Consider the following 42,377-nt stretch of genomic DNA (forward strand, 5'->3'; position numbering starts at 1 on the left):
CGACGAGCTCACCCTTGCCGCGCTCGCCCGGTTCGTACTCGACTCCATGAAGGTCAACCCACTGGCGGAGCTGTCGGTGATGCTCGTCGAACTGTCCGCGATGGAGGAGCTGCACGTCCGCTACATGGGCGAGGAAGGCCCGACGGACGTGCTGGCATTCCCTCAGGACGACGCCTTCGACCCGTCCGCGCCCGATTCGGGTGAGGACGATCCGACCCTGCTGCTCGGCGACGTCGTCTTGTGCCCGGAGGTCGCCCGCAAGCAGGCGGCGAAGGCCGGCCACTCGACCGAACACGAAATGCATCTGCTGTGCACCCACGGGATCCTTCACCTGCTCGGCTACGACCACGCCGAGCCGGAGGAGGAGCGAGAGATGTGGACCGTGCAGTCCCGGCTGCTGGCATCCTGGAGCGCCGCCCGCACCGCCGGTGCTTCCTGAGCACGGCCCGGGGGAGTTGACAGGACGGGCCCATGGGTTCTGGGGATGTTCCACTGCTGCTGCTGGCGGTCGTCGCCGCGCTGTTCGCGGCCGGAATCGGCTGTATCGACGCGGCGCTGACCCGGATCTCCCGGGTCTCGGTCGAGGAGTTCGTCCGCGCCGGCCGCCCGCGCGCCGCGCGCCTGGCCACGATCGTCGCCGATCCCGGTCGTTACCTCGCGCTCCTGCTGCTGCTGCGGATCGTCGGGGAGATGGTGGCGGCGGCCTGCGTGACCGTGGTCGCGGTGCGTACCTACGGCGCCGGGTTCACGGCTGTCGGTCTCGGGGCGCTGGTCGGCACGTTGTTCGCCTACATCCTCGTCGGGGTGATGTTCCGGACGCTGGGCCGCCAGCACGCCCCCGCAGTCGCGCTCGCCACCGCCGGCCTCACCGCCTGGCTCGGCCGGATGTTCGGGCCGCTGCCACGGCTGCTGATCGCGTTCGGTAACGCGGTCACCCCGGGGCCCGGCTACCGCGACGGCCCGTTCGCCACCGAGGCGGAACTGCGCGACCTCGTCGATCTCGCCGAGGAACGTGACGTCATCGAACGCGGCGAACGCGACATGATCGCTTCCGTGTTCGAGCTGGGGGACACCCTGGTCCGGGAGGTCATGGTCCCCCGTCCCGACATGGTCTACATCGAGTCGTCCAAGACCGTCCAGCAGGCCATCTCGCTGGCGCTGCGCAGCGGCTTCTCCCGCATCCCGGTGACCGGGGACACCGTCGATGACGTCGTCGGGATCGCCTTTCTCAAGGACATGGTCGGCCGCGAGCGCGAAGGCTGGGAGTCCCGGCCCGTGGCGGATGTGATGCGTCCGCCCGCGCTGGTTCCGGAGAGCAAGCACGCCGACGCGCTGCTGCGTGAGATGCAGGCGTCCCGTACCCACATGGCGATCGTCATCGACGAGTACGGCGGGACCGCCGGACTCGTGACCATCGAGGACATCCTTGAGGAGATCGTCGGAGAGATCACCGACGAGTACGACACCGAGACCCCGCCGGTGGAGTGGATCGACGATGACACCGCCCGGGTGACCGCCCGGCTCGACGTGGATGACCTCGGAGAGCTGTTCGACACCGACGAGCTGCCCGGATCCGATGACGTGGAGACGGTTGGCGGCCTTCTGGCGAGCGCGCTGGGACGGGTACCGATCCCGGGGGCGACCGCGACGGTCGGTGTGCTGACCCTCACCGCCGAGAGCGCCGCCGGGCGGCGAAACCAGATCGGTACGGTGGTGGTCCGACGGCTGTCCCGTGGCACCGAGGACTCTTCGGCCGCCAGGCCCCGGGGCGAGGACGTCCGGGGGGACAGCAGACGGGACGGCGATGGCCACGGCCGCCGCCGTGACGACAACGGCCGTGACCATCACGGCCGCGATGACAACGGCCGCGATGTGGACACCTCCGGCTCGGGTACCCGCCGCGCCGCGTCGGGTACCCGGACGTGAGCAGACAGGAGACAGGGGTAGCCGTGTCAGATCTGGACTCGGGCCAGTTCGATCCCGGCGCGCTGGAAGCGGAGGATGCCAAGCTCGTAACCCTCGCGCGCTCAGCCAGGCTGAGGGCCTACGTCCCGCGGGGCGGTGACGTCGCAGCCGAGGGCGCGGCCGTCCGCGACGCCGACGGGCGGACCTATGCGGCGGCGACCATGGAGAACGCCGACGGGCGGCTGACCGTGTCGGCGCTTCGGGCGGCGGTGGCCGCGGCGGCGTCCAGTGGAGCGCGCCGCTTCGAGGCGGCGGCGGTCGTATCCGCACGGGTGTCGTTGCCTGATGCCCGGCGCAGCCCCGACACGCCCGACACGCCGGACGCCGATGACCTGCTGACGCTGGGCGAGTTCGGCGCCGGTGTGCCGGTGTACCTCGCCGGCCCGGACGGTGTGGCCCATGGCCGGGTGACCACCTGATGGCTGCCGCCGCGGAGACCGGACCGGGGTTCCGGTCCGGGTTCACCTGTTTTGTCGGACGTCCCAACGCGGGCAAGTCCACGTTGACCAACGCGCTCGTCGGGTCGAAGGTCGCGATCACCAGCGGGCGTCCGCAGACGACCCGGCACGCTGTCCGTGGCATCGTGCACCGTGACGACGCGCAGCTGGTGCTCGTCGACACCCCCGGGCTGCACCGGCCCCGGACCCTGCTCGGCCAGCGTCTCAACGATGTGGTGCGCGCCACCTTGTCCGAGGTGGACGTGGTCGCCTTCTGTGTCCCCGCGAACGAGGCGGTCGGACGCGGCGACCGGTTCATCGCCGAGGAGCTCGCCCGGTTGCCGAAGCGGACGCCGGTGGTCGCGGTGATCACCAAGACCGATCTGGTTCCCGACCGCGATGCCCTGGGCGCGCAGCTGCTCGCGGTCTCGTCCCTCGCGGACTTCGCCGACGTGGTGCCGGTCAGTGCGGTGTCGTCGTTTCAGGTGGGTGTGCTCGCGGATGTGCTGGTCGGGCGGTTGCCGGCCGGCCCGCCCCTGTACCCGGACGGCGAGCTCACCGACGAGCCCGAGCAGGTGATGGTTGCCGAACTCGTCCGCGAGGCCGCCCTGGAAGGCGTCCGGGACGAGCTGCCGCATTCCCTGGCCGTCGTCGTCGAGGAGATGATCCCCCGCGAGGACCGTCCGGCGGACCGCCCGTTGCTGGACGTCCATGTGAACGTCTACGTCGAACGGCCGAGCCAGAAGGCGATCATCATCGGCGCGAAGGGCGCCCGCCTGAAGGACGTCGGGACACGGGCCCGCGGCCAGATCGAGGCGCTGTTGGGGACGCCGGTCTTCCTGGACCTGCACGTCAAGGTGGCCAAGGACTGGCAGCGCGACCCCCGCCAGCTGCGCAAGCTCGGCTTCTGACCGTCCGTTCCGTAGGTGGACCCCCACCGGCTGTAGGTGGAAACCGTCGTCCTGGCGTTGGAAACCACCTACGCGTTCCGTTCTGGGATGTGGGTCGGCGCGCCGAACAGCCAGACCAGGGTGACGGCCGCCAGCGTCTCCGCGGTGAGCAGGGCGACGAGGACGACGAGCTGGAACCGTGCCGCGGCCGTGGGGCTGGCTCCGCCGAGCAGCGCGCCGACGAACGCGCCGGGCAGGGTGACCAGCCCGACCGTGCGGGTCTGGTCGACGGCGGGCAGCAGGGCCTCCCGGATGGCGTCACGGGTGAGGTCCGCGACCGCCTGGCGAGGGGTGGCGCCGAGCGCGAGCCATGCCTCGACCTCGTCGCGGCGGCGCACCATCGCATCGAACAGCCGCCGGCCTGCGAGGGTGCAGGCGGTCATGGTCCCGCCGATCACGATCCCACCGGCGGCGACCAGATAGCGCGCGGACCGGTCGAGCAGCGGTACGGCGAAGACGATCCCGAGGGTGACCACCGCGCCGACCGCGCTGGCGGTGAGAACGACCCGCCTGGCATGAGGGAAGCCGGCGAGGCGGCCTGCCGCGGTCAGGGTTGCGACGGTGAGCATCACGGCGAGGACCAGTGCCGTTGTCGCAGGCGCGGCCAGCACCCCGCGCAGGGCCAGGCCGACCAGGGTGAGCTGGGCCGCGGCCCGAACGGTGGCGATGACCACCGCCCGGCGCAGCCGTACCCGGGCGACGGTGAGGCAGGCGACCGCGACGGCGAGCAGGCCGCCCAGGCCCACGGCCATCCGAACGGCATCGCCCACAGGCATAGTGTGCGGCGTCCGTGGGGAAGGAGGGGCGATGGCTGGCGTGCGGCGGGTGATCCCGCTGACCCTGGGATGGGCCGAGGTGCCGTACTCGATGTCGGTGTACGGCGCCGCGGACGACGTCCGGTTGCGTGAACCCGTCCCGGCGTTGCTGCTGGAGGTCGACGGGGGCTGGCTGCTGATCGACACCGGGTTCAATCCGGCGTTCGTCCGCGACCCCGCGCTGTGCCGCCGGTTCCACCGGGACACGGGCGTCGAGGTCTGGCTGCCGGCGGGAGACGCCGACCCGCTGGAGGCCGAACTCGACCGGGTCGGGCTCGCGCTCGACCGGTTGGACGCGGTGGCCGTCTCCCACCTGCACAACGACCACGCCGGCGGCCTGCGTCACTTCTCCGGACGACAGACCCCCGTGCACATCCAGCGCCGTGAGCTTGACCACGGCCTGGGCACGCACCCGGCGGACCTGGAGGCCGACGGCATCATCCGGGTCGACTTCGACCACCCGCGGATCGCCTGGCAGGTGGCGGATGGCGACACCGAGATCGCGCCGGGGGTGACCGCCGTCCTCACCGCCGGGCACACCCCCGGTCATCAGAGCTTCGTCGTCGAACTGGACCCGTCGGTGGGCGGTGGTGGGTACGTCTTCGCGTTCGACGCCGCGGACCTGCAGGAGAACATCGACGAGGAACGGGCGGTCGGCGGGTCCATCGGCGTATCACCGGAGGCGACCGTGGAGCCGATCCGGCGGCTGAAGGCGATTGCGTCCGCCCGTGGCCTGCGTCTGGTGCCCGGACACGATCCGGTTGCCTGGCCGGCGCTCACGACTCAACTCGGCGCGCCACCGGCCCGTGATCCGTTGCGTGATCCGTTACCTGACCGGTGAGGTCTGGCTGTCCTCCCCGACGGCGTCGAGCAGGGCGGCCCTGTTCGCCAGGATGAACTCCTTGACCGTTTCCGGCTGCAGGGCGAAGCGAGCGAGATCCTCGCCGTGCAGGTCGATGCGTTCGACGTCGTACCGGCCCTTGGCCGGGTTGGTGAACTCGGTCCCGGTTCGGGTGGTGAGATCCATCGAGACGAGCCGGCAGACGAAGAAGTGGTGGACGGTGATGCCGGGTTCGCGACCACTACCGGCACCGCGGCGATCACTGCCGGCACCGCCGTGGCCGGGTGCGCTGGTGAGGAACACCTGCTGGACGCGGTCGACGGTGGCGCCGAGCTCCTCAGCCAGCTCGCGGTGCAGGGCAGCCTCCACGGAGGCATCCTGCTGGTCGACCCCGCCGCCCACGGTGGACCAGTAGGACGGATGGCCGGGCAGTGTTCGGCGGAACACGACCAGCTGTCCTCGCTCGTCGATCAGGATCGCTCTGGCCGCCCGCCGCACCACTCGCACCGGTCCATCCTCGTCCCGAAGCCGGAACACGTCCCTTTGCCTCCCGTGAGGTTCTCGTGCCCGGGGAGGTTCGCGTCTACGGCTCCTGGTCGATCCCGGCTGCGCCGGCCGCCAGCAGATAGACGCCACCGAGTTTCGTCCAGCCGTTGTCGCGGGGCGCGGACGCGGACAGCCTGCGGCTGTAGAGAGCGGCGTCGGTCCCGGCGACGAACACGTCCGCGATCCCGTCCATCACCCGGGCGAACCCGGGTACGCCGAGGATCTTCCCGCCGGCGGAGACGAACCGGGTGAACGGCGCGGCGGCGTAGACGAGCGCTTCGGATGACGACCGGCAACCGAGGAACACCGGTCCACCCGTCCGTCGGGTGCCGCCGCCGTCCCTGCCGCCACCGGCACCCGGTCCTCCGTCACACCGGACGCCCAGTACCGTCCAGCCCGAGGTAGCCGTCCGCCGGTAGAGGTTGGCCGCGGGTGCCGCGTTGATTCCGGTCACGAACCAGGTCACAACCCCGTCGACGACGGCCACCGCCGGGGCTGCGTTGCTCTGCCCCCCGTAACTCGTCCACGAGGTGGCCCGGGCGGATCTCCCGGTCGAGTCGACCGGTACCGTCGTCACATACAGTTTCTGGTCGCTGCCGCGGCATCCGATGTGCAGGACGGACCCGACGGCGATCGCAGCCTGTCCGGAGCACCGGGTGCCGGGCGGGCCGAGCGGGGACCAGGCCGGGTCGGTTCCACCGCGCATCCACAGGTTCCCGTCGGTACCGCCGACGATGTAGGTGACGTGTCCGGAGGCCTGTACGACCGTGGGAACAGAGGTGGCCTGGCCGCCGAGTGAGGTGGCGGCGGCCTGGCCGGAGCGCTGCGCCCACACGGTGCGGTCCACGCCGACACCAACAGTGACCACGTACTTGCCGTTCGCGGGGGAGCGGTCGGTGAGGACGGTGGCGAGCCTGTTCCACAGCGGCGCGCCGCGTCCGGTCGCCAGATCATAACCGACGGTAGCGCGATAGGCGCCGTTCCCGCCGGTGGTGATGTCACGGAACGCGGAGGGAGGCGCGCCGTACACCTGATCGTGGATGTCACCGTACCCGCCGCCGGTCTGCCCGCGGGACGCCCAGACGGCCGCGAGCATCCCGGCGGCGACGGGTGCCGCGAGGCTGGTGCCGCCGAACCGTACCCAGCCGGTCACCGGACCGCCGCCGTGGTGCTGCCAGTAGCGGCGGTGGTAGACCGCGAAACCGGTAGTCGGGTCGGCGTCCATGGCGAGGTCCGGCAGGGCGCGGGAGGCGCACCGGGTGGCCGGCTGCCAGCCGGGCCGGGTGAACAGGGTGGAGCATCCGCCGCCCGAACCGGCCCAGGCGGTTTCCGAGGGGTGTGCGCCCGTGGGGTTGAGCAGGGTCGTACCACCGAGGGTGATGACTGACGGTGAGGATGCGGGGTAGCTGGTGGTCGTGCCCGCATCGTCGCAGTCGTCCGATCCGCTGTCGCCGGACGCGGCGAAGGTGGTGACGCCGGCGACGGCGATCGCCGCGAGCAGCGTTTCCGCGGTGTTGACGAAGGCGGGGCTGTTGTACGCCTCGCACATGCCCCAGGACATGCTGAAGGCCACCAGGTCGGTTGCCGGATCGGCGGCGTCGGCCCGGACCCGGTCGAGGACGTCGAGGTAGCCCTGGTCGGTGTTGGGGGCGATGTAGACGCGTTGGCGTGCGGTGGGCGCGACTGCCAGCAGCGACTCCTGATCGAGCGTGACCTCCGCGTCTCCATCGCCGTCGGCAACAGCGTTGTAGTCGGGTGAGCGGCCGAGACCCACGGCCGTGTAGCGCCCGTCCGCAACCGGATCGGGTATCCCTGCCGCGGCGGCGTAGGCGCTCAGATCGGACGGGTCCCAGCCGGACAGCGCGAGGGTGGCGACGGTCGGGTCCGGCCCGCCGTCGCGGCGGTGGCCGTCCGGGGCGTCGTATGCGGCACGCAGCTGGGGGCCGGTGTAGCCGTCGGCGGCGGGCACGGCCCTGGCCGTCGGCGAGGGCGGGGAGCTCAGGTGCCGGAACGCCGGGCGGGTCTCGTCGCCGCCGAGGGCCACCGAGACGAGACCGTGCAGTGTCTCGGGTAGGACCGGCAGGCTCTGGGCGTACCGCAGGGTCTGGCGGGTGTTGCGGGCGCTGCCGAACAGTTCCCGGACCCGGGCGGCCGTACCTGCCGCGGTGACGCTCCAGGTGGTTGCCGCGGTGACGGTGAGGCCGAGGGCACGCAGCCGGACCGCCACGCTGTCGTGGGCCGCGGGCGAGGGCAGGAACTCCCGCAGGATGTCGGCGCGGGCCCGCGGGGATCCGGTGACCGATCCGGCAACCGATCGGGCGAGGCGGCCGAGGCCGACAGGGTCCGGCGCGGTCAGGTAGACGGTGACGGACTGACTGGCCGCGGGTGCGTTCGACCCCCCGGAGGCGGGGGCGGGGGCCGGAACCTGTGCGGCGACAGCGATCACCACGGCCACGGCAGGTGCGACCACGGCCGGGTAAAGCGGCCGGAACCCGTTGTGACGACGTCCGGGTCGTTTCCCACCTGCCAGCATTCCTTGCTCCTAGCGTTTCCTCGGATGCCGACGGTCACTATTGCAGGGCGTGACGGTCCGTGGCCGCAAGGGCCTGCGTGACGTCGATGTGACGTCGATGTGACATGGACGGGAGGCCCGTGGACGGACGAGCGGTCGGCCGCGGCATGTCACGATCAGCCCGAGGAGACCGTGTCCTGACCACTTACCGGGATGCGTGCAACCATGGGCGGGTGCCGGTCTATCGCGATGAAGGTGTCGTCCTGCGGACGATGCCGCTCGCCGAGGCCGATCGCATCATCACGGTTCTGACCCGGCGGACCGGACGGATACGCGCAGTGGCCAAAGGGGTACGGCGCACGTCGTCCCGCTTTGGGGCCCGGCTGGAACCGGGTACCTACGTCGATCTCCAGCTCCACGAGGGACGGTCTCTCGACACGGTCACCCAGGCCGACATCGTGAGCCCCTATGGGGCGGTGATCGCGTCCGACTATCCCCGGCACACCGCGGCGGCGGTCATGCTTGAGACCGCCGAGCGGCTGACCGGCGAGGAACGTCAGCCCGCCATGCGCCTGTTCCTGCTCCTCGTGGGCGGTCTGCGGACGCTTGCGGAAGGCGAGCGTCCGCCGTCTCTGGTGCTGGACGCGTTCCTGCTCCGCGCGTTGGCCGTCTCCGGGTATGCAATGGCGTTGGACGACTGTGCCCGCTGCGGTGAGCCCGGACCCCACCATGCGCTTTCCGTTCCGGCTGGCGGCGTAGTGTGCCCGCAATGCCGACCGCATGGTGCGGTGTCGATGTCCCTGGCCGCCGTGAAACTGCTGTCCGACCTGCTCACCGGCGACTGGGCTGCCGCCGGGGCGACCGAGGTCCGTACCCGGCGGGAGGCCGGTGGTTGCGTCGCAGCCTACCTGCAGTGGCATCTCGAATACGGGTTACGTGCGTTGCCTCACCTGGAGCGGGCATGACCGGCTCGCATGGAGAGTGCGGCCGGGGCCGGGAACCCGTGCGGGAAGCATTCGAAAAAGAGGCACCGATGATGTTCGTGGCACAAAGGCCAGGCTTGTCTCGGCAGGCAGGCTTGTCCCAGCAGGAGGGGGTAGCCGGTGAACCTGCGTAGCACGGGGGTCAGTCGGTTCCGGGAGCCTTACCCGCATCCGTCCGGCGCATGCCCGCCGGAGATTCCGTCCGGTCTGATCCCGCGACATGTCGCCATCGTGATGGACGGCAACGGTCGGTGGGCGAAGATGCGTGGCCTGCCGCGCACGAAGGGTCATGAGGCCGGTGAGGACGCCCTCTTTGACTGTGTGGAGGGCGCGATCGAACTGGGTGTCCGGTGGCTGTCGGTGTACGCGTTCTCCACCGAGAACTGGAAGCGGTCACCGGACGAGGTCGCGTTCCTCATGCGTTTCACGGACGGGGTGTTCGGCCGGCGCATCGACGACATGGATTCGCTCGGTGTGCGGGTCCGGTGGGCCGGCCGGCGTCCCCGCCTGTGGGGCAACGTCATCCGGCGGCTGGAGGCGGCCGAGGAACGCACCCACGGCAACGACCGTCTCACCCTGGCGATGTGCGTGAACTACGGCGGACGGGCCGAGCTCGCCGATGCCGCCGCAGCCATCGCCCGCGACGTCCGTGACGGTCGGCTGCGGGCCGACCGCATCGACGAGAAGACGGTCGCCCGTTACCTCGACGAGCCGGAGATGCCTGATGTCGATCTGCTGATCCGCACGTCGGGGGAGCAGCGGTTGAGTAACTTTCTGCTCTGGCAGGCCGCCTACGCGGAGTTCCTGTTCGTCGAACGGCTCTGGCCGGACTTCGACCGCCGTGACCTGTGGGCTGCCTGCGAGGACTTTGCCAAGCGTGACCGCCGTTACGGAGGCATCGTCGCCCGCCCGTCGGGGATCTGATGGCTGTGGATCCGGCGGCCGTGGATCCAGCGGCTGTGGATCCGGCGGAGGACTCCGACGACCTGATAGAACCGTGGCGTGCTTGTTGTCACACGGCTGCGGGTGCCGATCGGGGAGGCGGACACCTTCCGTGAGCGCGCGCAAGCCGCTCTGGGTGTTCTCGCCGCCCAGAGCGGTTACCGCTCGGCGCGGCTGGGACGGGCTGTCGACGATCCCGAGCTGTGGGCGATCACGTCCGAGTGGGACGGGGTGGGTACCTGGCGCCGAGCCCTGTCGGCGTTCGACGTCCGGGTCGAACTGATGCCGTTGATGGCCTACGCCGTCGATGAACCGGGCGCGTTCGAGGTGCTGCTGGCCCACAACGGCGCGGGTGGTCCGGCCCGTCGCGGCGGGTCTGACCTGGCCCCCGACGCCGCCACCGCCGTGCCCGGAGCCCCACCATCGGGGTGATGAAGGCGCACCTACCCGCTCCACATCAGAGCCGGGGCCGTACGCTGGGCACTTGTCTCCCTGATCGCCAGTTGGACCAGGAAACACACCGCAGCCGGGTGGGACCTGGTCGCGATCGGACGGGTCGCGGGGAGGGCGAGCAGGACGCGACCGCCCGCTGTCACTGATGACGGCGGGCGTATGGAAGGGAGTGCCCGCGTGGCCAGTGCATCCGACCGCATGGACACCATCGTCAGCCTGTGCAAGCGGCGGGGGTTGGTCTTCCCGTCCAGCGAGATCTACGGTGGCCTGCGGGCCTCGTGGGACTACGGTCCGCTCGGGGTCGAGCTGAAGAACAATGTCAAACGGGCTTGGTGGAAGGCGATGATCCAGGGGCGGGACGACGTGGTCGGCCTCGACTCCTGCGTGATCCTCGCGCGTGAGGTCTGGGAGACCAGCGGGCACGTGCAGGTCTTCGTCGACCCGCTGACCGAGTGCCTGTCCTGCCACAAGAGGTTCCGCGCCGACCATCTTCAGGAGACCTTCGAGGCCAAGCGTGGACGGCCACCGACAGCGCTCACCGAGGTCGTCTGCCCGAACTGCGGGTCCCGCGGCACGTTCACCGAACCGCGGATGTTCAACGGCCTGCTCAAGACCTATCTGGGCCCGGTCGAGGACGAGTCGGGTCTGGCCTACCTGCGTCCGGAAACGGCCCAGGGCATTTTCATCAACTACGCGAACGTTCAGGCGACCGCTCGGCGCAGGCCGCCGTTCGGTATCGGCCAGATCGGCAAGTCTTTCCGTAACGAGATCACACCGGGTAACTTCATTTTCCGGACCCGTGAGTTCGAACAGATGGAGATGGAGTTCTTCGTCCCGCCGGGCGAGGACGAGACCTGGCACGAGTACTGGATCGGCGAACGTACGAAATGGTACCGCGACCTCGGCGTCCGGGAGGAGAACATCCGCCATTTCGAACACCCGAAGGAAAAGCTCTCCCATTACTCCAAACGCACCGTCGACATCGAGTACCGGTTCAACTTCGCCGGCCTGGAATGGGGTGAGCTGGAAGGTATCGCGAACCGTACGGACTACGATCTGTCCGTCCACGCGAAGGCGTCCGGCGCGGACCTGGCCTACTTCGACCAGGTCACCGGTACCCGGTACACCCCTTATGTGATCGAGCCGGCGGCCGGGGTGGACCGTGCCACACTGGTCTTCCTGCTGGACGCCTATGCCGAGGACACCGCGCCCAACACCAAGGGCGGGGTGGACCGCCGGGTGGTGCTTCGCCTGGACCGTCGCCTCGCGCCGGTGAAGGCCGCGGTGCTGCCGCTGTCGCGCCACGGCGACCTGTCTCCCGTCGCCCGTGACCTTGCCGCCCAGCTGCGCCGGCACTGGAACGTCGACTTCGACGATGCCGGGGCGATCGGGCGCCGGTACCGCCGGCAGGACGAGATCGGTACGCCCTTCTGCCTCACGGTCGATTTCGACTCACTGGAAGACCAGACTATGACGGTCCGTGAGCGGGACACGATGGCCCAGGAACGTGTTTCCATGGACCAGGCGGTGTCTTATCTCAACGCCCAGCTCGGTCCGTGCTGATCGGATGATCGACGGCGCTCCGTCCGGTGCTGGGCGGCTGCGCCGGGACCGGCGGCCCTTGTGTCCCGACATCTTCTGGATTGTTGTCGTTCACCGGCCCGAGGTCGACTTGCGTCAAGCGGAAAGTTACCGAAGAGCTACTCATGGTAAATTTCCTGGTTGGTGATCTGTTTCGCTAAACATCTCCTGTGGTGGTCCGGGACGGTAATCTCCTGTGCCACCACGGGGCCAACCGGACGAACTGCCGGGCGACAAGTCGGGAGTGGAGCCCCAGATCCCTCCGTGACCTGACGCGGGTCGGGGCGGCATGCCACGGTCGATTAAGCGGCGGTTCGCGGCGGGCGGGAGATGAGAGGGCGGCCATGACCACCTATGTATACGACTTCCATCAGGGGAACAGGGACCTCAAGGACCTTCTTGGTGGCAAGGGCGCCAATCTTGCCGAGATGACGAATATGGGACTTCCCGTCCCACCCGGTTTCACGATAACCACCGAGGCGTGCCGTGAGTATCTTGCGCACGGGGCGGAGCCTGCCGCGTTGCGCGACGAGGTCGGCGAACACCTGCGCGCACTCGAGCGGGCGATGGGAAAGCGGCTGGGGCAGGCGGACGACCCTCTGCTGGTGTCGGTGCGCTCGGGCGCGAAGTTCTCGATGCCGGGAATGATGGACACCGTCCTCAACATCGGCCTGTCGGACGATTCGGTGTCCGGTCTTGCCAGGCAGTCCGGCTCGCCGCGCTTCGCCTGGGACTCCTACCGCCGCCTGCTGGCGATGTTCGGCAAGACCGTCCTCGGGGTGGACGGAGAGCTGTTCGACGAGGCTCTCGACGCTGCGAAGAAGAGCAGGGGAACCGGCAACGACCTCGACCTCGACGATGCCGATCTGCGTAAGCTGGTGAAGACGTTCAAGGAGATTGTCCGGGACCGGACCGGGCGGGATTTCCCGCAGGACCCGCGAGAGCAGCTGGACCTCGCCGTTCGGGCTGTTTTCGACTCCTGGAACGGTGAGCGGGCCCGCCTGTACCGCCGCCAGGAACGCATTCCCGCGGATCTCGGCACCGCGGTCAACGTGGTCGCCATGGTCTTCGGTAATCTCGGTATGGACTCGGGCACCGGGGTGGCCTTCACCCGCGATCCCGGTAGCGGTGAACAGGGAATCTACGGCGACTACCTCCAGAACGCACAGGGCGAGGACGTCGTCGCGGGAATCCGGAACACTCTGCCGCTCACCGCGCTGGAATCCATAGACCCGCCCGCCCACACCCAGCTGCTGTCTATCATGGGAACGCTGGAGGAACACTACCGCGACCTGTGCGACATCGAGTTCACCATCGAGCGGAACAAGCTGTGGATGTTGCAGACCAGGGTGGGTAAGCGCACCGCCGGTGCGGCCTTCCGGATCGCCGTCCAGCTGGTGGACCAGGGTCTGATCAGCATGGACGAGGCGGTGACCCGGGTCAGCGGAGCCCAGCTCGCCCAGCTGATGTTCCCGCGGTTCGGCCCGGCGGGGCAGGCCGAGAAGATCGCCCAGGGTATGAACGCCTCACCCGGTGCGGCCGTGGGCCAGGTCGTCTTCGACTCTGACCGGGCCGTGGAACTCGCAGCCGGTGGTATCCCGGTCATCCTGGTGCGCCGTGAGACCAACCCCGACGACCTGAACGGGATGATCGTCGCGCAGGGCGTCCTGACCTCGCGTGGCGGCAAGACCTCCCATGCCGCCGTGGTGGCCCGCGGAATGGGCAGGACCTGCGTGTGCGGGGCCGAGGAGATCGACGTCGACACCCGGGCGCGCCGCGCGATCGTACCGGGCGGCATCGTCCTGCAGGAGGGGGACGTGATCTCGATCGACGGGTCCTCCGGTGCGGTCTACCTCGGTGAGGTACCGGTGGTGTCCTCCCCGGTGGTCCGGTACTTCGAGGGGGACCTGGCCGCGGACGGGTCCGATCCGCTGGTCGACGCCGTGCACCGGATCATCGTCCACGCGGATCAGGTTCGCCGGCTCGGGGTGCGCGCGAACGCCGACACCGCCGAGGACGCCGGGCGGGCCCGCCGGTTTGGGGCCGCCGGGATCGGGCTGTGCCGCACCGAGCACATGTTCCTGGGGGAGCGCAGGCAACTGGTCGAGCGGCTCATCCTCGCCGACGGTGATGAGGCTCGGGACGCCGCGCTGGCCGCGTTGCTGCCGCTCCAGCGCGACGACTTCGTTTCGATCTTCACGGCGATGGACGGGCTGCCCGTGACGGTGCGGCTTATCGACCCGCCGTTGCACGAGTTCCTGGCGGACCTCACGGAGCTGTCGGTGAAGGTGGGTGTTGCCATGGCAACGGGTCAGCCCGTTGCCGAAGAGGATGTCGTGGTGCTGGAGGCGGTCCGCCGGCTGCATGAGCAGAATCCGATGCTCGGGTTGCGCGGGGTGCGTCTGGGGTTGCTGATCCCGGGCCTGTTCGCCCTGCAGGTGCGTGCGATCGCCGAGGCTGCCGTCATCTGCAGGCAGGCCGGCGGCGATCCGCATCCGGAGATCATGGTGCCGCTGGTGGGCGCGGTCCAGGAACTGGAGGTGGTCCGCGAGCAGGCCGAGGGGGTGTTGCGGGAGGTCGCGGCCGAAACCGGGGTCGACGTGCCCGCACTGATCGGCACGATGATCGAGGTGCCGAGGGCGGCGCTGACGGCGGGTCAGATCGCGGAGGCGGCACAGTTCTTCTCGTTCGGGACGAACGACCTCACCCAGATGGGTTGGGGCTTCTCCCGCGACGATGTCGAGTCGTCGTTTTTCTCCCGCTACCTCGATCTGGGAATCTTCGGGGTGTCCCCGTTCGAGTCGCTGGACATCGACGGGGTCGGCCGGCTGGTCAGGCTCGCGGTCGAGGAAGGGCGCGCGACCCGACCCGACATCAAACTCGGGGTCTGTGGGGAGCACGGCGGCGACCCGGACTCGGTGCACTTCTTCCACCAGGTCGGGCTCGACTACGTGTCGTGCTCGCCGTTCCGGGTGCCGGTGGCCCGGCTGGAAGCCGGTCGGGCGGCCATCCTCGGACGCGTCGGGTAAGAGCGCCTGTCGGTTCCTGCCGATTAGGGCATAGCGTGACTGCCTGTGGCTATTACCCGGCAGCAGCGCACGGCGCGATGGTTTCACACGCGTTGGTGGGTCTGGCTGTTGCGGGCCGCCGCGGTCGGGGTCCTGGCCGGGATGATGATCACAACGGTCACCGTGATCCAGGTATGGCTGGCCGGGCACTGGGACGACCGGCGCCGGTCCGACGTCCTGATCGTGCTGGGTGCCTCGCAGTACAACGGCCGCCCCTCGGCCGTGTTCGCGGCGCGCCTGGACCACGTGTTGGACCTGTACCGGCAGAACGTCGCTCCGCGGATCGTGACGGTCGGGGGAGCTCAGATCGGTGACGCCTACACCGAGGGGCAGGCCGGGGCGAACTATCTGCTGTCCCGGGGTGTCCCGGCCACGGATCTGGTGGTGGTGGGCGAGGGACGGGACACCCTCGGTTCACTACAGTCGGTAGCGAAGGTCATGGTTGCCCACCAGTGGCGAACCGCGGTGATCGTAACCGATCCGTGGCATTCACTGCGCTCGCGGACCATGGCCCGTGACCTCGACATCGACGCGGTCGTATCGTCCGTCACGGTCGGACCTGCGACCCGAGGTTTCCTCACCCAGCTTCGCTACATCGTCCGGGAGTGCGCCGCGTACCGTTTCTACGAGCTTTTCCACCGGGCGACTCCGGTGGGCAGGGCGCCGTCGGCGGTCTGAGAACGCCGCTGGGGAAGGTGCTTTCGGCCCCGCGAACGTCCTGTAAGCCTGGCCCGTTCGTCACCGACACGCACCGCTGCCGCTGGTACCGTTCGGGACGGTAGGACTCGGGCCAGGGCCCCGGGTAGGGCCCCGACCGCCAGAGAACAGGCGGACAATCAGGGCGGTGGGCGTATGCCTACGGCAGACAGTTACCGATCGTAGACAGTTACCGACTATAAATAGTTACCGACTACAGACAGCCATGCACAGATACGCAGGCGTATAGGAGGCTGGCGTGGCAACTCCCGTATCCGAGATCGTGGTCGACGTGACCGATCTTGCTCAGATCCGGGAACTGGCTCAGCAACTGCGGGTTGACTCGATCCGGACGTCGACGTCCGCGGGGTCCGGCCACCCGACGTCGTCGATGTCGGCCGCGGACGTGATGGCGGTTCTGCTCGGACGGCACCTGCGGTACGACTGGGACAACCCCGAAGACCCGGCCAACGACCATCTGATCTTCTCCAAGGGGCATGCGTCCCCGTTGCTGTACGCGATGTTCAAGGCCGTCGGTGTGGTTTCCGACCATGAACTGATGACCGGGTACCGGCGCTTCGGCGAGCGGCTCCAGGGCCACCCCACGCCGATCCTGCCCTGGGTCGACGTGGCGACCGGATCTCTCGGGCAGGGGCTGCCGGACGCCGTGGGGGTGGCGCTCGCCGGCCGGTTCCTCGACCGGCTTCCCTACCGGGTGTGGGTGCTGTGCGGTGACAGCGAGATGGCCGAGGGTTCGATCTGGGAGGCGCTGGACAAGGCTGCCTACTACCAGTTGTCGAACCTGACGGCGATCGTGGACGTCAACCGGCTCGGCCAGCGTGGTCCGACCGAGCTCGGCTGGGACCTCGACGCCTACGTCCGCCGGGTGGAGGCCTTCGGGTGCCGCGCGCTCACGGTCGACGGCCATGACATCGCCGCGATCGACAAGGTCCTGACCGAGGCGGCCGAATCCGACCGCCCGGTCGTCGTGCTCGCCCGCACCCGCAAGGGTGAGGGCTTCTCCGAGATCGCCGACGTCGACGGATGGCACGGCAAGGCGCTGCCAGCCGACATGGCCGAGCGGGCGATCATCGAACTCGGCGGCGAGCGTCACCTGCGCGTCCGGGGGGCGGTGCCACCGGCGTCCATCGAACGGCCGGCGCCGGCTCCCGCGGTCACCGTCGAGCTGCCGATCTACGAACGCGGTGCGAAGGTCGCGCCCCGCAAGGCATACGGCGAGGCGCTCGCCGCGCTCGGAGCCCGGGCGGACGTGGTGGCGCTGGACGCGGAGGTCAGCAACTCCACCCATGCCGAGGACTTCGCCAAGGTCCACCCGGATCGCTTCTTCGAGGTCTTCATCGCGGAACAGCAGCTTGTCGCGACCGCGGTGGGACTGTCGGTACGTGGTTACATCCCGTTCGCCTCCACGTTCGCCGCGTTCTTCTCGCGTGCCTACGACTTCATCCGGATGGCGGCGATCTCCGATGCGAACATCCGACTGGCCGGATCACACGCCGGTGTCGAGATCGGCGCGGACGGCCCGTCCCAGATGGCGTTGGAAGATCTCGCGATGATGCGGGCGGTGCACGGTTCGAGCGTCCTGTATCCGAGCGACGCGACCAGTACGGCCAAGCTCGTGGAGATCATGGCCGACCTGGACGGGGTGAGTTACCTGCGGACGACCCGTGGCGCCTACCCGGTGCTCTACGGGCCGGAGGAGTCCTTCACCGTCGGTGGTTCCAAGGTACTGCGACGCTCGGACGCGGACACGATCACCCTGATCGGTGCCGGCGTCACCCTGCACCACTGTCTGGCCGCGGCGGACACGCTCGCGGCCGAGGGCATCTCGGCACGGGTGATCGACCTGTACTCGGTGAAGCCGGTGGACGGCGTCACCGTGGCGGACGCGGTACGGGCGACCGGCGGCCGGCTCGTCGTCGCCGAGGACCACTACCCGGAGGGCGGCATCGGTAGCGCGGTCCTCGAGTCGCTTGCCGGAGCCGGGGTGTCGGTGCGACTTCGCCACCTGGCCGTCCGGCAGCTACCCGGTTCCGGGACACCGACCGAACTGTTGGACGCCGTTGGTATCTCGGCCGGCCACATCGCGGATGCGGCCCGCGCGCTGCTGCGCTGACCGTCCGCTTACGCAGGTCCACGTACGCAGGTCCGCTTACACAGCGTCCACGTACAGAGAACTCCCCCGCAGGCCGCCTGAAGGTGGCCTGCGGGGGAGCTTGTGGTTGCGGGGGGAACCGGGTGGGCCGCCGCTCCAGTGGTTCCGTTCAGTCGTCGGAGCCGCTGGGCGCCGGGGCACCGCCGAACATCATGTCGCACATCGTCCGGTAGAGGTTGTCCGGCCGAGGCAGGAACGGGATGTTCGACAGGGCCTGATCCTGCCCGGCCGACTCGACCAGGAACTCGCCATACCCGAGGAGCCGACCCATCGGGTCACGGGTATAGGTGAGGTCCGTCACTTTTGCCAGTTGCACGCTCTTCACCTTGCGGAGAAGAATTCCCGACACCTTGAGGAGGCGCTTATCGGTGATCATGAGATGGTCGAAGTGCCATTCGGTCACCTTCCACAGCATCCTGAGGATCATGAAAAGCGCGAACCACCACGGGAGTGCGGAAACGAACCCGCCGCTGTCCAGCCCCTTCAGCAGGAACGCGACCAGGACCGCGAGGACGATCGAGCCAAGCGTCTGTAGGAAGACGGGCAGCAGAATCGCCCAGTGCATGCGGACCATCATGACCAGCCGCTCGCGAGTGGCAAGGTACTTGTCGTCTCGAGCGGCTGGGTCAGGGATCCGGAGTCTCAGCACGACGGCAGTCTTCCGGATTGCGTCGACGGCCGGCGCTTTTTCACAGAACTGTGTCGGTCACAAAGCCGGACAGGCCGTGACCAACAGACTGCAGACCGTCAATAGCCCGGTTGATGATGCTGGCAGCGCTGCTGGGTGAGGTCACAACGAAGAAGATGACGAACGCGATGAGACCGTACCTGATGATCTTGTCCACGGCGGGCCTCCGGGCCGATGTTGGGAGGGCTGACCACAAAGTATCGCCGCTTCGCACCCCGGACGTGAGGAAATCGCGCCTATACGCTCGGCTGCGTGGTCGAGGAGTGGTACGAGGAGTCCGATGTCGTCCGTTGGGGCGAGGAGCGAGTGAAGACTACACCGGACGACCGGACCTGGTTCGAACGGGACCGGGCGCGTGTCCTGCACTCCAGCGCGTTGCGGCGGCTGGCAGGCAAGACACAGGTCGTGGGCCCGCTCGACGACGACTTCCCACGGACCCGGCTCACTCATTCCCTGGAGACCGCACAGGTCGGCCGGGGTTTGGCCCGTTCTCTCGGCGCGGACCCGGATCTGGTCGATGCCGCCTGCCTTGCCCACGACATCGGCCATCCCCCGTTCGGCCACAATGGTGAGACCGCCCTTGACGAGGCGGCGCGAAGCTGTGGGGGCTTCGAGGGCAACGCGCAGAGCCTGCGCGAACTGACCCGCCTCGAGGTGAAGATCGTCGATGTCCGCGGCCGTGAGGCCGGTCTGAACCTCACCCGAGCCACCCTCGACGCGTCACTGAAGTACCCGTGGTCGCGGCGGCCGGACACGCCCAAGTTCGGCGTCTACGCCGACGACCTGCCGATCTTCCACTGGGTTCGGGACGGCGCGCCGCAGGGCCGGCGGTGCGTGGAGGCCCAGATCATGGACTGGGCGGACGACGTGGCGTACAGCGCACACGACCTGGAGGACGGCGTGGTCGCCGGCCTGATCGACCTGGGTCGTCTGGAGGACCCGGGAGAACGCGTTGACCTGCTTGCCTCGATCGCGCCGCGGTACCCGGCGGCGTCCCCCGAGGAACTCGGGGAGGCACTGGACCGGCTGCGCCGGGCGCCGTGGTGGCTCTCCGGACCGGTCAGCACGCCGGCTGCGCTGTGTGCGTTGCGGACGATGACCAGCGAACTGATCGCGCGCCTGTGCGTCGCGGCGGTGCGGGCCACCCGGGCGGCCCACGGTGACCTGCCGCTGCGCCGGTACCGCGCCGACCTCGTGGTGCCCCGGGCCACAGTTGCCGAGTGCTGCCTGCTCAAGGGGGTGACCGCCCGTTTCGTCATGGACCGCCGTGACGCCCATGCCCGCCAGCGCCGCCAGCGTGAGGTTGTTGCGGAGCTTCTCGCGCTGCTGGTCGTGCGCGCGCCCGAGGCCCTCGACCCCCTGCTGCGCCCGGCTTGGCTCGCCGCGCCCGACGACGCCGGCCGACTACGGGTTGTCGTCGACCAGGTCGCCCGCCTCACCGACGCCAGTGCCGGACGGCGCCACGCCCAGCTGACCGGCCGGCCATGGACGGCGGTTCTGTGACGGCGCTCCGGTGCCGGTGGGTTTCTGGTTGTGATCCGGTGCCGGAGGTCGGGTACGACGATCCTGAACGGTTGGGGCATACGCTGTGTGGTAGGGAAGATCGGCCCTACGGCGCGGATGACAAGTACCATCACGGGTAGAGGGCGGGTCCGCGGCCGGCCGGTGGGGCGGAATACCCCGCATGACACCAGCGCGTTGGCGCTCCGCCTGTGACGCAGGGAGGGACGTGTGGCCGGACGCATCCGCGACACGGACGTCGCTGCCGTGCGTGAACGCTCGCCCATCGAGGACGTTGTCGGCGACTACGTGCAGTTGCGTCCTGTCGGCAGCGGTCAGCTGCGGGGCCTGTGCCCGTTCCACGACGAGAAGACACCGTCGTTCAACGTCCGGCCGCAGGTCGGTGCCTATCACTGCTTCGGGTGCGGCGTCGGCGGTGACGTGATCGCCTTCGTGCGGGCCATCGACGGACTGTCCTTCCCGGAGGCGGTGGAACGCCTCGCCCGTCGCGCCGGTGTCACGCTCACCTACGAGGGCGGTGGGGTGACCAGTCGGGCGGTCACCAGTCAACGCCAGCGACTGCTCGACGCGCACCGGGCGGCCGCCGACTTCTACGCCGAGCGGCTGGGTTCCCCCGACGCCCGCGACGGACGGGACTTCCTCTCCGCTCGGGGTTTCGACCGGGACGCGGCCACCCGCTTCGGTGTCGGCTACGCGCCGGCCGGCTGGGACGGTCTCACCCGACATCTCATGGGCCGGCACTTCACCTCCGCGGAGCTCGTCCTCGGCGGCCTGGCCAAACAGAGCAGTCGCGGCAGCCTCATCGACCGGTTCCACCGGCGGTTGGTGTGGCCGATCCGCGACCTCGCCGGGGATGTGGTCGGCTTCGGCGCCCGCCGTCTCGCCGCCGACGACCCCGGCCCGAAGTACCTCAACACGCCCGAGACCCCGCTGTTCAAGAAGGCCAACCTCCTCTACGGGGCGGATCTTGCCCGGCGTGAGATCGCGCGGCGGTATCAGGTCGTCGTCGTCGAGGGTTATACGGACGTGATGGCCTGTCATCTCGCCGGTGTCGCGACCGCGGTCGCCTCCTGTGGCACCGCGTTCGGCAGTGAGCACGTCACGGTCCTGCGACGGCTTCTGATGGACCAGAGCGAGCACCGTGGCGAGGTGGTGTTCACCTTCGATGGTGACGAGGCGGGCCGCAAGGCCGCCATCCGAGCCTTCGAGTTCGAGGAACGGTTCGTCACGCAGACCTTCGTGGCGATCGAGCCGTCCGGGCTGGACCCGTGCGACCTGCGGATGGCGAGGGGGGACGCGGCAGTACGCGATCTGGTGGCCCGCCGCGTCGCCCTGGTGGAGTTCGCCATCCGAGGGAAGCTGGCCGAGTTCAACCTGAACACCACCGAGGGACGTCTGGCCGCTCTCGATGCGGTCGCACCGATGATTAACCGGCTGAAGGACCGGGGCCTGCGGCACCGTTACGCGGTTAACCTGGATAACTGGCTCGGTTTTCTGGACGAGGAGTTCGTGGTGCGGCGGGTCGCTGAGCACCAGCAACGCGGTAGCGGTGGCAGTGGTGCGGTTGGTGGTGGCGCGTCCGGTGATTCCCGCCGGGGCCGTCCGGCGCAGTTGCGCCGGCGGGAGGACGTTGCCGACGACATGGCCGCGGCGGTGGAACGGGAGGTGCTCAAGGTCGCACTGCAGTATCCGGGGCTGGCCGGCCCGATGTTCGACATGTTGTCACCCGAGTTGTTCACGGTGCCTGCGCATCGCGCTGTCCGCGAGGCCGTTGTCGCGGCGGGCGGGGTGTGCGCCGGTCTGTCCGCGGTGGGCGATGTCGCGTCCTGGGTTTCCGCGGTGGCCGAGGCTGCCGGGGACGACGAGCTTCGGCGGTTCGTCACCGGGCTTGCCGTCGAAGCCGTGTTCTGCGACCACGATGTGGACGACCGGTATGTCGATGAACAGATGTCACGCGTACAGGAGTTGCATGTGACCCGTCGCATTACGGATCTGAAGTCGCGTGTGCAGCGACTCAACCCCGTGACCGACGCCGAGACGTTCAAGCATGCATATGGTGAGCTGATCGCCTTGGAGCAGCACAAGCGCCAACTCCGGGAACGGGGCCTGGGTGCCGCGTAACCTGGGTCGATCCCGAGAAGGAAGTGACGAGATTCCGCCCATGAGTCCAGCCGTCCTACCGCGCGAAGCCCAGGTGGACGAGGTCAAGGACCTCATCACCAGGGGCAAGGAGATCGGTTTCCTCACGACCGAGGACGTCACGGTCGCCCTGCAGGCGGCCGAACTGCCACCGGAGCAGACCGACGCGATCCTGCAGGTCCTCAACGACGAGGGCATCGAGGTTCTTGAGGCGGGTGGGGAGGACGCCGACGAGGCCGACCTGCTTGCCCGGCGCCGCCGCGAGGAGGAGGAGCTGGCGCTCAAGGCGCCGACCTCCGACCCGGTGCGCATGTACCTCAAGGAGATCGGCAAGGTTCCGCTGCTGACCGCCGAGGAGGAGGTCGACCTCGCCAAACGGATCGAGGCGGGCCTGTTCGCCTCGGAGAAGCTCGCGGCGGTGACCCGCAAGACCTCCCCACAGATGCGCCGCGACCTTGAGGCGATCGAACGTGACGGACAGATTGCCAAGCGTAAGCTCGTCGAGGCGAACCTGCGACTGGTGGTGTCGATCGCCAAGCGTTACGTCGGTCGCGGCATGCTCTTCCTGGACCTCATCCAGGAGGGCAACCTCGGCCTGATCCGTGCCGTGGAGAAGTTCGACTACACCAAGGGCTACAAGTTCTCCACGTACGCCACCTGGTGGATCCGCCAGGCGATCACCCGTGCCATCGCCGACCAGGCACGCACCATCCGCATTCCGGTGCACATGGTCGAGACGATCAACAAGCTCATCCGCATCCAGCGGCAGCTGTTGCAGGACCTCGGTCGTGAACCCAGCCCCGAGGAGATCGCCAAGGAGATGGACCTCACGCCCGACAAGGTGCGCGAGATCCTGAAGGTCTCCCAGGAGCCGGTGTCACTGGAGACACCGATCGGTGAGGAGGAGGACTCCCACCTCGGTGACTTCATCGAGGACTGCGACGCGGTCGTACCGGTGGACGCGGCCAGCTTCATCCTGTTGCAGGAGCAGCTCGACTCGGTGCTGCACACGCTGTCCGACCGGGAGAAGAAGGTCATCCAGCTGCGGTTCGGGCTGACCGACGGCCATCCGCGCACGCTGGAGGAGGTCGGCCGGGAGTTCGGCGTCACCCGTGAGCGCATCAGGCAGATCGAGTCGAAGACGCTGTCGAAGTTGCGGCATCCGTCCCGGTCGCAGAAGCTGCGCGACTACCTGGAGTAGGACCTGTCTCTGGAGTAGAACCTGGGCGCGCCCGGGGGTTGCCGAGAGGCCCCCGGCTGCCCAGGTGTTCGACCGCCCGTCGACAACCCGGCTGCGACAGGACTGATTACCGTCGGTGGGCCAGGCGGTCGAGCGTCCAGGCGAACGCGAGGATCACCGTGACCGCGACCGCCGCCCCCCCGACCACGTCGGTAGCGTAGTGATAGCGCAGTACGACAACCCCGAGGCCGACGCCGGCGCTGAAGACGGCGGCGGCGTACCAGAGCAGTACCCGTACCGGTGCGGCGAGGTTTCTCAGGGCTCCGCCGGGTAGCAGGAGCAGGACGAGGACGACCGCGACCGCGCAGGCCCCGGTCGTGTGTCCGCTGGGGAAGGCGAGACCGCCGAGGTGACGGCGGTCGACCAGCGGTTTGAGTACCCATTCGGTGAGCGCTCCGGCCAGGGGCGGCCCGACCAGGCTGAGCAGCGCGGCCCGGCGGGCACCCATCAGCAGGCACAGCCCGGCCAGCGCGGCGGAGGCCAGGGCGACGTTCGTCGGATTCCCGAGCGCGATGACCGTCTCGAAAAGCCGTCGCTGCCGACCGAAGCGATAGGCGAGCCGCGGATCGATCGCGGCGTCGATGGCGGTGGACGTCTGCCGATCGGCGAGCTTCCAGCACAGCACTCCGAGAGCCAGCAGACAGGGGACGATCAACGTCCACAGTCGTCGGCGCAGCATGGGTGGTACCAGCTGCCCGGCCGGTGATGCGCCGGATCGCGGTGGTTGTCGGGCTGACTGCTCCCGACCGGAAGGCATGCCTGATGCCGTCGAGTAGCCGGGGGTTGTAAGCCGATCGTGCCGGGAGAAACGCCGGCCCGCATCGTATTCTTTACGTGCCATGATAGTAACTTAGAGTGTTCTTGTGGGTGCTGTGCTGCCGGTGTCGAAGTGGGACACCGGACCGCTGATAACGAAACCGTTGCCAGAGGCGTGGGAGTCCGTTCCCGCGACGGCGTATCTGGCTCCACCGGGTATGAGACCGGTTGGCGGCGCCTTGTAGCAGGAGCAGGACGAGGACGACTGCGTAGGCCCCGGTCGTGTGCCCGCTGGGGAAGACAAGACCACCGAGATGACGGCGGTCGACCAGCGGTTTGAGCACCCATTCGGTGAGCGCGCCGGCCAGGGGCGGCCCGACCAGGCTGAGTAGCGCGGCCCGGGGGGTACGCACCAGCAGGCACAATCCTGCCAGTGCGGCGGAGGCCAGAACGACATTCGTCGGATCCTCGAGCTGGATAACCGCCTCGGACAACTGCTGCTGTTGGCGGAAGGGATAGGCGAGCCGGGGGTCGACCATAGAGTCGACGGCGGTTGCCATCGGCAGATCGGCGATCTTCCAGCTCAGTACGACGAGAGCGAGCAGGCAGGGAAAGATCAGCATCCACGGTCGCTGACGGAGCAGGAGCGGCACGAACTTTACGGGCAACGATGTGTCGGATTGCGGTCTACTCCGTTGTTCAGTCACTGATATCCTCGTTCCTGGCATATCGGAACTTTTCTCCAGAAGATTGCCTCCGTGCTATTCCTCGGTGTCCTGTTCCGAGCACCGTGACATATCACCCGGAACAGACTTGGGGTTCTTACATCAGCTTTGTGATCGTGTAACCGTGAGGCGAAACGCCACCTCGAACCGGATGTAGATGTGGTACGGATTCGATCGGATCACACTGCCTGATATCGACCGCCGATCGTACCCGCGGCCGTCGCCCGCCGTCGGGTGTCGACCCAACCTTCAGTACACCCTATGATAATCGAAAGGCGATTTATCCAGAAAGATCGCATCTCGTACAGATTGCGCCATCTGTTGTGTTTTCTACTCGGGCGTCCGGCGTGTTGCCTACCGGGTACCCGCGTCGACGCGCCAGACCGTTGACAATAGCCGGGTGCCGCACCGTCGTACGCGGTCAGCTGTCGAAGAAGCGAAGGGAGTCGTCGTCCCGGTGAAGACGGCCTCGGACCATCGTCCTGCGGTGCAACGCTTTGCCGCTTACTCCGGTCCCATAACCGCAGTAGATTCGTCTGGCGTCCGTGGTCGAAAATCTCTTGTTGTCCGAATCTGGCCTGTCGTCGTTGCTGTTGCCGCATTCGGACCGTACGTCGCAGACGGCGTCAGGACCGAACAGGTGGCGGTCTACGGTTCGCTGCTACTGGCTCTTCCGTTTCTCCTGTCGAGACTAAAATTTGACATTCTGCATGCACACGTCACCTTGACATGGGCGTTCCTTCTCCTTCTTCTTGTGGTTAACGCAAACCGCGTACCAGTGCTCGGAACTTTTTTTCCTGGCAGCCTGAAATCCGGTATCGACAACTTCCTCTACCCGCTGGCGGTGCTCCTGCTGGTGGCATGCTGGACGGCGGTTGGATTCACTCGCCTGAGCCTCCTGGAAATATTTTGTCAGATTTTTGTCATCATGGTTTCACTAAACGGGGTCATCGCGATTACCGGTCTTTTTGATGATCCGACCAACCATCTGCAGAGGTTCTGGGGGTATGCTCCGGCCACCCCTGAAACGACGGTTGCCGTGCGTGCTCTCAGCAATGGTCGGCTGACCGGAATCTTTTCTCAACCAGCCGAGGCCGGGATCGCCTACTCGCTCGCGCTCCTTGCAGCCATCTACCTTTTCGGCCGGCATGGCAAAGACCGTCCGGTCCTCCTCGGACTTGCCGTGGCGCCTGTGTTCGTCGGGGGCGTCCTGAGTATTTCGAAGATCTTCCTGCTGGTCGGCCTACCCCTTGCGGTATGGCAGGCGGTGCGCCAGGGACGGCGAATTCAACGGCTACTGGTCCTTGTCTGCATGGCTGGATCAATCAGGATTCTCGCCTCCCAGATCCATATTCCGCAGTGGCGAGGCGCCTGGATGCTGACGTTGCTGTTCGGTTCCACCAGTGACACGAGTGCGACAACCAAGTACACGGCGGGACGGCTGGGTAAGGACGGTCCATTCAAAGTGGCATTCCGATATGTATCGGACACCCATCCGTGGTTTGGATACGGCGCTGGTGGACTTGCTGTGCCGTACGATAGTTCCTGGATTGAGATGATGATCGTTGGCGGATTCGTAGGTGTGATAATTTTCGCGCTCGTGCTGGTGGTGCTGGTTTACGGCTGGCTTAAGGGAAGGCCGACACGGTCGGTGCCGGAGCGCTCCTTCGCCACCGCTGTCTTGGTCCTGAGCGTGGCGGCGACAATGGGCCTACCCGCCTTCACGGCGAACAGGGTAGCGCTTTTTATATGGATTTTTCTGACGCTTCTTATACTGGTTGACGAGCGGCAGGAAAACACGGTATCGGCCTCTGCGGAAGGTGATCGGAAGGGTTCTGAAATTCCGCTGAAGGTCAGGAATCTATCCATAGGTCCGCCCGCTATCCGGTGATTAGTGGTCTTTCCATCCGCTGCCAGGGTGGTGCTCATCCTGCCCTAAAGGCTCACCATCGGTTGCACTGATGTCAACAATCAGGCTCTTGTCCGCGTTGGACTGAGTAGCCGGAATGAAATAACCTGTTCATTTTGAGCCTTCTGCAGGCCAGTGACCTGCGAAGACGCTCCCGAGGATGCATTTGTTACTTCATTACAGATCCTGAGGGGAGAGGAAAATACAGTGAAAGTTTTGATCAAATCTGTGATCCGAGATGCACCGCTGATCGGCAGATTCAGCGCGTTGGCGGTATCATCATACCGGGCCGCAAATTTCCCCGGTTCCTCCTCGTACTGGGAGCAGCGATACGCTGCGGGGGGCGATTCCGGTGTTGGTTCGTCCGGTCGACTGGCCCGCTACAAGGCAGCCGTCGTCAACGACCTCTGTCGGAAATGGGAGGTGGACTCGGTAATCGAGTGGGGATGCGGTGACGGTAAGCAACTCGATTTTCTGAAACTACCCAAATATGTCGGATTGGACGTCAGCGGGAATGCGATCGACAGGTGCCTGCAACGCCATGAGGCAGACCATGGTAAGAGTTTCTTCTATTATGATCCGCATCGTTTTGTTGATCATGCCGGGTTGTTTCGCGCCGATGTCGCTCTTTCGCTTGATGTGATCTATCATCTTGTTGAGGATGTGGTGTTCGACGGATATATGGACCGTCTTTTTGTGAGCGCCCGAAAATATGTGATCATTTATTCGTCGAATAGTGATGACCTGCGACGGGGTGCGCCACATGTGCGCGATCGACAGTTCACTCACTGGGTCGAACAGAATCGGCCTGACTGGGAGCTGTTCGAGGTCAGGGAAAATCGCCATCCATACAACGGGGATGAGAGCGTCAGTTCGCACGCCAACTTCTACTGTTATAGGCCGGGCGTGGTCGGCTCATGACAGGAACAGGTGGGAAAGCTGGACTGAGTGAGGTAGGCCGCTGGCTGGTCCGGGTTTCGAGGCAGAGACGGGGTCGACGGGGCTTCCGTCGGACACTTTCGCCGTCCGCCAGCGCGTGTGCGCTGTGCTGCCACGGGGTCCGGTTTCGCCAGCGGCCCCCTTTCGAGTCGGGTAGGTCGCCGGCGAGGTGCCCTGGGTAGGGTCCTTTTCCGGCTCTCCGCATTGGATTAGTAGGTATGTCTGATCGCCTACCCGCCGCGATCTCCGGGTGGTGACGGAGCGTGGCCGGTTTGGGTGTGGGAGGAGAGGCGCACCCGCCCACTGAAATGATCGCTTTTACCACAGAAAAGATCATCGGGCGGACGGGTACGTGTGTTTCAGGGTATGGGCTGTGTGCTGGGCGGGCTGCTGGGGCTGCCGGCCGGTGTCGAGGTCGAGCTGGTCGAGCGGGAGGCGGACGGGTCGTTCACCGTGCATGTGCGCACGGCGGCGGGGGTCGCGGCGTGCTGCCCCCGGTGCGGGGCGCCGTCGGGCCGGGTCCGGGGCGTCGCGGGGCAGACGGTGGCCCATCTGGCGGTGACGCCGGTGGCGGTGATCTGGCACAAGCACCGGTGGCAGTGTGGCAGCGAGGGCTGTGACCAGCGTGTTTTCCCGAGGGCGGGCCGCTTGGCGGTCCGGGGCGGGACGGTGTCGCTGCCGGGCATGGAGACGGTGGGCCACCTGGTCGGGGACTGGCTCGTGCCCGTGAGCGTGGCCGCGGCGGCAGCCGGGGTCAGTTGGCACACCGCGCACGACGGCTTCGTCAGGATCGCCGAGGCCGCGGGGATCACGGTCACCGACCCGGCCACCCAGGCCACGGCCGGCGAGGCGGCAGCGGACGGACCCTGCACCGCCGGCACGGCCGAGCCGGGTGCCGACGACGCCGCCAACGGCGGGGACAGTGGTGATGCCGGCGGTCAGAACGCCGATGGGCAGCGCGTGGGCCGTGTGTCGCGGTCGGTATCCGGGCCGCTGCCAGACGTGGAGGTGCTCGGGATCGACGACCACCGCCGCGGCCGGCCTCGCTACCACAAGGACCCGGTCAGTGGCCGCTGGGTCGAGGACGCCGACCGGTGGCAGACCGGGTTCTTCGACTCGAGCGGCGGCCACAGCCTGCTCGGCGCCGTCGAGGGCCGGACCGCCCGAGCCACCGCCGACTGGATCAGGTCCCAGCCCGCCGCCTGGCGCGCCAGGATCCGGGCCGTCACGATCGACGTGTCGACCGTCTACAAGTCCGCGATCCGCGACGCGCTCCCGCACGCGCTCCCGCACGCGCTGATCGCCGCCGATCCGTTCCACGTCGCCCACCTGGACATCAAGGTGATCGGGAACGTGCGCCGGCGGGTCACCCACGCCCTGCGCGGCCGGCGCGGCCGCGCCACGGACCCCGAATACACGATCAAGAGGGTGCTCGTCCGGAACCCGCGCAGGCTCTCCTGCCAGGCCAAAGACAAGATCCTGACCACCCTGGCCGACCTCGGCGGCGAGGCCGGCTTCGCGATCGGCACCGCCTGGCGCGCGACGGACCTCCTACTCGACCTGCTCGCACTCTCCCCGACCCGCACCGGCCGGACGACCACCCGCACCGACATCGACAGGGCACTGACGAGGTTCTTCGAGTACTGCGCCACCACCGGCGCGACCGTCCCTGAGGTCGTCACCCTCGCCGAGACGATCTCGGACTGGCGCGTCGAGATCACAAACTCGATCTTGTATGGGCTGTCCAATGCCGCAGCCGAGGGAGTCAACCGGTTGATCAAACTGGTCTACCGGACAGCCTTCGGCCTGACCAACGTCGCCAACCAGCAGCGCCGCGCCCGCTACACCGTCTCCCGCTCCACCCGCCCCGACTGGCTACACCCCGTAAGCACCTACGCAAAGCCTGCGTAATCAGCCCACTACACATGCCAATCCGGTGCGGAGAGTAGTGCCCCGGCGTTTTTGCGGATTAGCAGCCTAGTTTCATGATTGCGTGGAGTGGGCGTTCGGGGTTGCGGGCGTGGTGGCGGATCGCGGTAGCGATGGTGGTATGGCCGGTGAGGCGCAGGATGGTGAGGGCGAGGTTGCGCAGGCTGGCCATGACCTGGGGGGCGTTACCGGTGCGGGATTGGTGGTGGTCCTCGTCGTAGGTCAGGTCGCGAATCCAGTGGAGCTGGTTCTCCACGGACCAGCGTCGGCGGCCCACTCGGCGATCGCGGTGAACGAGCGGGCTTCTGCCAGCACCGCGCACGTCGCCAACGTCAGTAGCACCGGTAACCCGTAGCGGCGCCCGCGGCACCCGCGTGGATCGGCAAGCCGGGTGAACACCTTCAGCAGACCGGCCGGGAACGCCGGCGGCGGCACCGTGTCGATGATCGAGGCGGCCGGCTGATCCAAAACAGGATCGCAGGCGGATAATGGCGCGGCGGGCATGGCACCCCAGGGACGATCAGGCTGGCGTAGGAACCTCCATGATCATCTAAGTGTCATGCCCGTCCCACGTCAGGGCCCGATGCCCTGCAGACACCCACACCCCACCCTCACCGCAACCCCTCAACACGAACTATGAACCGCTTCCCAGCAAAAATACCGGGGCACTGGGCACGGACCTGTCCCTGCATTCCCAGACGGATCTCGATAGAGTGGCCGCGGAGCTGAATGGCAGGCCCCGCGAGACGTTGGGAAAGCCGATAGAAATGTTCAACGACTTGCTGGAACGGCATGTGTCGCCATGACCGCTTGATTCCGCCAGCCTTCGTCACTTTCCCGGGACTCGAAGATCTACGCTGTCCATCGTTCACGGGATTTCGTTGTGAACTTTCACCACGATTCCAACCACCTGCTGGCACGCGGCTCGTCGGGCCATGGTTCGTTCGACCTGGGCATCGGGCTCATACCGTCGACAAGTCCGTGAACCGCCAGCCGCGTCCGGATCAGACTGCGCCGCTTCACCAGATCCGCCACCAGAGTCCGTACAAGCAAAACGGCACCGATGCGGAAGCCAGCGGCAACATGGCGTAGGCGGCCACCGTGCAGACGAACAAGCCACAGCCTGTTACGGATGGCGTAATACAGGAAGCCGTTTGACGGGATGGTGGACCCGCCGAGATGCCAGGCTCTGTTTGAGAATGTGATAACCACCCGCCAGCCGGCCCGGCGAACGCGCAGACAGAAGTCGACGTCCTCGCCACCGAGAAAGAAGCGCCGGTCGAAACCGACCTCTTTGTAACAAGATGCCTTGATGAACATCACCGCTCCGGTGACCCACGCTGCATCCACGGCCCCGGTTCCTGTTCTATGAATTCGGGGTTCCATCACGATGTTGCTGATGGTACCAAGGCCGGACTGCAGCCCGTTATCGTTGTAAAGCGCCGGAGCCACGACCCCGATGTCCCCGGCCGAGAGCAACACTAGGCAGGCTTCGACGGTCTCCCGACTTAGTCTTACATCATTGTTCAGAAGAATGTACGTTTTGTAGCCGGGATGTTCGCAGACAGCCGTGTCGAATGCACCCGCGAAGCCGAGGTTTCGGTGCGGTACCAGCCATTTCACGCTCGCTTCGAGACTTTCCGGGCGGGGAATCCGATTGTTGGCTACGACAACGACTTCGGAGACATGCTCACACCGGGTGAGCCAACCAGCCAACTCGACGCTTGGCTGGGCTGGTCCCCAGTGTACGATCACGGCCGCGACTGAGCGCCCCTGCCTGGTTTTCACTGACTTCCCTCGCTCCTTTGACGCCGGTACCTGCCAGCTCCACCAAGATCGAGTATTGGATCGTCGAGTGCTGCGCGGTCCTAAATTCTTCGATGCCCCGCCAACATTCATTCTGCGCCGAAGAAGTCAGTAGGGAAATATTGCCATTTCGAGCCATTGGCAAAGCGTCAAACGTGTTTTTGGTGGCCTTATGCATGCTGCCGTCGAGGGGGTTGCATATAATATCCTCCTTGGATGGGGCCTGCGGGCATCGGATCGACGTTCTGGGTGAGCACCACCTTGATGGAGGCTGCTCGTCCAAGCCGGCCGATTAGTCTGGAGCTCGGTTCTCCTCTTTTCCCGACGCGGTAGATCCGGTGGACTATCCGTCGACTGAGTGGCTGGTGATCCGATACTTTGGCGTCCTGTGGCACCGGCGCTTCTACCCGGGGCGGGTGCTTTGCCGAATATGCACTGCGCAGATAGTCGCGTATAGCGACGACGAAACCTATCGGTGTCTCCAAGGGGAGTTCGCTCGTCCAGACCCGGTTGATGGTCAGACCCGAGACGGCCGCTGCCGCCGACATTCCCGCTGCGGTCGGGAATGCGACGTGGTCCACCTCCTTGAACATTGACCACCATGTGCCGACGACCTGGGGCACGATGCAGGCGGCGTTGGATGTCGAGATGAAGATGCTGCCGGTCGGTGTCAGCCGTGCACAAAGGTCGTGCAGAAATCCGCGTATATCATGAACATGCTCGAGAACATTGACCGCAATGATCGTATCGAATTTCAGGTCCGGTGGAAGGTTCGAAAGCGCGGGGACGACGGTGGTGATCCCCCATGCTTGCGTGATGTACGCACGGTGTGCCGGATTTGTCTCCACGCCCCATATCTGTCGCCCGGCATTCTTGGCTGCGGCGAGGACGTGACCGGCTCCGGGGCCGATCTCCAGTACGGTGGATCCGGCCAGCCCGATTGTCTGCCAGACGTCCGCCCGTGCCTGGTCACCGGAAGCGCTCACGCTGCGTGGAATCAGCGTGGACTGCTCCTCCGCCTTTTGGTGGAGATTTTCGAATTCCGCTGTCGAGATGTTCCGGAAGAGCGAACGACATGTACGGCATCGGGCCCAGATCGCAGTGTTGCGGCGACCAAAAGTTCTGGCACCATGACGACCACAGAACGGACACTCTCTCTCGATCACGAATCTACCCCGTATGATGTATCGGATCTGTTCACCTTGCTGTCCGGGCTCATGCGCCGGTCTGGATGCTCCGCGGGAATGGCGAGTGTCGTCCAGGGAGCCGCGTCGACCGAAGGTCGAGTGCCGATGGTCTGGTCGCCGTCGAAGATCTGGTAGTCATGCTCGCGGAGTACCGTCGTCACGGTGGCGGTGTTTTCCGCGGCAACCTCGCAGATAATGATCGGTCGCACGTCGGACAGGAGCTGTGCACCCCCTTCGAGTACCAGGTGCTCCGCGCCCTCCACATCGATCTTGACAATGTCCGGAGCCGCGAAGTATTCGAGCAGGAGGTCGAGGGAAACTGTGGGGACTACCTGAACGGCGCGAACACCACCGGTCTGAGAACTACCGAGTCCCTCTATGTGATTGGTTGCGCGGTTTCGCGACGCGATGCAGAATCTGGTCACACCTGAAGCTGCGGTCACCGCTGCCGGCAGAATGTCGATAGCCGCGCGTGGACCGGGCAGCCGGGAGGACCGACGTAGTAGTTCGACCATCACGGTGTCGGGCTCAACAGCGAGTACGCTTCCAGTGGCACCGGCTGCCGTCGCGGATGCGAAGGTGAAAAGCCCGGTGTTGGCGCCGATGTCCCACACCGCGCTGCCCGTCTGGACAAGATCGTAGGCAAGTCCGAGCAGAACCGGATCGATGTCGTCGAGTCTTGGCCACAGGTACTTCAGGCCTGCCTCGGAGGACACATATATCTGTGTCTGTTTGAAGGGTGTGGGCAGACGGCGCCGGAGCACCATCCGGTGGGACACACGTTCGGCGATGGATCTGGGTGTGAGCCACGTCGTGGTCGGATAACGGGTCTGACTTATCATTTTGAGGTCCCGCCTGTTTTTGCTGCCAGCGTGCCGATGTTGGGCCGCGTGGCGGGTGCATGGGCGCGGGGAGGCTGCGCCGGCGTCTTCCTCGTGTATCCACAGCGGGCCAGATGGTGCCAGTCCATGCGTGCTCCTGTTCTCGGGTATAGGGTCCGTTTTCGATGAGGTTTCAGCCCGACTGCCCGTCGTCCTCTCTACGCGGGTCTCCATGGTCACCTGTTCCGATGGCTGCCACGGTCCAATATTGTTGATTTTTATCCTGCCGCTGTAGTTCCACCTGTGGTGGAAGACGGTGAACGATACCTCGCCGAGGCACCCAGTTTTTCATTCGTAGTGCGTGTCTTTCGATTGCAAACCAGCTGGCTGTGGCGAGGGCCACCGATCCAGCTGTGAACAAGGAGAAGTACACAAGTGCGCCGTGATACTGTACTCCGTAAAGCGCCATGAGTTGCTGCATGGGCGACGAATAGATATACAGACCGTAGGAGAGGTCGTTCTTCGCCCCGATCCGGTGGAACGGGAGCCGAATTCCCAACCACAGGCAGAGGTACGCGAGCGGCACTGGCATAATCAGATGTGGTTCGGCTAGGAACATCGAGCCCGTCACGAGTAGCGCGGCTACCGCGGCGAGCCAGCCGGACACGGGCACGCGATTGCCATAAAGGAAAAAAAACGAGCCGCTAAGGAACAGCGGGCCGAGTCGGAGGGTGCCATCCGCGAACGAGCTACCGAGTAGACCGCTGGCAAAGTCCGGCGCAAGCCGGTGTACAACCAGAGCAGCCCACATGATAGCGGTCAGTAGGACGACGACGGACCGGCGTCGCTGGAGCACGCCCACCAGCCCGAGAACTGCTATGCCGAGGTAGCATAGCAGTTCCCACCACAATGACCACAGCGCGCCATTCCAGGCACCTGGTTGCGTGGAGTACTTCGCGGGCAGGCTACCACCGACAGGGGTGCCCGCCACATCATAGAACTTTATATGGAGTGTGCTGTTGCCGACGATATACTGAAGCGGACCATGCCTTGCGCTCATAAAGCCGTGCAGTGAGCCATGGGCATGCAGCCATCCCAGCGGCGCGAAGAATCCGGCAACAACGACAAGGCAGACCCAGAAAGCGGGGTAAATTCGCAGGAACCGATGCCACAGGAAACGCGTGGTACTACCCATCCGTGCGTTGCTGCGGGTGACGAGGAACCCGCTGATGACAAAGAACCCGTCGACGGCGAGGGCGCTGACGTCGTAATGTCCAAGCCGAAGAAGGCCGAACTCGCCCAGAGACCAGCCATGAGATGTCATGACGACCATGGCCAGGATCAGCCGCAGGAAGTTGAGGCTATTGTCCGGGCCGAAACCGGTCGCAACCGTGGACTTTCGTGGTCGGCGGGAGGGCGTCGAGGAGCGCCGGCCCGACATAGTATGTGCGTTCACGGTCTCCTACTCGGGTGACGGGCAGACGAGTGGTGTTCAGCCCTGCTTCGCGGTATGGCAGGTGTCCCCTCGTCAGATCTGCTGCGGCCACGAAACGCTGGACTGATCGTTGTTGGCGCATGTGATCGTGAGTGGTGTGGAGCCGGAGATGTCCGCGAATTTTCTGATCAGTAACTCGTTTGGTGTGGACTCTTCCGGATGATCATACCCGTGATTGGCATAGCTGGCATGTGATAACTCCTGATAACTGCTTTCAGCATGTCGAGTATGGCCCAGTGTAAACGAATGGTGTTCCTCCGTCGTCGCTACACGCGGAGAAAGAGCCCGAGGGGTCTGGATCTGTCATATGGAGACTCTGGGACAGGGTCGGCTGGAATCCGGTGTGTCCTGAGAAGAACGGCATGAAGTCTAATCGTATTCCCGATCGGCCCAGCGCCGTTATTTGACGCGTTCCGTTTCGCCGGCGTCGACGAATGGCGTTTTCCTGGCTTTCGCTCGGTGCTGAGGATGGAGTCGAAGTAGTTCACGCGGTCGAACGACCTGCCTTACCGGCCCTGGCGGGCCATATTACTGGGAAGAGCCGTAGATGTGTCTTCATCGCTCTTCATCGCTCTTCATCGCTCTTCATCGCTCTTCATCGCTCTTCATCGGTTTGCTGACGGATGCGTTGCTCCCGTGGGGTCGGCACTGTTGGCGGACGAAGGGTGGATGTTGTTCAGACGGGACGCTGGATCGACTGAGGGTGCCGCCGGTCGTGCCCGCCTGTTCGCGCTGAGACGGGGCGCCGGTATGGCTGATACCGGTGGGCTGCCCTGGTTGCGGACGAACCATCGCGGCGTCCAGGATTTCAGTTGTTGGGCAGGTCGTTCGATGAACATCCAGCTGCCCGTGGCGAGGATGAGCGATCCGGAGGCACAGGTGACGTAGTAAACCGCCATACCATGGCGATGAACTCCGTAGACCGCCATGAGCTGCTGGAAGGGGAATGAGTAAATATAGAGGCCATAGGTGATGTCGCGGGTTGTCCCGATTCTCCGAAAAGGAAGACGTAGACCTAGCCAGATGACCAGATAGGCGAAGGGTGGATCGGAAACTATCCGCGGCTCGCTGATCAACGTGGAGCCAGCGACAGCGAGCATTGAAAGAACGGCGAGGAGCCGGGATAGGAACACCCGCTCGCGATAGAGGAACAGGAGTGCGCCGAGGAGGAACAGCAGGACGAACCGAGTCGTACCAAGGGCTCGCTGACCGCCGAATTCACGGCTGGCGAAACCCGGGGCGAGCCAATGGACGACGAGTACGCACCACACTCCCGCTGCGGCCAGCACGACAATGTATCGGCGGCTCGGCCGGAGGATGCCGAGCAGGCCGAGTACGGCGAGCCCGAGATAGCACTGAAAGTCCCACCACATTGTCCACAACGAACCGTCCCAGGCTTGGGAAAGGCCTGAGCCCGGCTTGGGGAAGGGCACACCATGCGGTGTTCCGGAGATATCGGACATTCGTATTCGAAGTCCGCTGTTCTGTAGGATGTACTGGATCGGGCCATGCGGACCAGAGTTCAAATAGCCGTCCAACGACCCACGGTCGTGCAGCCACGCGAGTGGCGCGAAAACGCCGGCAATGACGATCAGACATACCCAGAAAGCCGGAAATATCCGTAGAAATCGGTGCCAGAGGAAGCGTCCCGCGGTGTCGGTCCTACTCCAGCTATAGGTAACCAGGAAACCGCTGATGACGAAGAATCCGTCAACTGTCAGTACGCCTGGATTGAAGCGGTTGACCTCGAGCTGGCCGAAACCACCAAGCGTCCATGCGTGGTAGACCACGATGATCCAGGCAAGCGTCAGCCTAACGAGCGAAAGGCTGTTGTCCCGTGGGTCGAAGACAGAGGCGATCGTCGCCCTCTCAGGTGTGCGACGCAAAATATCTCTCCAATTTAGGAGGAACACCTCAGAGCGTGAAATCCACCGTCGTTCGCGGTATCCGTAGCAGGTGGTACCGGTGGGATATCGATTGAATCGGGTGCTGGTGCCAGATTTCCTCCTGATCCACCCGGGAGGGCTTCGGGTCGACCCAGCAGGTAGATCATCTTTTCGTACCAGGCCCGGTGTATGCAGAACGCGAGGCCCTGCCAGCCATCCCGCCAGCCACTTCGGAACAGGTACATGTAGACAAAGATTGCCAGTGCCTTGAAAGGCACCAGGGGAAACACGATATCCCGGGCGATGGTCCTCGGTAGCGGTCGTGTGCTCTCTTCGGAGCCGCCGGCCAGCACCTGTTTTAGCCGCCGGAACGGCGGAACGAGTGCGGCCCGGCGACCTGCCTCCAACTCTGCATACGTGACGTGCTTGTGTAGCCAGCAGGTCAATCCCTTGCTGTCCTCGTCGACCAAATCGCACGCCAGGCGCAGCATTGTTCCTTTCACCGAGGCACGTTCACTGAACTGATCGGTGGTGGCAAACGAACTGAACCGCCGGTCAAGCAGGCGAGCCTGCCAGCTGTTGGAATACCAGCCACAGTGGGCGATCCACCGTCCGAGAAAGAAGAATCGGCGCCGGTGGATATAGGCCACGCAGTTCTCCCGTCCGACCCGGGCTGCGATCTCGTTGGCGAGGTCGGTCGGAATCCATTCGTCGGCGTCAAGAAAGTAGACCCAGTCGTGTTGGACGCCGGGATTACGCATCGCCCACTCGCGTTGACCCGCGAAACCGCGCCAGGGTTCCTCCCACACGGTGGCGCCCTGTGCGCGGGCGATCTGCTGGGTTCCGTCGGTGGAACCCGAGTCGACCACCACCACCTGTCGGCACCATCCGACTGACCGGACAGCTCGAGCGATGTCATGACATTCATCACGTGCCAGGATAATTGCGGTTACCGGCACTGAACGCGGCGGTGGCGCTGATGGGATCGTTGTCCCGTACGGCGGTGCCAGCGACCGAGTCGTTCCGCGGGTACGGATCATCGGGCGGCCTCCGTTACTGCAAACATCCACGGTGTCGTCGAACCGCCGTAACGGATGAGCACCAATGTGTGGTCGATCGCCGGGCGGTCGGGGCCGGCGCGCCATGTCATGACAGCTCCTGAAGCTTGAACAGCCAGCGGAAGTAGGGGTCACGCTCGAAGGGCCTTGAGATGGCGGGGGGGAGGGTGGTGGTCAGCGCGCGGCCAAGCGCGATGGCGATCTCCTCAGGGTTTTCCCGGGCATAACCGATCAGGGCATCACCGGCGACTTCCCGATTGTGTGCGATGTCGAGTGCGACGACAGGCCGTCTTTCGACCTGCGCCTCGGCCAGTGGATAGCCGAACGATTCACACCGGGTTGGATACAGAATCGCCGTGCTGCGTGCCCGGTGCCGAGCCAGCGCATCGGTGTCGAGGCGCCCGATGAAGGTCAGATGGCGGGTGCTGCGCAACCCCGCACGGACTCGTTCCTCCTCGGTCGCCGTCACGAGCACACGAGGGGGAGTTGGGTAATAGGTGGCCACCCTCGCCACCGCTTCGTCGATGATCAATAGTAGGCTTCCCATGTCCTTGTACGGCGCGAACAGCACCGGACACAGCACTAGGCCGACTTCACGACATTTGGTAGAGCGTGCATGTGATATCGGTGTCACCGGGTGGGGTCGCACCACGAGCCGCGATCGCAGCCTCGGCGCGGCCATCCCCACTCGCTCGGCCATTATCGAGGTCGGTACGACTATGACGTCCGCCCTAGCCGCCGCTTGCCGCACCACGGGTATCTGCAGCCGAAGGGAGCGGGGCAGAAAACGCGCCGCGGGCTCGTCGGGTGTGAGGAAATGCAATGCATTGCGCAGCAACACCCAGCGCTCGCCTCGGCTCGCGATGAAACCGACGTTGTTCAGCGCCACGAGTCGATGCCGGGTGGATGGCCGTTCCCTGCGGACGAGCCAGAAGGGAGTGACCGATCGGCCGCGGCCGATCACCTCGACCTCACCGGCCGCGCGCCCGGCAAGGAAGATGTCAAGTTCATCGAGGTAACGCCGGGCGCCGCCCATGTGGGCTCCTGCACAGTCGACCAGCACGGCGTGACCAGTGATTGCGTGAGGTCGAATATTTGTGATTGTCATGGGATTGTTTCCGAAATGCCTTGGGCTGCTCGGTCCAAGGCCAGTGTGAGGTCAAGTGTCGCCGCAAGTTGATCGGGACGCTCCCCGGACCCGTGGGCGACCACGGCCCGGAAGATTTTCTCGTACATCGTTCGATAGGTGTGCAGCCGGTTCACCGAACGTCGCCGGATGATCCGGCGGTCGTCCTCACAGATGTACTTACGGCCGTCTACGATTCTGGCGACCCGGTTGGCCGTGCGAACCTCGGTGTACTCGCGCAGCCCGAGCCGAGAACCGCCTTCGCTGGTGAGTGTCATCGAGAAGGTCGCGTCGTTCTCCAGCTCTACGTACAGATGGATCAGATCGACCTGGGCGCGGCAGGCTTGTACCGTTCGGACCTTGGTGAAGTCGTTGAGCGAGAGGAAGTGGTCGATCCAGTGGCAGCCGTTCGAGACAACCCGGGACCGCGAGGCCGGCCAACGGTACCAGTGACGGGCCGGCAGCCGTTCCTCGTAGACGACCGTCACGTAGGTCATAGGGCGGCCGGCTCCCAAGTTTAGATCCCTTCGCAGCCAGCGGTCGAACGGAGCATATCTGCGCTGGAAGCAGGCGAACAGCCGGCCGCCGTCTGCGACCGCGTCCACTATGGCAGTGGCCTCGTCCTCGGTGGTGGCGAGCGGCTTCTCCACCACGACGACCCGACCGGCAGCCATCCCCGCGACGGCGAGCGGGGCATGGGTGTGGTGGAAACCCGCGATCAAGTCGATGTCATGCGGGGGTCGGTCGACTTCCTCTCTGGGCACAGGCGAGGTGTCCCACGAGTGGTCCCACCGGGACCGATTCCCTGGTGCCAGGGGCCCGATCTGGAGGGGGTCGATCTCGTGGACCCGCACCACGTCCACGTACCGATGGGCATGGGGGAGGACCTGAGTCTTCGCGTAATTGCCGTAGCCGAACAGCACGGCCGTGGGGCGGCCCTGACGTGGAGCAGGCGGGGTGGATCCGGTGTGCTCGCGGATCGGGGTTCCCACGGGGAGGCATTGGGACGGCTCCTGACGAGCGGTCATGTCCTCGAGCCAGGCGACTAGTGCGTCCACCGTCTCCGCAGGTGGTGTGTCGCCGGCGAACGGCGACCAGCCCGCGAGTTGGCGGATCGAGCCAGGCGGCGGACTCGACACGGACTGCCAGTACCGAATCGCCCGCGGTAGAACGCCTGCATCCGGGTATCCTTTCCAAGGGCGGAGCAGGCAACGGTGCAGCACCACTCGTTCCATGCACGCCGGGTGCCGGGGAGCCACAAAGGCGACCGGTGCTCCATCCGAGAACTTGTCCGTTTGTTGACCGGATAGGACGTGCCCGGCGCCGACACAGAGGTAACGGACGTTCCGGTGCCGTTCGGCGCGGCGGCTTACCACCTTGCGGGCCGTGGCGGTGGGACCGAACTCGCGAACATACGTGCCGAGCGTCCGGGGACTTGCCTCCCGCACGAAGTAGAGGCCATCGACGGGCAGTACACGGATCCATTGGGAGGGAGCGATCCGGCAGCTGTCGGGTAGCACCGTCTCGTCCAGGAAGCCGTCGACCCATCCGTCACTGCTCAGGACTCGCATGGCCGCCCGTCCGCGGGTCGAGTTGCCGGCGCGGGGCGCCTCCTGCCTCTGCCAAGGACCGGTTCCTTCATCTGACTGTCCCCTCGATACGGTCGGACGGCATGGGCGGCTGGGCGGTCCCGTCGGGTGTACGGGCTCGAGGCTAATTGTCGAGCGGCAGCGCATCGACCACAGCAACGGACGGGATGGTCCGCGTGGCCGGCTGTCCGCCTGCCCAGGCGGACAGCCGCACTCTTCCAGTCCATGGATGCACCTGCTCTCGAGTGCCGCTCCGTTGGATACTAAGGGTAGCAAGAGAGATACCCTTAGTATCCAACACGTGGTGTGTTCGGCGCGTCCATGCCGTCGATCTGATGTACTGCTCGAGCACAATGTGTGATGTGAAGAGCTCTATATGTGATGTTCGGGGAGGTGGGGGTGACCGGAGCGAGGACGCGCTGCTGCTCGCACCCTCGTTGGGACTCGGAGGCGGTATCGAGCGGTACCTGGCCGCGGTTGAAGGGGCACTCAACCGGTCGGGTGTCCGGGTGCGTCGGGTGGACCTGCTCACTCCGGGGTGCCGACCTACACCCGCGGCGAAGGCGGCCTTTGCCTCCCGAGCGCTCGTCGCTGCCCGTCAATATGCGCCCGTCCGGTGCCTGCTGGTCGGACATCCCGGCCTCGTACCGGTCGCGGTACCGGTGGCGGCCCTGGCTCGACCAGATCGCTCGTTCATCGCATTTCATGGCACCGACATCTGGGGCACTCCGGCGCTGCGCCGGACGCTGCTTGCCTGGGCGTCGCGGGCGCGCCCCCTGACAGTCAGCAGCTTCAGCGCAGGCGCCTTGTTGTCTTTCGGTGTCCCGGTGGTACTGCCGCCCGGCATCGATCCGCTCTGGCGCCAGATCCTGCAGGAGACCCCACGGCGCGCCGGCGCGGACCGCCCACCGGTCGTGCTGACGGTCTTCCGACTGTCGGCCTGGCGGGGGAAGGGCCTGCCCGAGTTGGCAGAAGCGATTCAGCATGTCCGCGAGAGGCTCGGCGAGGTGCGTCTCGTCGTGGCGGGGCAGGGACCGGCACCTTCCGATCTTGTGCGATTGTTGGCTCGCGTCGACAACGCCGAGCTGCGTGTGTCGCCGTCCGATGTGGAGCTGGCCGAGCTCTACGCGGACGCAGACCTGTTCACCCTGTGTACTCGGACCCGGGTCCGGCCTCCGTGCACCGGAGAAGGCTTCGGTATCGTGCTGGTCGAAGCCCAACTTGCGGGCTGTCCGGTCGTCGCGCCGTTCTCCGGCGGCTCTGCTGATGCCCATATCGCCGGGATAACCGGTTGGTCGCCTGCGGACGAGTCTGCGGACGCTCTCGCCGCGTTGGTACTACGGCTGTTGTCCGATCGTGGGGGCCTTGCCGAGGCTGGTCGGAGGGCCCGGGCGTGGGCGCGAATGGCGACCGAGCCTGACGCCTACGCCGAGCGGGCCGGGCAGCTGCTTCTCGGGGTAATTAATTCCTAGTACTACAGCAACACCTGTCGGCGTGTCGGCGGCAACACGCCGACGGCACGCTCGACGCGAACCAAAGATCGTTTACGTAAGCGCAGGTCACCGCGTCAGCACATTGATTGATCATCATGACTGTTGCTG

Annotated in this window: 36 protein-coding genes; 19 read left to right on the forward strand and 17 right to left on the reverse strand. The window is 66.1% G+C overall.

The window, feature by feature from the left end:
* From ybeY to era, 4 genes are all read left to right on the forward strand, one after another.
* The coding region (gene ybeY, locus NBW77_RS12785) for an rRNA maturation RNase YbeY (RefSeq protein WP_250279747.1) at positions 1–439 on the forward strand (439 nt) is incomplete at its 5' end.
* 32 nt (positions 440–471) lie between these two features.
* On the forward strand, positions 472–1,926 hold the full coding sequence (locus NBW77_RS12790; protein WP_131746264.1) for a hemolysin family protein: 1,455 nt from the start codon (positions 472–474) through the stop codon (positions 1,924–1,926).
* A gap of 23 nt (positions 1,927–1,949) precedes the next feature.
* On the forward strand, positions 1,950–2,384 hold the full coding sequence (locus NBW77_RS12795) for a cytidine deaminase-like protein (RefSeq protein WP_242605737.1): 435 nt from the start codon (positions 1,950–1,952) through the stop codon (positions 2,382–2,384).
* The gene (gene era, locus NBW77_RS12800) at positions 2,384–3,313 is read left to right on the forward strand and encodes a GTPase Era (protein ID WP_131746265.1); all 930 of its coding nucleotides are present in this window, start codon (positions 2,384–2,386) and stop codon (positions 3,311–3,313) included. Before NBW77_RS12795 ends, era begins: the two co-directional genes overlap by 1 nt.
* Positions 3,314–3,381: 68 nt before the next feature.
* On the opposite strand, the gene NBW77_RS12805 is transcribed toward era, so the two are convergent.
* Complete coding sequence (locus NBW77_RS12805; RefSeq protein ID WP_131746318.1) at positions 3,382–4,104, reverse strand: ABC transporter permease; 723 nt, start codon at positions 4,102–4,104, stop codon at positions 3,382–3,384.
* Between the two features lie 55 nt (positions 4,105–4,159).
* Here NBW77_RS12805 and NBW77_RS12810 point away from each other — a divergent pair, with 55 nt between their 5' ends.
* Complete coding sequence (locus tag NBW77_RS12810) at positions 4,160–5,008, forward strand: N-acyl homoserine lactonase family protein (protein WP_131746266.1); 849 nt, start codon at positions 4,160–4,162, stop codon at positions 5,006–5,008.
* On the opposite strand, the gene NBW77_RS12815 is transcribed toward NBW77_RS12810, so the two are convergent.
* Together NBW77_RS12815 and NBW77_RS12820 are read right to left on the reverse strand one after the other, a co-directional pair.
* The gene (locus tag NBW77_RS12815) at positions 4,994–5,515 is read right to left on the reverse strand and encodes an NUDIX domain-containing protein (protein ID WP_131746319.1); all 522 of its coding nucleotides are present in this window, start codon (positions 5,513–5,515) and stop codon (positions 4,994–4,996) included. The two genes, NBW77_RS12810 and NBW77_RS12815, sit on opposite strands and share 15 nt — an antisense overlap.
* 76 nt (positions 5,516–5,591) lie before the next feature.
* Positions 5,592–8,087, reverse strand: coding sequence for a DUF8189 domain-containing protein (locus NBW77_RS12820; protein ID WP_250279748.1), 2,496 nt, complete (start codon positions 8,085–8,087; stop codon positions 5,592–5,594).
* A gap of 212 nt (positions 8,088–8,299) precedes the next feature.
* On the opposite strand from NBW77_RS12820, the gene recO reads away from it, so the two are divergent.
* From recO to NBW77_RS12855, 7 genes are all read left to right on the forward strand, one after another.
* Positions 8,300–9,031, forward strand: coding sequence for a DNA repair protein RecO (recO, locus tag NBW77_RS12825; RefSeq protein ID WP_131746320.1), 732 nt, complete (start codon positions 8,300–8,302; stop codon positions 9,029–9,031).
* Positions 9,032–9,169: 138 nt separating this feature from the next.
* A complete protein-coding gene (locus NBW77_RS12830) occupies positions 9,170–9,973 on the forward strand; it encodes an isoprenyl transferase (RefSeq protein ID WP_131746267.1) in 804 nt (267 codons plus the stop codon).
* A 78-nt stretch (positions 9,974–10,051) separates the two neighbouring features.
* Positions 10,052–10,423 (forward strand): antibiotic biosynthesis monooxygenase family protein, encoded by a 372-nt coding sequence (locus tag NBW77_RS12835; protein ID WP_131746268.1) that lies wholly within the window; start codon positions 10,052–10,054, stop codon positions 10,421–10,423.
* 198 nt (positions 10,424–10,621) lie between these two features.
* A complete protein-coding gene (locus NBW77_RS12840; RefSeq protein WP_131746269.1) occupies positions 10,622–12,007 on the forward strand; it encodes a glycine--tRNA ligase in 1,386 nt (461 codons plus the stop codon).
* A gap of 362 nt (positions 12,008–12,369) precedes the next feature.
* Positions 12,370–15,054: a pyruvate, phosphate dikinase gene (gene ppdK, locus NBW77_RS12845; RefSeq protein ID WP_131746270.1), complete on the forward strand. Its 2,685-nt coding sequence runs from the start codon at positions 12,370–12,372 to the stop codon at positions 15,052–15,054.
* A 45-nt stretch (positions 15,055–15,099) separates the two neighbouring features.
* Positions 15,100–15,771 (forward strand): YdcF family protein, encoded by a 672-nt coding sequence (locus NBW77_RS12850; RefSeq protein ID WP_502799480.1) that lies wholly within the window; start codon positions 15,100–15,102, stop codon positions 15,769–15,771.
* Between the two features lie 277 nt (positions 15,772–16,048).
* Positions 16,049–17,923 carry a transketolase gene (locus tag NBW77_RS12855; RefSeq protein ID WP_131746271.1) on the forward strand — a complete coding sequence of 625 codons (1,875 nt, stop codon included), beginning with the start codon at positions 16,049–16,051 and terminating at the stop codon, positions 17,921–17,923.
* Positions 17,924–18,071: 148 nt separating this feature from the next.
* Here the strand turns inward: NBW77_RS12855 and NBW77_RS12860 are convergent, their stop codons facing one another.
* Complete coding sequence (locus tag NBW77_RS12860; RefSeq protein ID WP_131746272.1) at positions 18,072–18,611, reverse strand: PH domain-containing protein; 540 nt, start codon at positions 18,609–18,611, stop codon at positions 18,072–18,074.
* A gap of 40 nt (positions 18,612–18,651) precedes the next feature.
* On the reverse strand, positions 18,652–18,807 hold the full coding sequence (locus NBW77_RS12865) for a hypothetical protein (RefSeq protein ID WP_165485986.1): 156 nt from the start codon (positions 18,805–18,807) through the stop codon (positions 18,652–18,654).
* Between the two features lie 95 nt (positions 18,808–18,902).
* Here NBW77_RS12865 and NBW77_RS12870 point away from each other — a divergent pair, with 95 nt between their 5' ends.
* From NBW77_RS12870 to NBW77_RS12880, 3 genes are all read left to right on the forward strand, one after another.
* On the forward strand, positions 18,903–20,153 hold the full coding sequence (locus tag NBW77_RS12870; RefSeq protein ID WP_131746273.1) for a deoxyguanosinetriphosphate triphosphohydrolase: 1,251 nt from the start codon (positions 18,903–18,905) through the stop codon (positions 20,151–20,153).
* A 228-nt stretch (positions 20,154–20,381) separates the two neighbouring features.
* The gene (gene dnaG, locus NBW77_RS12875; protein WP_250279749.1) at positions 20,382–22,292 is read left to right on the forward strand and encodes a DNA primase; all 1,911 of its coding nucleotides are present in this window, start codon (positions 20,382–20,384) and stop codon (positions 22,290–22,292) included.
* A gap of 40 nt (positions 22,293–22,332) precedes the next feature.
* Positions 22,333–23,511: an RNA polymerase sigma factor gene (locus NBW77_RS12880; RefSeq protein ID WP_250279750.1), complete on the forward strand. Its 1,179-nt coding sequence runs from the start codon at positions 22,333–22,335 to the stop codon at positions 23,509–23,511.
* Between the two features lie 106 nt (positions 23,512–23,617).
* On the opposite strand, the gene NBW77_RS12885 is transcribed toward NBW77_RS12880, so the two are convergent.
* Both NBW77_RS12885 and NBW77_RS12890 read right to left on the reverse strand, forming a co-directional pair.
* A complete protein-coding gene (locus NBW77_RS12885) occupies positions 23,618–24,229 on the reverse strand; it encodes a phosphatase PAP2 family protein (protein ID WP_165485987.1) in 612 nt (203 codons plus the stop codon).
* 151 nt (positions 24,230–24,380) lie between these two features.
* A complete protein-coding gene (locus NBW77_RS12890) occupies positions 24,381–24,974 on the reverse strand; it encodes a phosphatase PAP2 family protein (RefSeq protein WP_131746275.1) in 594 nt (197 codons plus the stop codon).
* 697 nt (positions 24,975–25,671) lie between these two features.
* Here NBW77_RS12890 and NBW77_RS12895 point away from each other — a divergent pair.
* The 3 genes from NBW77_RS12895 to NBW77_RS12905 all read left to right on the forward strand — a co-directional run bounded on the left by NBW77_RS12895 (position 25,672) and on the right by NBW77_RS12905 (position 29,790).
* Complete coding sequence (locus NBW77_RS12895) at positions 25,672–26,922, forward strand: O-antigen ligase family protein (protein WP_131746276.1); 1,251 nt, start codon at positions 25,672–25,674, stop codon at positions 26,920–26,922.
* A 153-nt stretch (positions 26,923–27,075) separates the two neighbouring features.
* The gene (locus tag NBW77_RS12900; protein WP_131746277.1) at positions 27,076–27,861 is read left to right on the forward strand and encodes a class I SAM-dependent methyltransferase; all 786 of its coding nucleotides are present in this window, start codon (positions 27,076–27,078) and stop codon (positions 27,859–27,861) included.
* 372 nt (positions 27,862–28,233) lie between these two features.
* On the forward strand, positions 28,234–29,790 hold the full coding sequence (locus tag NBW77_RS12905) for a transposase (protein WP_242605740.1): 1,557 nt from the start codon (positions 28,234–28,236) through the stop codon (positions 29,788–29,790).
* Positions 29,791–29,848: 58 nt separating this feature from the next.
* Here the strand turns inward: NBW77_RS12905 and NBW77_RS12910 are convergent, their stop codons facing one another.
* The 10 genes from NBW77_RS12910 to NBW77_RS12960 form a co-directional block, all read right to left on the reverse strand.
* Positions 29,849–30,064: a hypothetical protein gene (locus NBW77_RS12910; protein WP_242605741.1), complete on the reverse strand. Its 216-nt coding sequence runs from the start codon at positions 30,062–30,064 to the stop codon at positions 29,849–29,851.
* Positions 30,031–30,276, reverse strand: coding sequence for a transposase family protein (locus NBW77_RS12915; protein WP_250279751.1), 246 nt, complete (start codon positions 30,274–30,276; stop codon positions 30,031–30,033). Before NBW77_RS12915 ends, NBW77_RS12910 begins: the two co-directional genes overlap by 34 nt.
* A 423-nt stretch (positions 30,277–30,699) precedes the next feature.
* A complete protein-coding gene (locus NBW77_RS12925) occupies positions 30,700–31,596 on the reverse strand; it encodes a glycosyltransferase family 2 protein (protein ID WP_242605742.1) in 897 nt (298 codons plus the stop codon).
* A gap of 188 nt (positions 31,597–31,784) precedes the next feature.
* Positions 31,785–32,600 (reverse strand): class I SAM-dependent methyltransferase, encoded by an 816-nt coding sequence (locus NBW77_RS12930; RefSeq protein ID WP_165485990.1) that lies wholly within the window; start codon positions 32,598–32,600, stop codon positions 31,785–31,787.
* Between the two features lie 176 nt (positions 32,601–32,776).
* Positions 32,777–33,517 carry an FkbM family methyltransferase gene (locus NBW77_RS12935; protein WP_250279752.1) on the reverse strand — a complete coding sequence of 247 codons (741 nt, stop codon included), beginning with the start codon at positions 33,515–33,517 and terminating at the stop codon, positions 32,777–32,779.
* A gap of 298 nt (positions 33,518–33,815) precedes the next feature.
* Entirely contained in the window at positions 33,816–35,078 is a 1,263-nt protein-coding gene (locus tag NBW77_RS12940; protein ID WP_131746282.1) for an acyltransferase family protein, read from the reverse strand.
* Between the two features lie 644 nt (positions 35,079–35,722).
* Positions 35,723–37,003: an acyltransferase family protein gene (locus NBW77_RS12945; RefSeq protein ID WP_250279753.1), complete on the reverse strand. Its 1,281-nt coding sequence runs from the start codon at positions 37,001–37,003 to the stop codon at positions 35,723–35,725.
* A gap of 14 nt (positions 37,004–37,017) precedes the next feature.
* Positions 37,018–38,043 (reverse strand): glycosyltransferase family 2 protein, encoded by a 1,026-nt coding sequence (locus NBW77_RS12950; protein ID WP_131746283.1) that lies wholly within the window; start codon positions 38,041–38,043, stop codon positions 37,018–37,020.
* 106 nt (positions 38,044–38,149) lie between these two features.
* A complete protein-coding gene (locus NBW77_RS12955) occupies positions 38,150–39,097 on the reverse strand; it encodes a glycosyltransferase (RefSeq protein WP_250279754.1) in 948 nt (315 codons plus the stop codon).
* 68 nt (positions 39,098–39,165) lie between these two features.
* Positions 39,166–40,326 (reverse strand): Gfo/Idh/MocA family protein, encoded by a 1,161-nt coding sequence (locus NBW77_RS12960; protein WP_250279755.1) that lies wholly within the window; start codon positions 40,324–40,326, stop codon positions 39,166–39,168.
* An 812-nt stretch (positions 40,327–41,138) separates the two neighbouring features.
* Here NBW77_RS12960 and NBW77_RS12965 point away from each other — a divergent pair.
* Positions 41,139–42,248, forward strand: coding sequence for a glycosyltransferase family 4 protein (locus NBW77_RS12965; protein WP_165485995.1), 1,110 nt, complete (start codon positions 41,139–41,141; stop codon positions 42,246–42,248).
* The last annotated feature ends 129 nt before the right edge of the window (positions 42,249–42,377 follow it).

The sequence above is a fragment of the Frankia sp. Cppng1_Ct_nod genome, assembly GCF_920656135.1.
Taxonomy (GTDB): Bacteria; Actinomycetota; Actinomycetes; order Frankiales; family Frankiaceae; genus Protofrankia; species Protofrankia meridionalis.

Bases quoted from the DNA above. Each gene is read 5' to 3' on its own strand.
- NBW77_RS12790 (WP_131746264.1), top strand. From the start codon at position 472: ATGGGTTCTGGGGATGTTCCACTGCTGCTGCTGGCGGTCGTCGCCGCG.
- era (WP_131746265.1), top strand. From the start codon at position 2,384: ATGGCTGCCGCCGCGGAGACCGGACCGGGGTTCCGGTCCGGGTTCACC.
- NBW77_RS12805 (WP_131746318.1), bottom strand. From the start codon at position 4,104: ATGGCCGTGGGCCTGGGCGGCCTGCTCGCCGTCGCGGTCGCCTGCCTC.
- NBW77_RS12810 (WP_131746266.1), top strand. From the start codon at position 4,160: ATGGCTGGCGTGCGGCGGGTGATCCCGCTGACCCTGGGATGGGCCGAG.
- NBW77_RS12820 (WP_250279748.1), bottom strand. From the start codon at position 8,087: ATGCTGGCAGGTGGGAAACGACCCGGACGTCGTCACAACGGGTTCCGG.
- ppdK (WP_131746270.1), top strand. From the start codon at position 12,370: ATGACCACCTATGTATACGACTTCCATCAGGGGAACAGGGACCTCAAG.
- NBW77_RS12880 (WP_250279750.1), top strand. From the start codon at position 22,333: ATGAGTCCAGCCGTCCTACCGCGCGAAGCCCAGGTGGACGAGGTCAAG.
- NBW77_RS12885 (WP_165485987.1), bottom strand. From the start codon at position 24,229: ATGCTGCGCCGACGACTGTGGACGTTGATCGTCCCCTGTCTGCTGGCT.
- NBW77_RS12950 (WP_131746283.1), bottom strand. From the start codon at position 38,043: ATGATCCGTACCCGCGGAACGACTCGGTCGCTGGCACCGCCGTACGGG.
- NBW77_RS12955 (WP_250279754.1), bottom strand. From the start codon at position 39,097: ATGGGCGGCGCCCGGCGTTACCTCGATGAACTTGACATCTTCCTTGCC.